The 57,671-nt window shown below is 55.4% G+C and carries 49 protein-coding genes (2 of these 49 running past the window's edge); 25 read left to right on the top strand and 24 right to left on the bottom strand.

Annotation, left to right across the window (positions count from 1 at the left end; all coding sequences use genetic code 11):
• Positions 1–512 carry the 5' portion of an energy-dependent translational throttle protein EttA gene (gene ettA, locus IEX74_RS07485; RefSeq protein WP_188812670.1) on the bottom strand. The gene continues 1,150 nt to the left of window position 1, outside the view, so the window shows 512 of its 1,662 coding nt (coding positions 1–512); its start codon is at positions 510–512; its stop codon lies off the left edge, out of view.
• Positions 513–655: 143 nt separating this feature from the next.
• Between ettA and IEX74_RS07480 the strand changes: the two genes are divergently transcribed.
• The 3 genes from IEX74_RS07480 (at position 656) to IEX74_RS07470 (ending at position 4,017) form a co-directional block, all read left to right on the top strand.
• Positions 656–1,975, top strand: a complete 1,320-nt coding sequence (locus tag IEX74_RS07480; protein ID WP_188812668.1) for an amidohydrolase family protein — start codon at positions 656–658, stop codon at positions 1,973–1,975.
• 386 nt (positions 1,976–2,361) lie between these two features.
• The gene (locus IEX74_RS07475) at positions 2,362–3,657 is read left to right on the top strand and encodes a DUF349 domain-containing protein (RefSeq protein ID WP_188812666.1); all 1,296 of its coding nucleotides are present in this window, start codon (positions 2,362–2,364) and stop codon (positions 3,655–3,657) included.
• A 138-nt stretch (positions 3,658–3,795) separates the two neighbouring features.
• On the top strand, positions 3,796–4,017 hold the full coding sequence (locus IEX74_RS07470; protein WP_019948259.1) for a DUF2795 domain-containing protein: 222 nt from the start codon (positions 3,796–3,798) through the stop codon (positions 4,015–4,017).
• Between the two features lie 88 nt (positions 4,018–4,105).
• Here IEX74_RS07470 and IEX74_RS07465 read toward each other — a convergent pair whose 3' ends face one another.
• The 4 genes from IEX74_RS07465 to IEX74_RS07450 form a co-directional block, all read right to left on the bottom strand.
• Complete coding sequence (locus tag IEX74_RS07465; protein WP_188812664.1) at positions 4,106–5,311, bottom strand: lycopene cyclase family protein; 1,206 nt, start codon at positions 5,309–5,311, stop codon at positions 4,106–4,108.
• Positions 5,312–5,370: 59 nt separating this feature from the next.
• A complete protein-coding gene (locus IEX74_RS07460; RefSeq protein WP_188812662.1) occupies positions 5,371–6,000 on the bottom strand; it encodes an RBBP9/YdeN family alpha/beta hydrolase in 630 nt (209 codons plus the stop codon).
• Positions 6,001–6,127: 127 nt separating this feature from the next.
• Positions 6,128–6,991 carry an LOG family protein gene (locus IEX74_RS07455; RefSeq protein WP_188812660.1) on the bottom strand — a complete coding sequence of 288 codons (864 nt, stop codon included), beginning with the start codon at positions 6,989–6,991 and terminating at the stop codon, positions 6,128–6,130.
• A 197-nt stretch (positions 6,992–7,188) separates the two neighbouring features.
• On the bottom strand, positions 7,189–8,448 hold the full coding sequence (locus tag IEX74_RS07450; protein ID WP_188812658.1) for an ABC transporter permease: 1,260 nt from the start codon (positions 8,446–8,448) through the stop codon (positions 7,189–7,191).
• A 220-nt stretch (positions 8,449–8,668) separates the two neighbouring features.
• Here IEX74_RS07450 and queA point away from each other — a divergent pair, with 220 nt between their 5' ends.
• From queA to IEX74_RS07425, 5 genes are all read left to right on the top strand, one after another.
• The gene (gene queA / locus IEX74_RS07445) at positions 8,669–9,718 is read left to right on the top strand and encodes a tRNA preQ1(34) S-adenosylmethionine ribosyltransferase-isomerase QueA (protein WP_188812656.1); all 1,050 of its coding nucleotides are present in this window, start codon (positions 8,669–8,671) and stop codon (positions 9,716–9,718) included.
• A 128-nt stretch (positions 9,719–9,846) separates the two neighbouring features.
• A complete protein-coding gene (locus tag IEX74_RS07440) occupies positions 9,847–10,596 on the top strand; it encodes a 2-C-methyl-D-erythritol 4-phosphate cytidylyltransferase (protein ID WP_308421113.1) in 750 nt (249 codons plus the stop codon).
• 428 nt (positions 10,597–11,024) lie between these two features.
• Positions 11,025–11,609: a DUF4142 domain-containing protein gene (locus IEX74_RS07435; RefSeq protein WP_188812654.1), complete on the top strand. Its 585-nt coding sequence runs from the start codon at positions 11,025–11,027 to the stop codon at positions 11,607–11,609.
• Positions 11,610–11,638: 29 nt separating this feature from the next.
• Positions 11,639–11,872, top strand: coding sequence for an entericidin (locus tag IEX74_RS07430; protein WP_188812652.1), 234 nt, complete (start codon positions 11,639–11,641; stop codon positions 11,870–11,872).
• Positions 11,873–12,043: 171 nt separating this feature from the next.
• Positions 12,044–12,715, top strand: coding sequence for a DUF4142 domain-containing protein (locus tag IEX74_RS07425; protein WP_188812651.1), 672 nt, complete (start codon positions 12,044–12,046; stop codon positions 12,713–12,715).
• Between the two features lie 127 nt (positions 12,716–12,842).
• Here the strand turns inward: IEX74_RS07425 and uvrA are convergent, their stop codons facing one another.
• Positions 12,843–15,797 carry an excinuclease ABC subunit UvrA gene (uvrA, locus tag IEX74_RS07420; protein WP_188812649.1) on the bottom strand — a complete coding sequence of 985 codons (2,955 nt, stop codon included), beginning with the start codon at positions 15,795–15,797 and terminating at the stop codon, positions 12,843–12,845.
• Positions 15,798–16,033: 236 nt separating this feature from the next.
• Here uvrA and IEX74_RS07415 point away from each other — a divergent pair, with 236 nt between their 5' ends.
• From IEX74_RS07415 to IEX74_RS07405, 3 genes are all read left to right on the top strand, one after another.
• Positions 16,034–17,074, top strand: coding sequence for a glycosyltransferase family protein (locus IEX74_RS07415; RefSeq protein WP_188812647.1), 1,041 nt, complete (start codon positions 16,034–16,036; stop codon positions 17,072–17,074).
• Between the two features lie 80 nt (positions 17,075–17,154).
• Positions 17,155–17,607, top strand: a complete 453-nt coding sequence (locus tag IEX74_RS07410; RefSeq protein WP_188812645.1) for a hypothetical protein — start codon at positions 17,155–17,157, stop codon at positions 17,605–17,607.
• Positions 17,608–17,687: 80 nt separating this feature from the next.
• A complete protein-coding gene (locus IEX74_RS07405; protein ID WP_188812643.1) occupies positions 17,688–17,933 on the top strand; it encodes a hypothetical protein in 246 nt (81 codons plus the stop codon).
• 92 nt (positions 17,934–18,025) lie between these two features.
• On the opposite strand, the gene asnS is transcribed toward IEX74_RS07405, so the two are convergent.
• Positions 18,026–19,420, bottom strand: a complete 1,395-nt coding sequence (asnS, locus tag IEX74_RS07400) for an asparagine--tRNA ligase (protein ID WP_188812642.1) — start codon at positions 19,418–19,420, stop codon at positions 18,026–18,028.
• A gap of 176 nt (positions 19,421–19,596) precedes the next feature.
• Here asnS and rpoN point away from each other — a divergent pair, with 176 nt between their 5' ends.
• Positions 19,597–21,168 carry an RNA polymerase factor sigma-54 gene (gene rpoN, locus IEX74_RS07395; RefSeq protein ID WP_188812640.1) on the top strand — a complete coding sequence of 524 codons (1,572 nt, stop codon included), beginning with the start codon at positions 19,597–19,599 and terminating at the stop codon, positions 21,166–21,168.
• Positions 21,169–21,588: 420 nt separating this feature from the next.
• Entirely contained in the window at positions 21,589–22,221 is a 633-nt protein-coding gene (locus tag IEX74_RS07390) for a hypothetical protein (RefSeq protein ID WP_188812637.1), read from the top strand.
• On the opposite strand, the gene IEX74_RS07385 is transcribed toward IEX74_RS07390, so the two are convergent.
• The 5 genes from IEX74_RS07385 to IEX74_RS07365 all read right to left on the bottom strand — a co-directional run bounded on the left by IEX74_RS07385 (position 22,201) and on the right by IEX74_RS07365 (position 27,461).
• A complete protein-coding gene (locus IEX74_RS07385; protein WP_188812634.1) occupies positions 22,201–23,604 on the bottom strand; it encodes an FAD-dependent oxidoreductase in 1,404 nt (467 codons plus the stop codon). The two genes, IEX74_RS07390 and IEX74_RS07385, sit on opposite strands and share 21 nt — an antisense overlap.
• 477 nt (positions 23,605–24,081) lie before the next feature.
• Positions 24,082–24,681 (bottom strand): alpha-ketoglutarate-dependent dioxygenase AlkB family protein, encoded by a 600-nt coding sequence (locus IEX74_RS07380; protein ID WP_188812632.1) that lies wholly within the window; start codon positions 24,679–24,681, stop codon positions 24,082–24,084.
• 105 nt (positions 24,682–24,786) lie between these two features.
• Positions 24,787–25,455 (bottom strand): hypothetical protein, encoded by a 669-nt coding sequence (locus IEX74_RS07375; protein WP_188812630.1) that lies wholly within the window; start codon positions 25,453–25,455, stop codon positions 24,787–24,789.
• A gap of 86 nt (positions 25,456–25,541) precedes the next feature.
• Positions 25,542–26,825 (bottom strand): kynureninase, encoded by a 1,284-nt coding sequence (gene kynU, locus IEX74_RS07370; protein ID WP_188812628.1) that lies wholly within the window; start codon positions 26,823–26,825, stop codon positions 25,542–25,544.
• Between the two features lie 105 nt (positions 26,826–26,930).
• Complete coding sequence (locus IEX74_RS07365; RefSeq protein WP_188812626.1) at positions 26,931–27,461, bottom strand: 3-hydroxyanthranilate 3,4-dioxygenase; 531 nt, start codon at positions 27,459–27,461, stop codon at positions 26,931–26,933.
• Positions 27,462–27,727: 266 nt separating this feature from the next.
• Between IEX74_RS07365 and IEX74_RS07360 the strand changes: the two genes are divergently transcribed.
• Positions 27,728–28,537 (top strand): SDR family oxidoreductase, encoded by an 810-nt coding sequence (locus tag IEX74_RS07360; protein WP_188812624.1) that lies wholly within the window; start codon positions 27,728–27,730, stop codon positions 28,535–28,537.
• 35 nt (positions 28,538–28,572) lie between these two features.
• Positions 28,573–29,298: a glycosyltransferase family 2 protein gene (locus tag IEX74_RS07355; RefSeq protein WP_188812622.1), complete on the top strand. Its 726-nt coding sequence runs from the start codon at positions 28,573–28,575 to the stop codon at positions 29,296–29,298.
• A 29-nt stretch (positions 29,299–29,327) separates the two neighbouring features.
• Here the strand turns inward: IEX74_RS07355 and IEX74_RS07350 are convergent, their stop codons facing one another.
• From IEX74_RS07350 to IEX74_RS07340, 3 genes are all read right to left on the bottom strand, one after another.
• Positions 29,328–31,217 (bottom strand): hypothetical protein, encoded by a 1,890-nt coding sequence (locus tag IEX74_RS07350; protein WP_188812620.1) that lies wholly within the window; start codon positions 31,215–31,217, stop codon positions 29,328–29,330.
• A gap of 100 nt (positions 31,218–31,317) precedes the next feature.
• Positions 31,318–31,854, bottom strand: coding sequence for a carbohydrate binding domain-containing protein (locus IEX74_RS07345; RefSeq protein WP_188812618.1), 537 nt, complete (start codon positions 31,852–31,854; stop codon positions 31,318–31,320).
• Between the two features lie 67 nt (positions 31,855–31,921).
• A complete protein-coding gene (locus IEX74_RS07340; RefSeq protein ID WP_188812615.1) occupies positions 31,922–33,547 on the bottom strand; it encodes a glycosyltransferase family protein in 1,626 nt (541 codons plus the stop codon).
• A 241-nt stretch (positions 33,548–33,788) separates the two neighbouring features.
• Between IEX74_RS07340 and IEX74_RS07335 the strand changes: the two genes are divergently transcribed.
• The gene (locus IEX74_RS07335) at positions 33,789–35,603 is read left to right on the top strand and encodes a hypothetical protein (RefSeq protein WP_188812613.1); all 1,815 of its coding nucleotides are present in this window, start codon (positions 33,789–33,791) and stop codon (positions 35,601–35,603) included.
• 77 nt (positions 35,604–35,680) lie between these two features.
• Here IEX74_RS07335 and IEX74_RS07330 read toward each other — a convergent pair whose 3' ends face one another.
• From IEX74_RS07330 to IEX74_RS07315, 4 genes are all read right to left on the bottom strand, one after another.
• Positions 35,681–36,220: a carbohydrate binding domain-containing protein gene (locus IEX74_RS07330; RefSeq protein ID WP_188812611.1), complete on the bottom strand. Its 540-nt coding sequence runs from the start codon at positions 36,218–36,220 to the stop codon at positions 35,681–35,683.
• Between the two features lie 110 nt (positions 36,221–36,330).
• Positions 36,331–37,707: a hypothetical protein gene (locus IEX74_RS07325; RefSeq protein ID WP_188812609.1), complete on the bottom strand. Its 1,377-nt coding sequence runs from the start codon at positions 37,705–37,707 to the stop codon at positions 36,331–36,333.
• Positions 37,708–37,818: 111 nt separating this feature from the next.
• Positions 37,819–39,447, bottom strand: a complete 1,629-nt coding sequence (locus tag IEX74_RS07320) for a hypothetical protein (RefSeq protein WP_188812607.1) — start codon at positions 39,445–39,447, stop codon at positions 37,819–37,821.
• Positions 39,437–40,369, bottom strand: a complete 933-nt coding sequence (locus tag IEX74_RS07315; RefSeq protein ID WP_188812604.1) for a glycosyltransferase — start codon at positions 40,367–40,369, stop codon at positions 39,437–39,439. The genes IEX74_RS07320 and IEX74_RS07315 overlap by 11 nt, the downstream gene beginning before the upstream one ends.
• Positions 40,370–40,966: 597 nt before the next feature.
• On the opposite strand from IEX74_RS07315, the gene IEX74_RS07310 reads away from it, so the two are divergent.
• The 5 genes from IEX74_RS07310 to IEX74_RS07290 all read left to right on the top strand — a co-directional run bounded on the left by IEX74_RS07310 (position 40,967) and on the right by IEX74_RS07290 (position 48,638).
• On the top strand, positions 40,967–41,938 hold the full coding sequence (locus IEX74_RS07310) for a glycosyltransferase family 2 protein (RefSeq protein WP_188812602.1): 972 nt from the start codon (positions 40,967–40,969) through the stop codon (positions 41,936–41,938).
• Between the two features lie 202 nt (positions 41,939–42,140).
• On the top strand, positions 42,141–43,643 hold the full coding sequence (locus tag IEX74_RS07305; RefSeq protein ID WP_188812600.1) for an ArnT family glycosyltransferase: 1,503 nt from the start codon (positions 42,141–42,143) through the stop codon (positions 43,641–43,643).
• 175 nt (positions 43,644–43,818) lie between these two features.
• A complete protein-coding gene (locus IEX74_RS07300; protein ID WP_188812598.1) occupies positions 43,819–44,817 on the top strand; it encodes a hypothetical protein in 999 nt (332 codons plus the stop codon).
• A 186-nt stretch (positions 44,818–45,003) separates the two neighbouring features.
• On the top strand, positions 45,004–47,466 hold the full coding sequence (locus tag IEX74_RS07295; protein ID WP_188812596.1) for a TonB-dependent receptor: 2,463 nt from the start codon (positions 45,004–45,006) through the stop codon (positions 47,464–47,466).
• 17 nt (positions 47,467–47,483) lie between these two features.
• A complete protein-coding gene (locus tag IEX74_RS07290) occupies positions 47,484–48,638 on the top strand; it encodes a PepSY-associated TM helix domain-containing protein (protein ID WP_188812594.1) in 1,155 nt (384 codons plus the stop codon).
• Between the two features lie 80 nt (positions 48,639–48,718).
• On the opposite strand, the gene IEX74_RS07285 is transcribed toward IEX74_RS07290, so the two are convergent.
• Positions 48,719–50,281 carry an OmpP1/FadL family transporter gene (locus IEX74_RS07285; RefSeq protein WP_188812592.1) on the bottom strand — a complete coding sequence of 521 codons (1,563 nt, stop codon included), beginning with the start codon at positions 50,279–50,281 and terminating at the stop codon, positions 48,719–48,721.
• A gap of 69 nt (positions 50,282–50,350) precedes the next feature.
• Positions 50,351–51,751 carry a hypothetical protein gene (locus IEX74_RS07280; RefSeq protein WP_188812590.1) on the bottom strand — a complete coding sequence of 467 codons (1,401 nt, stop codon included), beginning with the start codon at positions 51,749–51,751 and terminating at the stop codon, positions 50,351–50,353.
• A gap of 184 nt (positions 51,752–51,935) precedes the next feature.
• On the opposite strand from IEX74_RS07280, the gene proS reads away from it, so the two are divergent.
• Positions 51,936–53,411 carry a proline--tRNA ligase gene (gene proS, locus IEX74_RS07275; RefSeq protein WP_188812588.1) on the top strand — a complete coding sequence of 492 codons (1,476 nt, stop codon included), beginning with the start codon at positions 51,936–51,938 and terminating at the stop codon, positions 53,409–53,411.
• Positions 53,412–53,640: 229 nt separating this feature from the next.
• Positions 53,641–55,038: an APC family permease gene (locus tag IEX74_RS07270; protein WP_188812585.1), complete on the top strand. Its 1,398-nt coding sequence runs from the start codon at positions 53,641–53,643 to the stop codon at positions 55,036–55,038.
• A gap of 29 nt (positions 55,039–55,067) precedes the next feature.
• Here the strand turns inward: IEX74_RS07270 and IEX74_RS07265 are convergent, their stop codons facing one another.
• From IEX74_RS07265 to IEX74_RS07255, 3 genes are all read right to left on the bottom strand, one after another.
• Positions 55,068–55,310 (bottom strand): hypothetical protein, encoded by a 243-nt coding sequence (locus IEX74_RS07265; protein ID WP_188812583.1) that lies wholly within the window; start codon positions 55,308–55,310, stop codon positions 55,068–55,070.
• Between the two features lie 58 nt (positions 55,311–55,368).
• Entirely contained in the window at positions 55,369–55,941 is a 573-nt protein-coding gene (locus IEX74_RS07260) for a DinB family protein (RefSeq protein WP_188812582.1), read from the bottom strand.
• 63 nt (positions 55,942–56,004) lie between these two features.
• Entirely contained in the window at positions 56,005–56,610 is a 606-nt protein-coding gene (locus IEX74_RS07255) for a Crp/Fnr family transcriptional regulator (protein WP_188812580.1), read from the bottom strand.
• Positions 56,611–56,728: 118 nt separating this feature from the next.
• Between IEX74_RS07255 and IEX74_RS07250 the strand changes: the two genes are divergently transcribed.
• Both IEX74_RS07250 and floA read left to right on the top strand, forming a co-directional pair.
• Positions 56,729–57,196, top strand: coding sequence for an NfeD family protein (locus tag IEX74_RS07250; protein ID WP_188812578.1), 468 nt, complete (start codon positions 56,729–56,731; stop codon positions 57,194–57,196).
• A 103-nt stretch (positions 57,197–57,299) separates the two neighbouring features.
• Positions 57,300–57,671, top strand: the 5' end (the start) of a protein-coding gene (gene floA, locus IEX74_RS07245) for a flotillin-like protein FloA (RefSeq protein WP_188812576.1). 600 nt of this gene lie beyond the right edge of the window; the window shows 372 of its 972 coding nt (coding positions 1–372); it begins with the start codon at positions 57,300–57,302; the stop codon falls past the right edge of the window.

The following is a 57,671-nucleotide window of genomic DNA, read 5'->3' as shown; positions in this document are numbered from 1 at the left end:
CGGCGCTTTTCACCACCCGAAAGGTTGCCGATGATGGCATCCGGAGCCGGCGTACGTAGGGCGTCCATGGCGCGCTCCAGCTTGCTGTCGAGGTTCCAGGCGTCGAGTTGGTCGAGGCGCTCCTGCACGGTGCCCTGGCGCTCCAGCAGCTTGTCAAAATCAGCATCTTCGGCCCCGAAGGCTTCGTTGATTTCGTCAAATTCCTTGAGCAGAGCCACCGTTTCGGCGGTGCCTTCCTGTACTACTTCCAGTACCGTTTTGGTGGCATCGAGCTGGGGCTCCTGCTCCAGGTAGCCCACCGAGTAGCCCGGCGACCACACGACTTCCCCCTGAAACTGCTTGTCGACGCCGGCAATGATCTTGAGCAGACTCGACTTACCCGAACCGTTCAGACCAAGCACGCCAATCTTGGCGCCGTAAAAAAAGGAGAGGTAAATATTCTTCAGAACTTGTTTCTGCGGCGGGTAGACCTTGGTCACGCCGGCCATCGAGAAAATGATGGTTTCGCTCATAGTAATAAGGAGGCTGATTTGCTTGCGGAAAGGTAGGAAAGATGGCTCGAAACTGCCGGCTGGCTTTCGGGTGCGCCAGAAAACAGCGGGGTCACTTAGTCGGGTTAATTCGCTTACTTGGCTCAACCACACATCTCTCCCTCATGCGTTTATCGCTCCTCACCTTATTGCTGCTTTTTCGTTCTATTGGACTTGCCGTGGGTCAGGCTCCTTCCAATCAACCTCTGACCGCGGTGAAATGCGGACGGCTGCTGGACGTGCGCGCCGGCAAGGTGCTGCCGAATGCCGTGGTGCTGATCCAAGGCAACCGAATCCAGCAAGTCGGCACCAACCTAGCTATTCCCGCCGGTGCACAAGTCATTGACCTAGGTAATGCGCTGGTGCTGCCGGGTCTCATCGACTCGCACACTCACCTGCTGCAAAACTACGACCCAAAAGTAGGTGGCGACGAACCCAACATGCTCCTGACGGTCACGCAGCTCGGTACCACCCGCCGTGCTTTGCTGGGCGCTGCCATGGCCCGCGAGGATCTGGAAGCCGGCATCACCACGGTCCGCGACCTAGGTAATAGCGGCGTCAACGGCGACGTGGCTCTGCGCGATGCTATCCGGGCCGGTTGGGTAGTCGGACCACGCATGGTGGTTTCTACCCGCGCCCTGGCTGCTGCCGGTGGGCAGTTTGGTCAGGTTACGGCCGAAGCACAGCACCTTATTGCCCAGGAATACGTGACCATCAGCGGCGTAGAGGAAGCCCGCCGCGCCGTGCGGCAAGCCGTGTACGACGGCGCCGATTGCATCAAAGTCATTGTCAACACCGATCCGCGGGTGGTGTCGCTGGAGGAAATGAAGGTGATTGTGGAGGAGGCGCACCGCGTAGGCAAGCCGGTAGCGGCCCACGCCATCGGTGACCAGGCCACGCGCATTGCCGCCGAAGCCGGCGTCAACTCCATCGAGCACGCCTACACCATTCCGGATGATGTGCTGAAGCTGATGGCGAAGAAAAATATTTTCCTGGTGCCCACCGATTATCCGGCGGAGTTCTACACCGGCCTCAACCCCGCACCCGAAGGCGTTTCACCAGAGGAATACCTGGCCGGAGCCAAGCGGTTTGCCGACGCCAACCACAAGCGTTTGGCTCGCGCCGTGAAAGCGGGTGTGCGCATTGCCGCCGGCTCCGATGAGTACTACCAGGTACCCGGCAAAACGCGCGGGCAAGCTAGCCTGCTCATGTTTCGGGCATACGCCGCATCCGGCATGTCGCCGCTGGAAATCATACGCGCCGCCACGCTGAACGCGGCCGAGCTGCTGGGTGCGAAGGACCGACTTGGCGCTCTCGAACCCAACATGTACGCCGACCTGATAGCCGTAGAAGGTGACCCGCTCGCCGATATTGCTGTGTTGGAGCAAGTTCGGTTCGTCATGAAGGGTGGCAAGGTGATAAAGAACGATCTGATGCGGAAATGAGAATAGCGGATAACTTTCGTTTCAAGTGCCAGTTAACGCAGGTGCCGGTTCCTAATACTTACTCTACACAAGCAACCTACGGGCAATAGCCGTGTTTTATTTCACAGCAGTAGAGTCGTCTGGCCCAAGGCTTTAAGTGCGTATAATTACCCCAAAACCTAGCTTCTTACTTCTTTAGCTATAACCACATCCCCCCTTTGCCCGTAGCGCCCCTCATACACGTACCTGCCTTTTCGATCAAAGCGGAAGGGAATAGCTAGGTTATGAAGCGCAGTATTTGCTACCGGCGCCGAAACCAGTTATTTTGCCTATCATACCGTAAACTTGTCCATCTTTCCGATCTGAACACCTAGCCCCCCTCACCTATTCCTTCCGCGTATTAGTTTATGGAACACAATGACCACTTGCTGGCCGAAGCCCGCCGCTATGGCTACATTCAGGGCGACCAGGTGTGGCTCCGCGCCTTCATGGACCTGCCCGCCCGGCAGGTAGGCCAGGTCAAAGAATCTGAAGAAGCCTCCTTGCAATATTTTGCGCAGCGGTTCGAAACCTTCCGGGCGAAGGTGGATGACCTCTTGCAGAAGATTGAAGAATCAGAGAATAAGGGCTCTTTTCTGATGAAAGCCCTGCACTTGAAGGAGCAAGTAGCCACCTACGATGGCCTCGGCGACTTCGAAAGCCTGCACCGCCGCCTCAGCGAAGCCGAGGAAGCCATTAAGGTGACGATTGCGCGTAACCGCGAAAAAAACCTAGCTACCAAGATCAACCTGATTCAAGAAGCAGAAGCCCTGCACAACAGCCTCGACTGGCAGACCGCCGGCGAGCAGCTGAAGGAAATTCGCCAGGCCTGGATTAAGACGGGACCCGTGGAAAAGCAGCTCACCGACGAACTGGAGAACCGCTTTCATCACGCCGTCGAGGACTTCTATGTGAAGAAGAAGGAGTTCCTGGCCGAGAAAAAGCAGATGGTGAACCGCGTGTACGACAAGTACCGCGACCTGATTCATAAGTCGGAGGCGCTGCAAAACTCCGAGGATTTCGAAGAAACGACTAAGAAGCTCAAGCAGCTTCAGCAGGACTGGAAGGAAGTGGGCGGCACGCTGCCCCGCAAGCAAGCCAACGAGCTTTGGACGCGCTTCCGGGCGGCGCACAACCACTTCTTTGAGCGCCTTAAAGTGCACATCAACACGCGCCGCACCGAACCTACCCCCGGCGACGACAACCTGACCCGGAAGCGGGCCCTGGTAGCCGAAGCCGAAGCGCTGCTGAGCCGTCCCATGAACGAGGCGGTAGCCCGGGCCAAGGAGCTGCAAGCCGCCTGGAAAAAGGTGGGCCCCGTGCGCGGCGAAGAGTCGGACCGCGTATGGGAGCAGTTCATCCTGGCCTGCGACCGAGTGTTTGAGATGAGCGCGTTGGAGCACTTCATTCGCAAACGCCAGGCGGGCGGCGAGGTGGGCTCCCCGGAAGAACAGGTCAACAACCGCATTCAGGCCCTGCGCGACTTCATCAAGTACGACAAGCAGGAGCAGGAAGTGCTGGAAGAAAACCTAGGTAAGCTGAACGCCTCGCCCAGCAACGATGCCTTCCGACAAATGCTGCAAGGAAAGATCCGGGCCTTCCAGCGGAAGATCCGCACCAAGAATGATTTGATTGAACTGCTGCGCAAACGGCTGCCGGCCTAAGCAAACATTCCCCTGGGTTTTACGTTGTCCCTGCTTAAGCTGCAATCCTTGGACTTAATCGTCTTTTAACGCTGGCTTTTTGCATTTTAAACACCTACTTTCACTTATCTTTTTTCTTTCCCTGTAGCTCACACGACTATGTACTGGACTCTGGAACTTGCCTCCTATCTGGAAGATGCTCCCTGGCCTGCCACCAAGGATGAACTAATTGATTATTCCATCCGCTCGGGCGCTCCGATGGAGGTCGTTGAGAACCTGCAAGCCCTCGAAGACGACGGCCAACCCTACGAAAACATCGAGGAAGTATGGCCAGACTATCCGACGAAAGAGGACTTCATGTTCAACGAAGACGAATATTAATAAAGGCTTTGCTCTAGGAGTTAGGTTTTGACCTCAGGACCTAGCTTTTACACATTTCCAAGTTGGCGGCGGAGTAGAACAGCTTGTTCTACTCCGCCGCTTTTTTATGGCCAGCACCTAGGTTTCGCTGCCCTGGCCGGCCGCGCAGCACATGCCCGATAGAACGCAGAAAAGGCCAAGGTGTAACCGAGTTCATAATGCGCAGATTATCGGGCCAAGAAGTGCGCTCGTCCAAAAAAGCCAGGATGCGCTCCAGGGGGTTACGTTGAAACAGTTCTGTGAAGATAGCCTGCGTGCGTTCGCCCTGGCGCTGCATGATGTCGAGCAGCAGCGTGTCGAAGATATGGAACTGCGGCTGGTCGCCGGTCGGGTCTTTGGGTGGCGCACCGCTAACAGCCAGCGCAGCCACGAGCCGCTGTGTGTGTGCCTGAATACGCCGAAACGCATACCCAGTACTCGGCTTCGCGCGACCGGCCCGTGTGCCTAGGTTGATAATGTGCGGAGCGGCACGCGCCGGCAAAGGATGGTCGGTCATCGGAATGGCGCCTATTTCTACCGCTTCTATTTTGAACTGCTTTATTCCTAACGTATTGCTCAAATAGTCGCGAAGCGCGGCTTCATACTCCACAGTTGGCAGTACTTCACTCGAGAATAGCGTGTACTCTACTAAGGCCCGCCGCCTGCTGAATGGCAGCACGTAGATAAAACGTGCCTCCTGGTGCTGCACCCCCCGAAAGTCCATAAACTCTACTGTCGTCGGGTCGAACACGTCGTGTTCCGTTTCCACCTCCCAGCCGACAAAGTGTTGCAGCAGATAACGGTACTTTGCAGTGTTCTTCGTCAGCTCAGGCGGCCGGCTATCGAAGGCATAGCGCGCCGTAATCTGACCCATGCTGGTATGCGCTATTACGCCCATAGCTGTGTTATCGAGGGCTTCCACGGTGCCCGTAACAAGCGTAAACTGAGGATTATCCTTTAGCGCCTCGTGCGCGAACTGGTAGAAATCCAGCCCGCGAATCATCTTATAGCGGTACCGATCTAGCTCAAAAACCTGCTCAAAAGAAGGGCTTCGAAAAGCTAGCTTTTTCCACTCATGCGCCACAATGCTGTCGAAGCAGTTCGGTTCATCCGTCCAGAATGACCAGGTACGGTCGTTCTGGTTCTTTGCCAAGGGTTCCAGCAGCAACACACGCTTCTGGCGCAGGCTAGGCTCCTGCGCTATGGCGTACGCCAGGCTCAGGCCCGCCGCTCCGCCGCCTACGATAAGGTAGTCGAAATCCGATTTTACGGGCATAAAAAACGGCGGCAGAAATGTTTCTGCCGCCGCTAAGTAACACCGTTTTACTGGTTAAGTTACTGGTAGATTGAATCGGGTACTGCGCCCGCCAGATCCCGGATAGCATACAGCACATCGGAATCGAGTTGCGAGCTGAAATGCTGCCGGCCCGGTAGGATCTGAACCTGCGAGTGCAGGCGCTCGACCCAAAGCTGCTCATTCTCCTGGTACTCCGACGTATAAGGATCATCATCCGAGAGCAGAACAACCAGCTTGGTTTCCGGAATAAGCCGCCGCGCTGCTTCGTAGTCGATAGGAGCGTGCATCCAGTTCAGCACTTCCTGCCAAGGGCTATCTACTGAAAACCAACCAGCTACGCAAACCACGCCACCAATCTGGGGCGGAGCAGCCGAATACTGCGCCGATACTTGCGCCAAATAGTGCAGAATAGCCAAGCAGCCTACGCTATGCCCCACCAGATACACATCTTGGTTGAGCTTCTCAACTGGTAAAACCTCCGCCAAGTAGTCCACGGCTCGCTCGATAACGGGAATATCCCAGGCCGGCATCTCCAGCAGATGCACCTTGTAATCACAAGAATCATCGGCGCTGGCCGTTTCCAGCTCGCGCTTCAACCACGGATACCAATCATCGGCAGGTGAGCCACCCCAGCGGGGCACTACGTAGATATGCTTGAGTGTACGCATTATAAAAGAACTAAGTGGGTTTACTATAAACATATTGTTTAATATTAGTAACACCTAGGTTTTTCGTTGCGATGAACTCAGAACACTATGATAATACCATACTACCCCCGATACATCCACGCCGTGCTTAGAAGTTTGGCGAGAGCAGATACTTCGAGTAGAAATCGTCAATGATTTTAACCGCCGAAGCAGCATCATCCACAATCTGCACCAGGCCCATATCTTCCGGCGAGATATTGTGCTCCTCGTGCAGCATCACTTCTTCGATCCACTTAAACATACCATTCCAATACGCCGAGCCCACCAATACAATAGGAAAACGGCCGATTTTCTTGGTCTGAATCAATGTGATAGCTTCAAACAGCTCGTCGAGCGTGCCGAACCCGCCAGGCATCCCAATGAAGCCCTGCGCATATTTCACGAACATCACCTTCCGCACAAAGAAGTAGTCGAAGTTGATGATCTTATCGGGGTCGATGTAGATGTTGTGGAACTGCTCGAACGGCAGCTCAATGTTGAGGCCGACCGACCGGCCGCCTTCACTGCGGGCGCCTTTGTTGCCGGCTTCCATGATGCCGGGGCCACCGCCCGTGATAACGCCATAGCCGTGGCGCACGAGCTTGGCCGCAATTTCTTCCGCAACCTGATAATATGGGTTATCGGGTTTGGTGCGCGCCGAACCGAAGATGGATACACACGGCCCGATTTTGCTCATTTTCTCGAAACCCTCCACGAACTCGGCCATTACCTTGAAGATCTGCCAGGAGTCGGCAATCTTAATCTCGTTCCAGTCCTTGTCAACGAAGGCTTTGCGAATGCGCTGCTCGTCGTCGAGCTGCACGGTGCGCTGCCCGTGGGTCTGCTCCCGAATGTCACTGATGGTCGTGACTTTGTTATCGTTCGCGTTGGGTGTTACGATGGTTTTTCCGCTGCCTTCGTTCAGAACCTCGTCGTGGTGTTTGGTCCGACTCGTTTTTTTAAGTTTTGCCATTAGTACTGTACTTTTTCGTCTGCTCAGCCGGTTTTTTCGCGCTTTTCAGCCCGGACAATGCACTTTTAAGAAAGAAATGATTGAAAACCCGGTGGCAGCTACGATAAGAGCATTTCTAGTCGGCGGCAAAATCGGGGGCGTGCAAGATAGCACTTTGCCCTAAGTGGGCAAGCAGTCGAGTAACTCTTCTGAGGTGGTTATTTCGAGCGAATGGCAATAACCGGATCTAGATTGGACGCCAGCACCGCCGGAATAATGCCGGCAAGCACTCCAATCACAACCGACACGGTGAGACCTAGCACGATGTTGCCGGCCGTAAGCGACATGGGCAGCGCCTCCTGCGGTATCAGGGTAATGAGGAACACCAACAAAATACCCGACGCGCCGCCAATCAGGCAGAGGAAAATCGCCTCAAACAAAAACTGAAACAGAATAAAGTAGTTCTTGGCCCCCAGCGACTTCTGAATCCCAATGATGTTGGTGCGCTCCTTCACCGACACAAACATGATGTTGGCAATACCAAAGCCACCTACCAGCATGGCGAAGCTGCCAATCACGGCGCCCGCCACCCCGATTACCGAGAACAGCGAGCTGATAGCATCGGCCATCATCTCGGGGCGGTTCAGGGCGAAGTTGTCTTCCTGACGCGGCCGGAGCCCCCGGATAGTGCGCAGCCGTCCTTGCAGCTCATACTCTAGGTCGAGCAAGCCGGGGTCGTCGTCGCGGCCTTTCACGGCAATCGTTGGGGTTACGCCTGTCATGCCGCCCGTGTTCAGGGCGAACATCTTGGTGAACATTCCGAACGGAATCAGGCAATTAGCATCGTTCCCGCTGTTGCCTAGGAAATTCTTGCCTTCTTTTTCCAGCACGCCGATTACCGTGAACTTGCGGCCGCGCGTTTTGAACTCCTGACCTAGGGCCGAGCCATTGGGAAAAACGTTGGCGGCAATATCAGCGCCGATGATAGCCACGTTGCGGGCGGCTTCTATTTCCTGACTGGTGAAGTAGCGGCCTTCAGCGATGGAAACATTGGACACCTTCCGAAAATCGTAGCTCACACCCTGCAACGCGCAACCCGTCATGCTGTTGCTGCCCGCCTTAAAAGTGTTGCCGCTCACCGCCGCGAAGATGGCGACGCCGTTATTGTTTGTGCTGAGCGTACGCTGCAAGGCCTGAAACTCGCGCACGGTAGGCACGGGTCGGTTGAAGTATTTCCACCAGGGAAAATCCTTCTCGAACTTCCAGGGCCACTTCGCCACATAAATCACCTTCTCGCCAAGGAAATCCATGCTCTGGCGGATGTTGGTTTCCAGCGAATCGACGACGGTGAAAACGGCGATAATGGCAAAAATACCGACCGTGACGCCCAGCAGCGACAGCACCGTACGAAGCAGATTGGATTTGAGAGCCTGCCACGCGAAGCGGAAGCTCTCCAAGGTCAGGCGCAGGGCTAGCATGTAGTGAACTGGTGAGGTGGTGAAACGGTGAGTAACTGAACAGTATACTAGTAAGTTAGCGGGTGGATTGGCAGACAAAGCGCCCTTCGCCATTTCACCACTTACTATTTCACCATCTCACCTCTTTCGTGCGGAAAATTAACGATTTATCCGAGGATAGTCCGTACTTTCGTGCCCTCAAATTTTTGTTAGCTTCCCCTTCTATTGCCTTCTCCTGCCCATGAAACTATCCGAGTTCAAGTTTGATCTACCCGAGAGCCTGTTGGCGCAGCATCCGGCTAAGAATCGTGACGAGTCGCGCCTGATGGTGTTGCACCGCGACAGTGGCAAGATCGAGCATCGCATCTTCAAGGATATCATTGAATATTTCGGCGACGGGGACGCGCTGGTGCTCAATGATACGAAGGTTTTCCCGGCCCGTCTCTACGGCAACAAAGAAAAGACCGGCGCCAAGATTGAGGTGTTTCTGCTGCGTGAGCTGAACACTGAAATCCACCTGTGGGACGTACTGGTTGATCCGGCGCGTAAGATCCGGGTAGGCAACAAGCTCTATTTCGGCGAAAGCGACATGGTGGCTGAAGTAATTGATAACACCACTTCGCGCGGCCGCACGATTAAGTTCTTGTTCGATGGCAGCGATGAGGAGTTCTACAAAGCGCTGCACGACCTAGGTGAGACGCCACTACCGAAGGAAGTCATTCCGCGCGAAACGGAAGCTTCTGACAAAGAGCGTTACCAAACGATCTATGCCAAGCACACGGGAGCCGTAGCCGCGCCATCAGCCGGCCTGCACTTCACCCGCGAGGTAATGAAGCGCCTGGAAATCAAAGGGGTAGACATTGCGGCCGTGACGCTGCACGTCGGCCTAGGTACCTTCCGCCCCGTGGACGTGGAAGACCTGACCAAGCACAAGATGGATTCGGAGAACTTCATCGTGCCAGCGGAGGCCGCGACGATCGTAAACAAGGCTCTGGACGCCAAGAAGCGCGTGTGTGCGGTCGGCACGACCACCATGCGCGCCCTGGAGTCGTCGGTATCGGCAAACAGCCGCCTGAAGCCCAATAATGGCTGGACCGACAAGTTCATCTTCCCGCCCCACGAGTTCAAAATCGCTAACACGCTGCTGACTAACTTCCACACCCCGGAAAGCACGCTGATGATGATGACTGCTGCTTTCGCGGGCTACGAGTTCCTCATTGAAGCATACCAACTGGCTATCAAAGAGAAGTATAAGTTTTTCAGCTACGGCGACGCCATGCTTATTTTATAGAGTGACTGAGTGGTTGAGCGACTGAGTGTTGTTTAATGATCATACTCCGTTATTCAGTAGTAAGAAAGCCCTGCTGCCTTTTGGTGGCGGGGCTTTTACTTTTACGTTCTTTACAACCTAGCTTGCTCATGTCCGACGCCTCTACTCACGCAGCCACTCAGTCACTCAGTCACGCGGCGCAGCCATTCTCGGCTATGCCCCGCCTTGCTATTATTGTGGCGGGTGGCAGCGGCACGCGCATGGGCGCCGATAGGCCCAAGCAGTTTCTGGAGCTGCTGGGCGAGCCGGTGCTGCTGCACACGTTGCGGCGCTTCGCCGATCCGGCCGTAGGCGTGCAGCAGTGTGTGCTCGTCTTGCCCGCCGATCAGTTTGAGACGTGGCAGCAGCTTTGCGACCAGTTTGCCATCACGATTCCGCACGCGGTGGTGGCAGGGGGCGAATCGCGCTGGGCGTCGGTCCGTAATGGCCTAGGCTATCTGGCCCAGGAAGCGCAAGGCATTGTGGCCGTGCACGATGGTGTGCGCCCACTAGTGCCGACCTCAGTCATTAACAACACCTACATCGCGGCGGCCGAACACGGTGCTGCTATTGCCGCCGTACCCGTGAAGGATTCGGTGCGGGGCCTAGCCCAGCAAGGCTCCTACGCACTGGACCGCTCACGCCTGCGACTGGTGCAGACGCCGCAGTGCTTCGAGCTGAACCTATTGCGCCAGGCCTACCGCCTGCCGGAGCTGCCTACTTTCACCGACGACGCCAGCGTAGTGGAAGATCTGCACCCGATTCGACTGGTGGAAGGCGACTACCGCAACCTGAAGATTACGACGCCGGAAGACCTGATTATTGCGGAAGCGCTGCTGCGGGCTTTTGGATCAGCGTAGAAATGACATCAACCCAAGTTGCGGAGTTGGTACGTTAGCCCCAACGGGGCGATACATCGGTAGAAAACAACGACATAGCAGAACCGAGCCTCAGCGGGGCAGCATCCCTTATTGAAACCTAGGTGTCGCCCCGCTGAGGCTCGGTCGTTTTTACGGGCTATCTGCTACCGATAGGCCGCCCCGCTGGGGCTGGTCTGCTTACACCACAAGTTGCGCGTTAATTACTTAGTGCAAGGCGGAACCTGATGAGTTACCTAGGCTAGCCTTAACAGCGTTTGCTTTAGCCCCGAGAAGACGAACCTAGGTATCATCAATCAAGAGGATAAAGCAACTATTTTCATCCAAAGAGCAGCCCGCGTAAACCAGTCGCTTGAGTCGCCGTATAGCACAACACTACGTCTGTACTTCGGCCCAAGCTCCTCGTTATTATGTTCTTCCCGCGTGTTGTCGTTGTCGCAAGCTTGCTTTTCGCGGTTGGTGCTTGTTCGCCCGACGCGAGCAAACGCGACCCGGTAGCCGATGCCAAGTTTCAGAATGAAAAGCGCATTGGAGAGGAAGATATCACCAAAAAGCAGGAGCACGACGCCGAGTTCATGGTCAATAGTGCCGTGAATGGCTCCTTGGAGCTAGAGTTGAGCAAGCTAGCGCAGCAGAAAGCTACGACGCCGGCCGTTAAGGATTTGGCAATGCGCTTGGTGCAGCAACACGCCGAGATGAGCAATGCGCTGAAGTCGTTGGCTGACCGCAAAAGCATTGTGCTGCCCACAAGCTTGGGCAAAGAGCAGCAAGAGCAAGTACAGAAGCTTGCCGGCCTCACGGGCACTCCGTTCGATAAGCAATATTTGGATGCGCTCGTGGAGGCGCACAAAGACGACGTGGATAGCTTCGACGACATGAGCGAAGATGCCTACGACGGCGATATTCGCGGGTTTGCCGCCAAATACCTGCCCGGGTTGAAAGAACACCTCGAGGCCGCTAAGCAGGCGCAGGACCAAGTAAAAGATCTTCCATAACACCTTTTCCGTTCTCCACTTTCCAAGCTATGAAACTTCGTATTCTTCCTCTGTTCGCCTTTGTTGCCTTAACATTTGCCAGCTGCAACAATGCCGAAAAGCGCACCGACGGTACTGCCGGTGAAGCCGTGAGCAACATGGATTCAGCGGCCGCTGATGGTGGCGTGAAGGCCGACGCCGTGGTGATTGACAACAACGCTGGTCCCACCGTATCAGCCAACGCCGACTCGGCCGCCACAGCGGACAGCACGGCGGCTAAGTAACCTAGGTTTTGTTTAGCAGCGCCTGTTCATGAGCGTCCTGTTTACTGCAGCAGCATTGCGGGGCACTGTCACACATTTACCCCGGTGAAAATCAGGGCACTATGCTATAAGACCAACCTAGGTTACGCAGCTTCTACTGTTCTATTACCCGAACCAAAACCCTTCCTTGCTATGAAACACATCACCCTAAGCCTGCTCTGCGCAGGCCTGCTGGCTACTACCGCCTGTAGCACTGCCAGCGATAACGAAAACACCAACAACAAAACCGACTCGGAAGTAGCAGGTGGCAACGCCGGCGACAACGCCATGAACTCGGCCACGCTCGGCGACTCAGCTGCGGCTGCGCCTGTTGCCGATTCGGCAGGTTCGGCGGATAATGCCCGCACAGGCCCGGCCGGTATCACGGGTTCCTCACTGGACGACAAACAGTTTATGGTGAAAGCCGATCAAGGCGGCCACAATGAAATTGGTCTCAGCAAGCTAGCATTGGAAAAAGGCGTGACCGGCGAAGCCAAAGCCTACGCTACCAAGATGATAGCCGATCATACCAAAGCTGGCAATGAGTTGAAGCCGATTGCGCAGAAAAAAGGCGTCACGCTGACCGGCGACATGGATGCTGCCCACAAAGAGATTCGTGACCGACTGAGCAAAATGTCGGGCAAGCAGTTCGAGCAAGCCTATATGGGCCAAATGGTGACCGACCACGTAGAGACGGTAGCCCTGCTCCAAGGCGAGATCCAGGGTGGGCAGGATCCGGAGGCGAAAGCCTGGGCGCAGAAAACGCTGCCCGTCGTGCAGCAGCACACCGACATGGCCAAGAAAGACAGCGGCATGAAAATGTAAGCTAGGTTTGCAGCCAAACACAAAAGCCGCCGCGGTACTTCCGCGGCGGCTTTTTGCTTAAAAGGCCCGATTGCTTTCCCGCATTCGGGCCTTTTCTACTCATGATAGAAAGTAAGCCAAGGGTTTTCTAATCAGCGTACTTGCTGGTCTTCAGCTCTTCAGCCAGGAACTTACCCGTGTAGCCTTTGCCGGCTTTAGCTACCTGCTCGGGCGTGCCCTGCGCCACAATGCTGCCGCCGGCCGCACCGCCTTCCGGCCCGATATCAATGATGTGGTCGGCCACCTTAATCAGGTCGAGGTTGTGCTCGATGATGAGGACCGTATTGCCCTTGTCAACCAGCTTTTGCAGCACGTCGGCCAAGTGGTTGATGTCCTCGAAGTGCAGGCCCGTCGTGGGCTCGTCGAGGATATAGAAGGTCTTGCCGGTGTCCTTCTTGCCGAGCTCCGTCGCTAGCTTCACGCGCTGGGCCTCACCGCCCGAAAGCGTCGTGGCCTGTTGACCCAGGGTCAGGTAACCTAGGCCTACTTCGTTCAGCACCTGAATCTTGCGCAAAATCCTGGGTTGATTCTCGAAGTATTCCACGGCTTTTTCCACCGTCATATCGAGCACGTCGGTGATGCTCTTGCCCTTGAAGCGCACTTCCAGCGTTTCGCGGTTGTAGCGGCGGCCTTTGCAGGTTTCGCAGGGCACGTGCACGTCGGGCAGGAAGTTCATTTCGATGGTGCGCATGCCGGCGCCTTCGCAGGTTTCGCAGCGGCCACCCTTCACGTTGAAGGAGAAGCGGCCGGGTCCGTAGCCGCGAATCTTGGCCTCGGGCAAGGAAGCAAACAGGCTGCGAATTTCGGTGAATACGCCCGTGTACGTGGCCGGGTTGGAGCGCGGCGTGCGCCCGATCGGCGACTGATCTACCTCGATTACCTTGTCAATCAGCTCCAGCCCTTCAATGCTGCCGTACGGCAGCGGGTCGCGCTTGGCGTTGAAGAAGTGCTGATTCAGAATCGGATACAGCGTATCGTGGATGAGCGACGACTTGCCCGAGCCCGAAACACCCGTCACGGCAACGAGTTTACCCAGCGGGAACTTGGCCGTCACATTCTTGAGGTTGTGCCCTTTGGCGCCTTTCAGCACTAAGTCCTTGCCTTCGCCTTTCCGCTTCTGGCGGCGCAGCTCGATGTGCTTCTGCCCGCTCAGGTACTGCGACGTGAGGCTGCCCGACTCGAAAATGTCGGTCGGCGAACCTTCGGCCACAATGCTGCCGCCGTGAATGCCCGCGCCCGGACCAATGTCGAGTACGTAGTCGGCGTTCATGATCATGTCCTTGTCGTGCTCCACCACAATCACCGAGTTGCCGATGTCGCGCAGGTGCTGTAAGGCCTTGATCAGACGCTCGTTGTCGCGTTGGTGCAGACCAATGCTAGGTTCATCCATGATGTAGAGCACGCCCACGAGCTGGGTACCAATCTGGGTAGCCAAGCGAATACGCTGGCTTTCGCCGCCGCTGAGCGTGCGCACCGAGCGGTGCAGGTCGAGGTACTCCAGACCTACTTCCAGCAGGAAGCCAATGCGCTTACGGATTTCCTTCAGCAGCTCTTTGCCGATAATGTTCTGACGATCAGTGAGTCGGCTTTCCAATCCTTCAAACCAGGAAGCCAGCTCCTTGATGTCCATCACCGACAGCTCGCCGATGTGCTTGCTGTCGATTTTGAAGTGCAGCGACTCCTTTTTGAGGCGGTAACCGTGGCACTCAGAACACTCTTTGGACTGGGTGTACTGCTGAATCCACTCCCGGATGTTGTCGGAATCCGAGTCCATCTGGCGGCGCAGAAAGGGAATAATACCTTCGAATGGCTCCGAATAGCTAGCTTTTTTCGGGTCTGCATCTTCGTCTTCCTCAATGCCGTGCAGCAGCCGCTGAATCAACTCGTCGGGTAGCTTGTCGAGGGGCGTACTTAGGCTGAGCTTCTGCTTTTTGAGGATGAGCTGAAGTTGCTGAAAAATCCAGATGTCGCGGTACTCGCCCAGCGGTGCAATACCACCACGACTGATACTCAGCTTCTTATCCGGCATCACCGAATCTTCCGTGATTTCCTGCACCTCGCCCAGGCCGTTGCACACCGGGCAGGCGCCGTAAGGCGAGTTGAAGCTGAACGTGTTCGGCGCGGGGTCGTCGTAGGCAATGCCGGTAGTCGGGTCCATGAGGAAACGCGAGAAGAACTGCGTCTTGTTGGAATCCGAGTCGAGCACCAGCATGGTGCCTTTGCCGTGCGTCAGGGCATTCTGCACCGAGCCCGACAGGCGATGCCGGTCTTCCTCTTTCGTCACCAGCCGGTCAATCACGATTTCAATGTCGTGAATCTTGTAGCGGTCGACCTGCATCTTGGGCGTGAGGTCGAGCAGTTCACCATCCACGCGCACTTTGGTGAAACCTAGCTTGGCCACCTGCTGGAACAGCTCGCGGTAATGTCCTTTACGACCTTTCACCACGGGCGCCAGCACCACCAGCTTGCGGTCCTTGAAGTGCTTGAGGATGTAGTTGATAATCTGGTCGTCGCTCTGCCGGATCATCTTCTCGCCAGTGGCGTAGCTGAAGGCCTCGGCCGTGCGGGCGTAGAGCAGACGCAGGAAGTCGTAAATCTCGGTGATGGTGCCCACCGTCGACCTAGGATTGCGTGAGGTCGTTTTCTGCTCAATGCTGATAACCGGCGACAGGCCTTCGATTTTATCAACATCGGGCCGTTCGAGCCCGCCCATAAAGGAGCGCGCGTACGCCGAAAAGGTCTCCATGTAGCGGCGCTGACCTTCGGCGTAAATGGTATCGAACGCCAACGACGACTTGCCCGAGCCCGAGATGCCCGTGAACACGACCAGCTTGCCGCGCGGAATCTGGACGGATACGTTTTTCAGGTTGTGCTCCCGGGCGCCGTATACTTCGATGAAGGGCGCGTCGGTGGCGGGGTTAAGTTGCGAATGCGTGAGGGTATCGGTTGTAGCAGCCGCCGTTAGTTCGGCTTCGGCCGTAATGGCCTGCGAAAACGGCGAAACGGTGTCGGCGGTAGTAGCCGGGGAAGTTTTCTTAGCCATGCAAAGCGGTAGAGGAATTCTGCGAAGGTAGGGCAGATGAAGTACAACATGGAACTACTCCTATTTGTCCCCAGTACGTTAAAAGTTCCTGTGCCAGCTTATCTTTGAACAACCTGCTTTTAGGGGTGAAGTCCTGTTTGATAGAATAGCCAATAAATAAGCAATTGCTTTCTTTGGTAGACCTAGGTTCAGCATCAAGCAGCGTACCCTTCTGAATTTTGTATTCTTCTTCTGTTTTGTCTGGCCGTTGGCAAACTAATTTGCTGGTCTTTCTGCTGGCTTTATCGGTGTTGGCGAGCAATGCCTACGTGTGGCTCGTCAACTACGTACCCCTGGGCGACGTGAGCCGCTACCAACTCATGGCTCTAGGGCACCACGACCAAGTGCCCGCCGTGCATCGCTACCGCGTGGTGGTGCCGTTGCTGGCTAGGTTGGTGGCCGAAGTACTGCGCAGCCTCCGTGCTTTGTTCGGTCCTAACGCTCCTTCGCTGCCCCTAGGCTTTTCCTTTTACCTGGTTAATACCTTTCTGCTGGCTTTGAGTGGCCTGCTGATTTATCGCACTGCCCGTGTGAGTGGCGCATCAGCCGGGCCGGCGCTGCTCGGCATGGTGGCCGTGCTGAGTAGCGGATTGGTCACTTTCGTAGCCGGCTCAGCTTTAGCAGATAGTCTGCCTATCTTGGTCGTAGCACTGTGGCTCTACGCCTTGGCGGCGCGTACAGGCGGCTGGCTGCTGCTCGGTATCATCTGCTCTCTGGTAGCCAAAGAGCAGCTAGCCCTAATGCTGCCAGTGGTCCTCTTTTATGGCAGTTTTCTGTCGTGGCCGCGCCGCCTGGGGGCAGTAGTGCTGGCCGGCGGGCTGTTGCTGGCCGTGCACTATGTCGTGAATGTCTATTATCCGCTGCCGGGCGGCAATGATCAGGCGGAGGTGCTGCCTGTGCTGCTGAGCCACGTGCAGCACCACCTGCTGGCCTCACTGGAGTTTCTGGCTTCGTTGGATGGTATTATTTCATTGCTGCTGCCCTTCGGCGGCTTCAACCTGTTGTTCGTCTGTGGCTTTATGGGCGGAAAGGCCGCTATCCGAACGTGGAGCCGCCGCTTGCCACCCGGCAGCGCCGCAATGGTTGGCTGCGTTTGCCTGTTCATGCTACTATCCAGCGACATAAGCCGAATGCTACTCTTCGCTGGTCCTGTGTTCGGGGTTGCCGTAGCACTTATTGTCGAGTATCATCCTTGGTCGTGCGCCTTATGGCGGCGCCTGGCTGCTCCACTCAGGTAAGTAGGATTTTTTGTACTACTATACAAATCCTTCGTAATAGCTTTACTCCAATCAGCTCCTCTATTTAGCTCTTCCTACGCATGAAGAACCGTTTTTCAGCTTTCGCTCTACCTGGCCTGCTGGCTTTGTCTCTGATGAGCGCGCCCGCCTACGCCCAGCAAGTCAACATCAATATCAACAGTCCCTCCTGGGGGCCGGCAGCGCCGGCCGGCTCCCAGTATTACTACATTCCGGAGCTAGGTGGCTACTACGACCTGCGCGACCAATACTACGTTGTGGAGCGCAAGGGAAAGTGGCAGCGCGTGCGCACCATTCCGGGCTACTCTCCCAGCTCCTTTCACCCCATCGTGATTGACTACCGCGGCAATGAGCCCTGGATTCAGCTAGATCGGCACCGGCAGCTTTACCCGGCTAGCTTACCACCCGGCCAGGTGAAGCGCCTGGAGAATGGGAAAGGATTACCGCCCGGCCAAGCCAAAAAGCTCTATGGTCGCGGCAGCGCTGGTCATGGCAATGGGCACGGTAAGCACTAATCCAGGCAGCATCACGAACAGACCCAAACGTCTTACGTATGGCGAGTAACTGATCTTCTTCCCACCTCAGCCTCAAGCCCATGTCCGCTTACACGCCCATCAGCTGCTCTTTCTACGACGAGCTGGAAGCGCTTGCCACCAAGCACCAGCCCTGCACGTTGGTTTACCGCACCGAGCCCGACACGCCGCCTATCACCTATCAAGGCGTTATCAAAGACCTTTATATCCGTGATAAAGTGGAATACCTGCAACTAACCGACGGCTTTGAGCTGCGGCTGGATGCGCTCTTGTCGGTTGATAATAAAGAGCTGCGCAACTACTGCTAGCCCACGACCTAGGTTCTACAAACAAAAAAGCGGCTCCGTGCGGGGCCGCTTTTTGTTTGTAGAACCTAGGTTAAAGACCGGAAGGCCAATGCCTAAAACTCTGCGTTCTTGGGGAAGCGCGGGAAGGGAATTACGTCCCGAATGTTGCCCATGCCCGTCACGAATAGCACCAGCCGCTCGAAACCCAGGCCGAAGCCCGCGTGCGGCGCCGAGCCAAAACGGCGCAGATCGAGGTACCACCACAGCTCTTCTTCCGGCACGTTCATCTGCTGCATGCGGGTGCGCAGCTTCTCCAGATCTTCTTCGCGCTGCGAGCCACCGATAATTTCGCCGATGCCGGGAAACAGCACGTCCATGGCGCGCACGGTGCGGTTGTCATCGTTCAGCTTCATGTAAAACGCCTTGATATCCTTGGGGTAATCGGTCAGGATAACGGGCTTCTTGAAGTGTTTTTCTACCAGGTAGCGCTCATGCTCACTCTGCAAATCGGTGCCCCAATCGACGGGAAACTCGAACTTCTTCTTGGCCGTTTTCAGAATCTCAACGGCTTCGGTGTAGGTCAGGCGCTGGAAGTCGTTGTCGACCACAAACTGCAAGCGACCTAGCAGCTCCTTGTCGTACTGGTCGTTGAGGAACTGAAGGTCATCCGGGCACTTTTCCAGGGCGTAGCGCACGAGGTACTTCAGGAAATCCTCGGCCAGCTCCATGTTGTCCTGAAGATCGTAGAATGCCATTTCCGGCTCGATCATCCAGAACTCGGCCAGGTGCCGAGCCGTGTTGGAGTTTTCAGCCCGGAACGTAGGGCCAAACGTGTACACCTTACCTAGGGCGAGGGCCGCAATTTCGCCTTCCAGCTGACCCGATACCGTGAGATTGGTCTGCTTGCCAAAGAAATCTTCCGTGTAGTCCACATCGCCGCTTGCCGTACGGGGCGGATGGTCGGCGGGCAGCGTCGTCACCCGAAACATCTGGCCGGCGCCTTCTGCGTCGGAACCCGTGATAATGGGCGTGTGGATATAATAAAAACCGTGGTCGTTAAAGTATTGATGGACGGCAAAAGCCAGCGCGTGGCGCAGGCGCAGCACCGCCCCAAAGGTGTTGGTGCGGGGGCGTAGGTGCGCGATTTCGCGTAGAAATTCAAGTGAGTGTCCCTTCTTCTGCAACGGATATTGCTCCGGATCGGCTTTGCCTAGTACCTGAATCTCAACGGCTTGCACCTCCACCGCTTGTCCTTTCCCCTGGGAAGCGACCAGCTGACCACGTACCGAGACGCAAGCGCCCGTGGCTACGTCTTTCAGGGTTTCTTCCGGAAATTTCTCCGCATCGGCTACAACCTGAAGATTGTGGATCGTGGAGCCGTCGTTCACGGCGATGAACTGCACGTATTTATTGCCCCGGCGGGTGCGGACCCAGCCTTTCACCACTACTTCCCGCTCCAGCTCCTGACTTCGGAGCAGATCCTGTACGCTCGACCTTCTGACGGACATTGTACTAATCTTTAATGATTAACTTATAAGAAGCAAAGGTAGGAGTTTTAAAAAGCCAAGAAACATAGAAATTACCCTACATTTTGACCAACTTTTTTATCTTAACTGAAGTACAGGAAAAGCTATCTTTGAGCTACGGCCGTTTCATCTTGGCGGAATTATAGGCGTTTTTAATTATGCAACGACTTGACATGAAGCAGCTTCTCTCGCAGAAGCTGTCTCCGCAACAAATACAATTTATCAAGCTTCTTCAGATTCCGACGGCGGAGCTGGAGACGCGTATCAAGGAAGAACTAGAGCTGAACCCGGCGCTGGAAGAAGGCGACGAGAATGATGACCTGGAAGAACAGGAACGCGACGATTCGGACGACGACGATGATTATGACGACCCGGATTCGGAGTTTGACAATGACGACAACACGCTGGACGAAGACTTTGACGACCGCAGCGAGGAGCAGCCCGAAATCGATTTATCCGCCAAGGACGATGACACCAGCAGCAGCAAGGACAACGACGAGCTGGACCTAGGTGACTATTTGAACGACGATGAGATAGCCGGCTACAAGATGCAGGGCGACGGCCCCGGCGACTCCGACGACGACCGCGAAATGCCCCTCGCCGACACCAGCGGCTCGCTGATTGACAGCCTGATGGACCAGCTCAGTTTTGCCGGGCTCGACGAGAAGCAGTCGGCCATTGGGCGCCAGCTGATCGGCTCCATCGATAACGACGGCTACATCCGGCGCGATTTGTCGGCCATTGCCAACGACCTAGCTTTTTCGCAGAACATTGAAGCGGCGCCCGGCGAGATTGAGGGCGTGCTGCACGTCGTGCAAAGCTTTGATCCGGCCGGCATCGGGGCCCGCGACCTGCGCGAGTGCCTGCTGTTGCAGCTGGAGCGCCGGCCGCAGGATGAGATTACGGAAGCCGCCGAGCGCATCCTGCTGGAGTGCTACGATGAGTTCACCAAGAAACATTACCCGCGCATTCAGCAAAAGCTAGACTTAGAAGATGACGAGCTGAAGGAGGCTATTGCCCTGATCCTGAAGCTGAACCCTAAGCCCGGTGGCACCGGCCCGGTTGGCCTGGGTAAGGTGCAGTACATCATTCCCGACTTCATCCTGACCAACGACAACGGGGTGCTTAACCTCACGCTGAACTCGCGCAATGCACCTGACTTGCGCGTAGCGCCCGCCTACACGGAGATGTTCCAGGCCTACGACAAGGCCTCGAAGAAGGACAAGAAGATGAAGGAGGCCGTCACCTTCGTGAAGCAGAAGCTGGATGCGGCCCGTTGGTTTATCGATGCTATCCGGCAGCGCCAGCAAACGCTGCTGCGCACCATGGATGCCATCGTGCGCTACCAGCGCGAGTTCTTCCTGGAAGGCGACGAGAGCAAGCTTCGCCCGATGATTCTCAAGGACATAGCCCAGGAAATCAACATGGATATCTCGACTGTGAGCCGGGTTGCCAACAGCAAATCGGTGCAAACGGAATTCGGGATTTATCCGCTGAAGTACTTCTTCTCCGAGGGCATTGCCACCGACTCGGGCGAGGACGCCTCGTCGCGGGAAGTGAAGCACATTCTGAAAGAAATCATTGATGGCGAAAGCAAAGGCCGGCCTCTTTCCGACGATAAGCTCGAAAAGATGCTCAACGCCCGCGGCTACAACATCGCCCGCCGCACGGTGGCCAAGTACCGCGAGCAATTGAACATCCCGGTGGCGCGCCTCCGCCGGGAACTCTAGGGCACAGATTAATAAGTTCATTGTTAGAAAGCTAGCTTTCCTTTTCAATACGAAGGGAAGCTAGCTTTTTGCATTTACAATCTGTTGGGTAAGCGACCAACCTAGGTTTAGCAACGACGAAATTTGGCGCAGGTGCCGTAGGAACGCGCCACGGCGCGTTCGTCGTTGAACGATGCCGAACGCGCCTATCGTGGACACGTCGCCCGTACGAGAACGCGCCGTGGCGCGTTCCTGCTGAGCTTCGACCTCCGCCAAAAATTTTATTCAACTGATAAATACCTATTCATAGAAAATCATAGGATTTAAGTTATTAAATTTGTGAAGATTTATTGGCAATCCGTATAACCTGCTTCGCTTCGGCGAGTTAAACTAACGTCTAAGGGTATTATTTTTACTAGCCTGCTTCTGCCTGCGTCACCTGTGTCTCGCCCATTCGCGATGGCCTTATCGGCGGCTTTTCATCCGCTGCTGGTTCCCTCGTACCTATTCTATATCGTTTGCTATCAGTTACCTGGCGTGATTCTGTGGCCGCTGATGCCCGACCGCTGGCTGGTGCTAGGTATTGTGTTTGCGTTTACGTTCCTGCTGCCTTCGCTGGGCACGGGCGTGCTTTACTGGCTGGGTCAGATCGAAACCATCACGCTGGCCGAGCGACAGCAACGGCCATTGCCATTTCTATTGGCGGCCATCAGCTTCGGGGTTGCTACTCTCCTGCTCTACCGGCAAGGCGCGGCCGTCGATCCGTTGTTGGGCCAAATGATGATGGGCATGACGGTAGCCGTTTTCCTTACGTTTCTGATTTCACTGCGCTGGAAAATCAGCGCCCATGCGGTAGGCGTTGGTGGGGCCGTCGGGTTCCTTTCCGTATTGCAAATGAGTGCTTTATCGGGCGAGTCGGGCGTCTGGTGGCTGGTGGCAATTATTCTGCTGGCTGGCGCCGTGATGAGCGCCCGGCTAGCGCTGAATGCCCACACGCCGGGCCAAGTGTGGGCCGGCCTCACGCTGGGCGTAAGTGTAGTGCTGGGCTTCGGCCTAGGTTTGGCTATTGGCTAGATTGTTCATTTCCTGCTGCACCAGCGCCTGCACGGTTGGCAGGTCGTAGTCAGCTTCGCTTTGAATGTGCGGCATCAGGCGCTGCATAATCTGATCCTGGCGCTGGCCGTTGGCCCAGGCCTCGGCGTAAGGCGTGTGCGAAAACGTCACCTGCGTGTAGAGCGGCATCCACTGGTCGGGGTACTGCGCCGAAATCCGGCTTTCAATCTTCTTCCGCAGCAGGAAACGCGGATCGGCTACCCGGTCGCGCATCTCCTCGAAGTTGTACACGGCCAGATCGGCCATAGCGTCAGCATTGGGCTTGCGCTGGCGCTGAAACTCCTGGAAGACCGTTTGCCAGTCGGTGCCGTGCTGATCGAGCAATTCGTCGAGCACCGTGCAGTCTTCAAAGCCCGCGTTCATGCCCTGTCCGTAGAACGGCACGATAGCGTGGGAGGCATCGCCAAGCAACAGCACTTCGTCGGCCAACGACCATGGGAAGCAGCGAATCGTGACCAAGGAGCTGGTTGGGTTCCGGAAGAAATCTTCTTCTAAATCAGACATTAACGGCAACGCATCAGCAAATACTTCGGCAAAGAAAGCACGCACCTGTGGCCCGGTTTGCAGTGCGGTAAACGACTGCGGGCCTTCGTAGGGGAAGAACAGCGTACAGTTGAACGAGCCATCGAGGTTGGGCAGCGCAATCATCATGTACTGGCCGCGAGGCCAGATGTGCAGGGCATTCTTCTCGATCTGCCACGCGCCGCCGGGGCCCGCCTCAATGGTCAATTCCTTGTAGCCGTAGTTCAGGTAGTGCTGAGAGTAGTCGAACCGATCGGTTTTTTGCAGCACACTGCGCACCGCCGAATAAGCGCCATCGGCCCCGAACAAGTGCCGGAACGACCGGACTTGCTCCTGCCCGGTGGTCGTGTCGCGCAGCACCAGCTGCCGGTTACGCAGATCCACAACCTGACACTGTTGATTGAAAGCCAGGCTAATGTGTGGGTTGGCTTCCGCCAGATCGAGCAGCACGCGGTTCAGGCCGTTGCGCGACACCGAATAAATGGCCTGGTTTTCCTTGCCATACGGCTGATACGTGAGCTTGCCCTGCTGGTCGTGCATCACGCGCTGATACATCGGGATGGCCACCGAGCGCACTTGCTCGCCAATGCCGACGCCTTCCAGCGCCCGCCAGCCCCGGTCCGACAAAGCTAGGTTGATGGAGCGCCCTTCGGTGGTGCCCGTTTGCCGCGGGTCGGCGCGCCGCTCGTACACTTCCACCGGGTAGTTCCGCCGCGCCAGATACAACGCGGCCAGCGCTCCGACGAGTCCGCCACCCATCACCGTGAGGGTTTCAGGTTGGGAAGAAACTACAGAATCGGGAAAGGAAGAAGCACTGGACATAAGGAAGCTAGATCAGGACGAAAAACAGAAAAACGCTCGCAATTCACTTATTAGCTGAACAGAAGCACTTTATTAAACCGGAAAAAGACACGATTGGTCGTGAGAACCACCTAGGTTGATCGTAATGCGGCTACGGTATAGAAGTTGAGAAGCTAGGTTTGTCATTATAGTATGAAAGTATTGAATTAAGTAAATACTATGTTCCGCTCCCGCTTTGCCTCCGCCACCCGCTTCTACAAATTGTTCATGCGTCCGAGAAGAATCAGTATACGCCGCAAAAAGCTTGTTGCTGCTGAGCCCGGCGCGGCTACTTCGGCACCGGCGTTTGTCCCGTGCTCCGCAGTAGAAACTACCGCTCGCCCGCTGAGTGTCACCTTGCTGAGAATAGGCGATTACCTCCTCGGTGAGCCTGACTGCCCTACGCTCTACGGCCATCCTGAAATTCGGTATTAGCACTGATCATCAGGCACATCGCACCTAGCTTGTCAGGATGCGGCGAAAGGTAAGGTTAAGCCGCGGCGCAACGACCCGCGCCGTTTTGGGTACCGCGTGGAGCCAGTGCTGCTGCGTAGTTCCGCGCATGAGCAGCAGACTGCCAGAGGTGAGCGGCAACGTAAAAGGCTGCTGGCTAGCCTGCTCAGAGCTGCGCGGCTTGAACCGAAAATTGCGTACTGCTCCCAGGCTCACAGACGCAATAATGGGCACCGGGCCTAGCTCTGGCTCATCATCGGCGTGCCAGCCCATGCTATCCTGCCCGGTTCGGTAGAGGTTGAGCAGCACGCTGTTGAAGAGCGTGCCAGCGGCCGCTTCTACCAGCTGGCGCAAGCGCTGCAAAGCGGGCGTCCAGGGTTGCGGGGCTAGCTTCAGACCAGAGTACTGGTAATGCGCGGCCTGGTCGCCGTGCCAGGCCGTCAGGCGCGGCTGCATCACTTCTTTGCCGAAGAGCCGAATGGGCTCTTGTCGCCACGAAATCGTCTGGGTCAGCTCCCTGAGTAGCGACTCGGCCGCAGTTGGCGTCAGAAAAGCAGGGTCGAGCAACACATCCGCATCAGGCAGCGGCAACGGCACAAGCGACATTAGGAGAGCTGAAAGAGAAAACGCCGGGCACAGCAGGCCGGGCAGCTTGGTTGAATGAAGTGGGATGAAGCTAGGCACCTAGCTTTTCAACGGTTGCGCCTGACCTTAATGCATTGGCAAAGAACCCATCAGCTTACTTAGCTGCTGCGCTGCCAGCACCAGCAGCCCAATTTTGAGAACTGCGCAAATAGCAAAAGGGATGAGCCAGTTACGCGTCTGATACGTGTAGGTGCGCACGTAGCGCGGCCAGAACCAGAAGATGTAGGCAATAATGGCGGGCAGGTCAAACAAGCTTAACAGCCAGGTACTCATGCCATAGCGCTGCACCAGCCAGCTCAACGCCAACATGCCGCCCACGAAATACAGGAGTACAAACAGCACCAGGCGGACCAGCCCGCCCGTACGCCCCAACTGGCGCAGATTCAGGCCCAGCAGCACGCCGCCCGCCAGCATCGAGAATAGCACCGAAAACCAGGTAATCGTGATGGGCGAGTACAGGCGCGGCCCCGTTTCCTCGGCTTCCACCACTTCGGTGCTCTCGTACAACGTACCAATACGCTGATCCTCAGCGTCGAGCCGAACCTGCTGCTCGCGCACTCCCGCTTCCAGCTTCGGCCGGAGTTGCGCGGCGTCGGGGTGCGGGTGTCCCCGGCGGGCCAGCTCATCGAGGGCCGCTAACACGGCATCGTCGCGGTATTCGGCGCGGCTACCAATGTAGCGCTCCAGCTCCGCGTCCGTTTTGCGGGTCATTTTTTCCGCATAATCTTCAGTCATGGCAGTAGGTCAGCGGGCTAACAAGTAAGTGAGTAGGAAGGTATTTACGTAAAACCTGCCTAAATCACCGATAATTCAGTGTGTAACTATTCGGCCTTTGTAGCCCATTGGGCCAGCACCTCGCCCGCCCGCTGCACATCCTGGTACGAATTGTAAAGCGGTACCGGCGCCAACCGGATGACGTTGGGCTCGCGCCAGTCGGCCACAATGCCTGCGGCGGCCAGGTGGTCGAAGAGCTGCCGACCATTCTGGTGCACCAGCAACGACAGCTGGCAGCCCCGCGCCGCCGGCTCCGACGGCGTAATAATCTCCAGCCGCTCGGCCGGGAGCTGCAACCGCCGGATCAGAAACTCCAGATAGGCCGTAAGCTGCTCGCTTTTGCGGCGCAGCGCGCTCATGCCGCCGGCTTCTTCTACCAACGCTAGGGCGGCGCGGTGAATAGCCATCGGAAAAATCTGCCCGTTGGAAAGCTGCCAGCCGGCCGCGCCGGGCATCGGCTTAAAGCCTTTTTTCATCTGAAAGCGCTCGGCGGGGTCGTGTCCCCACCAGCCGGCAAGGCGCGGTAAATCAAACTGATAGGCGAATCGCTCGTGCACAAACACGCCCGACGTGCCCCCAGGACCCGAGTTCAGATACTTGTAGGTACACCAGCAGGCAAAGTCCACATCCCAGTCGTGCAGGTGCAGCTCGATGTTGCCGGCCGCGTGGGCCAGGTCGAACCCCACAGTAGCACCCACCGCGTGCCCGGCCTTCGTAATTGTCTGCATATCAAACACCTGCCCGGTGTAGTAGTTGATGCCCCCCAGCAGCACCGTGGCCAGCGAGTCACCTAGCTCCTGAATCTTGGCCTCAATATCCTCGGTGCGCAGCGTGTGCTCCCCCGACCTAGGTACCAGCTCCACAATGGCATCATCGGGGGCAAAGCCGTGCAGCTTTACCTGCGACTCCAGCGCGTACTGATCGGAGGGAAACGCGCCGCCTTCCATCAGCACCTTGTAGCGCGTGGCCGTAGGCCGGTAGAAGGATAGCAGCAGCAGGTGCAGGTTGGTGGTCAGGTTGTTCATCACCACCACTTCCAGCGGCTTGGCTCCTACCACGCGGGCCGTGGCGGGGGCCAGCGTTTCGTGATAGTGCATCCAGGGCGAGGTGCCATGAAAATGCCCCTCCACTGCCCGCTGCTCCCACGCCTCAAACTCCTGCTCCACAGCTGCGCGGGCCGCTTTCGGCAGCAAGCCCAACGAGTTGCCGCACAAGTAGATACTCTCACCTCCGTTCGGGCCGGGCGGAATATGAAAACGGCTGCGGAAGTTCCGCAGCGGGTCCTGAGCGTCGAGCGAAGCGGCGAAGTCGGGCGTAGGTTGGAAGGTCATAGGAGGTAAAGATAGGCAACTGGGCGGAGTCATGTCCGTCCGGCGCCCACCTATCGGCCAGTAGGCTAGGTTCCGCAGACCTAGCTTTCACGCATTTCGCTTTGGTTACGACGGAACAGGCGCTGGTGGCGCCATCACCGTGCCGCAGTTCTGACAGGTGCGCTTCTCCTCCGATTGCCAGAATCGGTTCATGATAGGTGGCAGTTGCGCAACGATGTCGGTTATCTCGGCGTATTCTTCGTAGAGCTTGTGGCCGCAGTTTTCGCAGAACCACAGAAAACCATCCTGCTCACCGGGCTGCCGGTAGCGCTCCAGCACCAAGCCCACGGTGCCGGCAGGTCGGCGCGGCGAGTGCGGCACGCCGCCGGGCAGCAGAAACATCTCCCCCGCCCGGATTGGTATGTCGACCGGCTGCCCGTCCTCAATAATCTTGACAACGATGTCGCCCTCTATCTGCAAGAACAGCTCCTCACCTTCGTCGTAGTGGTAATCTTTCCGGGTATTCGGCCCGCCAACTACCATCACGATAAAATCCTTGTTGTCTTTGAAAACCTGCTGATTACCAACAGGTGGCTTGAGCAGATGACGGTGTTCATCAATCCACTGCTGAAAGTTAAATGGACGGGCAACGGGCATATAACAAAAGGTTAACAGAGCCAAAAAAGTAGCCCTAAGCTAGTCTAAAATCGAAAAAACAGCTGCTCCGACTCACAGACCTAGTCTGCTTGCGCAGCGGCAAGCAACGCCACGGCTATGTAGCAACAAGCCTGATTACGCCACTACCACCAGAAAGTACCTGAAATTAACAGATGCGTTATAATGATATAGTTAGCTTGTATTCAGCCGTCGTATGTATGTTTACTTCCGCTTGAAGTATTTTTGCCTGTAAACTTCCTTTGGCCGTGCAGCCTTCTCTTTTTTCCCCCTCTTCTCTCGTTGGTCAGCGGGCCTTAGTTGGCGGCAGTACGCAAGGCATTGGCCGGGCCGTAGCCGAGGTACTCGCTCAGATGGGAGCCACCATCACGCTGTTGGCCCGCAACGAAGACCGCTTGCGGCAAGTAGCAACTGAGCTGCCGGTTGTGGCTAATCAAGCTCACGATTTCATCGTTGCGGATTTCTCGACGTCTGCCGCCGTAGCCAGCCAGGTAAACGCCTACTTAGAAAGGCATCCGGCATGCTTCGATATTCTGATCAATAATACCGGCGGGCCAGCCGGCGGACCTATCCTACAAGCATCGCCGGAGGCTTTTCGGGCGGCTTTCGAGCAGCACGTAGTGTGCAACCAGGTACTAGCCCAAGCGGTAGTACCGGCTATGCAAACCCGGCGCTATGGCCGTATTATCAACATCATCAGCACGTCGGTGAAGCAGCCGCTTCCAGACCTAGGTGTCTCTAATACCGTGCGGGCGGCGGTGGCTAACTGGGCCAAAACATTGGCTAATGAAGTAGCCGCACTAGGTATTACCGTCAATAATGTGCTGCCTGGCGCTACCGTCACGCAGCGGCACACGTCCCTGATCGAGCAGCGCGCCGCCAAAACGGGGCAATCGGTAGCTACTATTGAAGAAAACCTACTCAAGCTCATTCCCGTTCAGCGCTTCGGCCAATCAGAGGAAGTGGCGGCGGCCGTGGCTTTCCTCGCTTCTCCGGCAGCAGGCTACATCACGGGCATCAACGTACCCGTTGATGGCGGCCGGACTGGCAATCTGTAACTTACGCGTAATCAGCCTCCTAACTAATTTGCATTTTGGTAAAGTTCGACAAGCTCTCTATCATCATCCCAGTTTACAACGAAGCGCGCACCATCCACCAGATTCTGGATGTACTGCGCGAGCTTGAGCTGGTAAATAATATTCAGAAAGAGATTATTCTGGTTAATGACTGCTCTTCCGACAACTCGGCAGAGGTAATCACCGCCTACATAGCCCGCCACCCGGAGATGGGAATGCGCCTTCTTCAGCACGCCGTCAACCAGGGCAAAGGTGCCGCCCTGCATACCGGCATTCGTGAAGCAACCGGCGACTACGTCATCATTCAGGATGCCGACCTGGAGTATGATCCGGAAGAGTACAACATCATGTGCAAACCAGTACTCAAAGGGTTTGCGGATGTCGTATTTGGCTCGCGCTTTATGGGCGGCAATCCGCACCGGATTCTGTTCTTCTGGCACAGCATCGGCAATAACATCCTGACCTTCCTGTCCAACATGTTCACCGACCTGAACCTGACGGATATGGAGACTTGCTACAAGCTCTTCCGCCGCGACATTATTCAGGGGCTGAAGCTGGAAGAAAAGCGCTTTGGCTTCGAGCCGGAAGTGACGGCCAAAGTAGCCAAAGTACCCAATGCCCGCATCTATGAAGTTGGCATCAGCTACTACGGCCGCACGTACGCGGAAGGCAAAAAGATTGGCTGGCGCGACGGGTTCCGGGCTATCTACTGCATCGTGAAATATGGTTTATTTCAGGCCTAACCTAGGTCCTGAAACAAGTCAGTCGTACGCTAGCGGTGTCGCAGCACCGTCACGGTAAGGTTATCGATGAGAACGGGCTGAGTTGAGCCATTCTGAAACGCGTACACCGACACCTCATCGTCGGGTTGCGCATCGGCTGATACCTTGCTGAAAAACTGCACCTCATCCCACACCTTTGGCGTGCCGCCATACACCGTCGACACTTCCCCTACCTTGTTCATCAGGCGCATACCTTTCCACTTATAGGTCTGGCCGTTGCGCTTGAATTCAATAACCAAGCTAGGCATCTGATTGATGTCCCAGGCTTTATCCGGAAAGAATGCCTGCGCGCGGGCCTCAATCCAGTCGCCGGGCTGCACTTGCAGGTCGCCTAGTCGCTGGCGGTACGTAGGGCTGTAGGGATGTTGCGCGTCTACCTGAAATACAGGTGCTACCAACGCAAAGTCGTTGGTGACGCCCGCGGCTGACTCCTGGCTGAAGTTATTGAAGTAAACTACTTCCGACACGTAGCGCGAGCGGTCCGGATCGGCTTCGTTCGTATCAAACTTGGTCAGGTCGGCTTTGGTGAGGTGCGTTTTGCCGAGAATGGCGAAGTAGTAGCGCCGGGTCATGTGCTCGGGCATAAAAATGCCTTCCTGCCGCTGCCAAAGCTGAAAACCATTTAGAGCAGTGAGTAGTATCAGCACACTGGCTGTAAGCACGCGCACGGCCACGCCCCGCCGGAATAAGGTCTGCAAACAGAACCCTAGCGGCAGACTGAGCAGTGGGTAGGTCTGCACCATGGTCCGGGAGCCAAAGCTATCCATGTACCACCAGCACCACCAGCTGTAGGCGATGTAGACGTGCAGGCTTAGGTACAGAGTGACCAGCCAGAACCAGTCGCGGCGATGACGCCACAAAACGAACAAGCCGACCAAGGCAAACACCATCACCGGCGTGTAGGTCAGCCAGCCGTTGTCGAAGCTCAACAAGCCGGGGTACAGCTTCGGATGCAGGAAGTCGAAACTCTCCCCTGGGTACGAGTCGTACGTCCAGTGCCCCGAGGTATGATGCCAGTAAAGCAGCTGAGGCACCATAATCACGAACACGCCCAGGCCAAAGCAAATAACTTGCAGCCTGTTTGCCCACAATAGCTGAATCCGAGCCTGCAAGTCAGCCCGCGATGCTACGCCCAGCAGCAGTGGCACCAGCAGAATAATCACCTCCGTGGGGCGGATCAGGACAGCTAACCCAATGGTCAGGGACAAGCCCAGGATGTAGCGCAACCTAGGTCGCTGAAGCCAGTAATGGGCTAGCAGCAGCGTAGCCGTGTGCAGCACAAAGAGGAAGTTGTGCGAATACAGGCTTTTGAAGACGGCATAACATAGGTAGTTTGTGGTGCAGTACACCACCACGAGCAATAGCGCCGTGAGGGCATCGCCGAAATAAAGCAGCAGCAGCCGGCGCAATAGAACCAATCCTAGCAGCGCATAGACCAGCCCGGCGGTGTAAGCAGCCAGCTGGTAAGGCAGCGAGTACCCATCAGCTGGGTAAGCCGACGAGAGATACTTCGTGTAGATATGAGCGGCGGCAAAGAAAGGAGCATACAGAATGGATAAACCCATCGTGTATTTGATGACGTAACGATCCGGCTCCGTTCGGGCCCGTGACACTTCGTAGTTGCCCAGCGGATGCGCCGGGTTGCCGCGGTTTGTCAGATCATATTTGTCCAGAATCGGGGTTACAAAACCTAGCCCCGCTATATCGTGATAAACAAAAGTCGCGGGCAGATAGAGGTAGTAGCCAAACACGTCGTACTTCGTGACACGCAGATCGGCCCAGCTGTCTACCGCTACAAACATGCGCAGCAGCACGGCCATCACCAGCCCCATGCTGAACAGTGAAAGCGGCGCCCGCAGTCGCACTGTGGGCGTTGGCAAAGATGTCGGTAGCGAATAAGAACCCAGCATTCCGTAAGTAGAGTAAGCCGTCGGCAATCAATAAGGTTGGTAGCAAGCTAATTAGGCCAAGAAAACCTAGCTATTCTTCGTTCAGAATCATCAGGTCGTCAATGTAAGCCGGCTGTATGCTGCTGCCCCGCCACAAATACACCTTTAGCACGTCGCTGTAAGCTGCTTCAGCGGGCAGGCTCACCGTCTTCTCTACCTGCACCCACAGATTATAGTGCTTGGCCTCCTTTGCCAGCTCCAGGCCCTCCCACAGCAATTGCTTATTAGTACCCGCCTGCTTCAGCTCCGTCACCAGGAAAGGCGTCGCCTTACTGTTCGACAGGTTCACCCAGGCTTTGATTTTCAACTTCTTAGGAATACGCGCCGCTACTTTACCCAACTGCTTGCTGTACCCGGTGCTGAACTCGATAGCAGGATCTACCTTCGCCGAGTATTTCCCCGAGTGGGCCTGCTCCGTCGTGAGCGAAGCTAGGTATTGGTCGCTGCCCATCCACCCATCCAGTTCTTCGAAGCTATTGTGCGTGATAAGGTTAGCAGGCAATTGCGTTTGCTTTTCGGCGCAGGCTGCCACTCCTGCCGTCAGCAGGAGATAGAGCAGTTTTCTCATACGATTTGGGTGATAAACTTTACTTTTGAACGTAGACTAATGCTTGTTCCGCAATTTATGTAGTCAACTACTTTATTCGGAATATCGACAAAACACGTCGTTTTCCTGCTTCTAAGCGTGCTACCTCATTCTGGTACGGGTAAGGCTCGGGGTGCCAGCGGTAAGTGGTCATGAAGTAGTCGGCCTTTTCAGGCTCAGCCACAAACTTGATTCGCTCAGCAGCATACTCATCCAGCATCCAGCGGTTCAGCTCGACACTACCTTCCATGGGAGCATTCACATAGATCACCGGGCGGTCGTCGTGCTTCGTAATCCATTCCAGGCCCCATCGGTAGCTTAGCGACCAGTAGTCCATTTCGAACTTTTGCTCAAGATGCCGGCCTGGAAGGAAGTTGAAATAAACTTGCTGTTGCGGATGGAGCCAGGCTATTTGGGCGGCAGTAGTCACGATTGACAAAACCAGCAGGCTGCGCATCAGCTTCGGCCAGTACGTGGCCCACTGACCCTGTGGCTTCCAGCGAAACAAGGCTACCAGGCCCCGCATAGCCACCAGCAAGAACGTAGGATAAATAAAGTAGAGCTGGCGCCAGCCATCATACAGCACCGACCGCAACACGACTACCGCCAACAGGGGCGCCAGTGTGAGCCCCAGGAACAGCAGATCCTGCCACTCCTCGTCGGAACCATAAAGCACTCGCCAACCACGACGTTTCAGCTCGCGCCAGATGCAGATTACGCCTGTAATGAAGGCAACTACATATAGCACAGGCGTGGTTATAAAAATCCAGATGAGTGCATAGTGCCAGGGTAGGCTTGCTGCCGACACCATCCGGCCCATATACAACACCTGACCACCCCACCGAAACTTAGCCATCTTGTGAAAAGCATCGAGGAAGTTTTGCAACGGCGCATCCCAGAGGTAAGGCCAGAACCCGACGACCAACGCGGGTAGTAGCATCAGGTAGAAGCCAGCACCGATAGCTAACCGCCCGGTTCCGTACTGCTGGTACTCGCCGCGGATGGTTCGCAGGGCGAGCATTGCTATTGTGGCCAGGGGTAAGAGCACCCCCATAATGCGCACGTCGATAGTGATGGCGCACGCCAGGGCATGCCACAAGGCGCGCCCAAGCGTGGGGCGCTCAATGAAGCGTACGGCGGTGTTGGTACCTATCGCGAAGAGCGCCATAAAGACGGCATCTTTGTCGTTATAGAAAAACTCGGCGAACAAGCGCGGACTCAGCACCAAGAACAGTGCACCTAGCAATCCTAGCCGCCAGTTTTTAAATCGGCGGGCCACCAGCTGATACACAGCCCCTACACCCCCCATGCACACCAAGAATGTGCAGAGATGCCTGAACCAAAAAATGGATCGTTGGCTCTCCAAGCCGAGCAGCCGCTCGAAGAACGAGACCGGCATCTCGAAGGCTACGCCATAATCCCGGTCATAATAATCACGCAGGTCGTACTGCTGATAGTAGGCAAATGCCTGCTCATCTCGCTGCACGAACTCCGGCCAAAACATATCGCACACGTGCTTCAGCGACAGCATCCCATTGTGCCGGCTTTGGTTCTCATCAACCGACAACCCGTAATCACGCACTAGCAATAGTCCGACAAGCAGTAGCAGGCTAAAGAAAGCTATTACGATGGGACGCCGCCAACGGTCGGCAGCAGAAACTGTATAATCGATCATAGTGTCGTTTACTGTTCTGCAAAGTAACTAGGCTAGGAGCATTTCTCCTGAGCCAGTATGCATTATCGTGCTGCTGTGTAACGCGAGCTACTTACCTCAGGATGACTTCCATTATACAATGCACGTGTTCTTGCCCTGCTACACTGAGCTTAACTGCGTTTGAAATCCTGTTCCTATCTTCGTTCGGGCTTTGCTCTGCCCGGTTCATTTTCCTTTTCTCTACTGCTACTTATTAGCTTACATGTTTTTACCGAAACGATATGCCTCCGCACAGCTTACTTGGACAGGCATCTTCTGCTTCCTGGTGTTGCTGGTGCTGGCTGGTCATTTTTACTTAGAGCGGATAGCATACCTAGACTTATCCTTGCACGTATTCGACTTCCTCAAAAAGGATAGCTTTTGTATTCAGAATAACCGTTTTGTAGCAGCTGTAACTCAAGTCTGGCCTTTACTAGGGCTCCGTAGCGGTTTACCGCTCGATACAGTGCTACGCCTGTACTCTTTAGCCTTCATCGGCTACTATTTTGCCGTGTTTCTAATCAGTGCTTACGTGTTCAAAAATGAACATGTAGCCTTAGTGGTACCGCTATTATTCACACTGCTCATATCCAATACTTTTTACTGGGCTCAATCGGAGTTCCCGCAAGCACTGGCCATGCTGCTGCTGTATTACGCCGGCGTCGCTCGCTTGTCACCGCTGCCCTACAACTGGCGTACGCTGCTTCTGATACCGCTCATACCCGTTTGCATCTACGGTCACCCTTTGCTGCTACTGCCATTCTTCTTTTTGTGGGGCTATGATTATTTACTTAATCGTCGCTTCACGGATTGGCTTTATTATCTAACCTTAGGTATTGCCTTATTTAGCTACTGGCTACGCGTCCATAATATCGCAGCTGATTCTTACGAAGGACAGCGACTAAATCTCTGGGATAACTTAGTGCAGTTTTATCCTAATTACTTTTCGTTGGCAAGTAACACAGAGCTTTTACTACTCTGCCGAACCCGCTACTACATGCTACCCATTTTACTGGTTATTATCACCGGTTTCTACATCTGGCGGAAACCGGTGGGCTGGGGATGGCGCCTAGCCTGGTTATGGGCCTTTGTAGTGGGATACGCGGAGATAGTTGCCATTACTCATCCTGATAACACAGACGTTACGTATCTCGAAAACCTGTACCTACCCCTAGGTCTGTTTGTAGCCGTACCGCTGGCGATGGAGCTTCTACCAACCGTAGGAATGCGCTGGTATCGGCTGGCGACGGGCGTTCTTGTGGTTGTATTCTGCAGCCGTCTGTTCGCTATCTGGCAAGCGCATACGCCTTTCACAAAGTATGTGAATTGGCTGGAGAGCACCATTGCGTATACCAGACAATTTCCGGAGCATAAATTTATTATTGATCAGGCCAACCTTGACCCTTATCATCAGCGCTCCGAATCGTGGGCTTCTCCTTTTGAGTCTCTGCTGCTCAGTGCACGCTACAGCCCTGATTCTGTCCAGCATGTATTTGTTACCAATGAAGTACCGGTTCTGGTGGCGCGCTCTACCCAACCTAACGCTATATCAACCCCTTGGGGAGGGACAACAGGGTACGCCGACCTTCCGTGGCAATATATCCGGCTACAACCATCCAACTACCGTAATCTAAATACACCACCCCCAGCTGACACGACGGCTTTATCTTCTTACATTACAGAACGCCAAACAGCTAAGCTAGCTTTTGTAGCGCTTTCGGCTCCTTTACGGGCTAATAAGGTTCGCTTGCTGACGCTACAGATTACCAGCCCGGCTGGTAAGGTATTGAACTCTGGCTTACAGACGCCTTATCCAACGATGCTTACGTATCGTTATTTCTCCTCAGGCAATTGGCCCCAAGCTGCTGATATACGCTCAACCCCACTGGAGTTAGATATTGTCGGTAACTGGACTCAAGATATGTCAATTGTTGGTCCGCACGAGCCGGGCAAGTACCTTCTGGAGGTAGTTCTCACAAGCCAGAACTATCGTGACTGGCCCGTCCGATTGCGTGTGCCAGTGGAAGTTAAGCCTTGATTAACGAGAACCTAGGTCAAAAAGAAGAGCGCCATTCCTCTGAGGAATGGCGCTCTTCTTTTTGACCTAGGTTCTCGTTAGTCCAAAATGGTGAGGCTGACATCATCAACGTAGTTAGGCTCAGAGCCCGCTCCACGCCACAAGAACAGACGCAGGTGCTGGGTGTACACCAGATTATCAGGCAGCGTTATATCCTTGCTCACCTTCACCCACTTATTAAACTCTTTAACTTCGCTTTCTAAGTAAATGCCATCGCCGGCAACCGGCTTGTTATCCTGCGCAGGATCTACGATCTGTATCCCTAGCACCCCTTTAGCGTTCGGATTCGGCCTGAAGGCCCAAGCTTCCAGGCGAACTTTCTTGAGTTTACGAGGGCTGATCTGTCCTAAAACGGCATCGTAAGTCAAGCTAAAATCGTGGCCATTGCTTACCTCCAAAGCATACTTACCAGAGTGAGCTCTTGTCTTAGTAAGGGTTGCTTGGTCGCCGCCCACCCAACCTGCTAATGACTCAAAGTCATTCGCGGTGATAGTATTTGGACCAGCAGTTAATTCGTCATCGGATGAGCAAGAAGATATAAAGCTTGCCAGCACCAGAAAACAGAAGAAGTTTTTCATACTATTAACCAGGATATTAAAAAAATGAACGGGCGAAAGTAGGTAGAAAATGCTCAGACTCAAAATGCTACCTTCCTATTGGTGCAACCTGCTAAGCAGTTCAGAAAGCACTAGTTGGCTTCTTTTTGCATCTGCTTCATACGCTGATAGCCATACTGTACTATAGCTGAGCCGTGCTCAGCAACCAGCAACAAGGCAGCAAATGGCAGCAGCCACGATATGCGCCCTTGCAGCCGGTCGAGCACGTTAGCCAGCGCCCCCGTTACGAAGGCATTACATACGATACCTAGCCCTAATACAACAACCATTGGTATCGTTGCGGGAGCTAGACGCAGGCGTAAGGGAGTAGTAAGCAACACGCCTAAAGCTACCAGAGCCCATAAGTGTGCTCCATAAACACGTTCATTCAACGTAGTGAAGCTCAGCTGCCCTCGGTTTTGAAGAGAATTCATGTACTTCTTCAACTCATATGGAGCAAAGCGCTGCACACTCCGGTAAGGATTAGAATCCTCCCGGCTCGGCTGCAATCCATCGCCATGACCAATATGCGTGAGCTGTCGTAAGGTTGACTGGATACCATCCGAAAGCAGATAGGGATAATAGCTCGGCGACGTTAGAATCTGCCGGATGATCAGGTTGTACTCCTCCCGCACCGCATTCCAACCGCCGGCTTTGCTCAAAGGACCATTTCCATCCCAGATAAAGCCAATAGCATCATTGGGCAACTTATCACGGAAGGGACAGAGGGTGTAGCTGTTAGCAGGACCGCAATTCTCATTAAGGAACTTATCGATTACACCAGCCTCCACTAAACGCGCCACCAGGAAAGCGTGGGAAGCACGCGAAATGGTGAACTCGCCTCCAAAATGTGCGTGAATGGCTGGTAGAGTAAGCCAACCGGATAGTACCACCACCGTTGTTAGCAACCATGTTGTCCACCGGACTAACTGCTTACCAAACAGCCTTGTTGCCAACGCTATTCCGCCAAACCCTAATATTACCAGGGTATAAGTAAGCATATTGGAGTTGTGCATCATCTCCGAAGCCAACACAATAGCTAGCAGTAAACCAACTTCTATCTTCGATTGCTGGCGTCTTATCAATACCAGACCTAGCGCAAGTAGCCCAATCGGGGTGAATATGTCCGGCATCAATTGACTTGAATACCAGGAAACGCCCGTTGTCCATGCCGTAAGAGCCACTAGTGCAACTCGCCAGAATGGGTGCGTGAAACGCGGAACAAAAACCTCTACGTAACGCAACAGGAGCCAGGCTAGCAGTAAGCTCTGAAAGAAGGTCACAAACCAGAGCGTCTTCTTGAAGCCAGTGACAAGGATGAACAGCCCATAGGTAATAGGACGATCATCAGGCACATTGAAGGATAATGCGCTATCAATGTAAGTTCCTGTATCGGGCGTAACGAGTGGATAGCCGTTATACAAGCCGGCACTGATAAGTACTAACCCACTGAGCAGCAACCAAAGCAACTTCGTGGGCAAACCAGACTGAAAGCGCATAAAAGAACTTAAAAAAAACCGCTTGTAATAAGGGCTTCATCAACAGCTATCAGCGAAGCTGAGATGCGATACTACATTCTTCTAGTTAGGCTGCCACCAGGATTGAGGCATCCAGAAGATGGAATAAAGCCTTAGCCCATCTGCTTCAAAGCGCTTGATTTCATTCCTGTCCGTGTAAGGCTCAGGGTGCCAGCGGTAGTTGGTTATAAAGTACTCCGCATCGGCATCGCTGTGTACCACCTCTACCCGGTTGCGCTCAGCAGGAGGCAGCATACCTACGCTTAGTTCAATGGGTTGCCAATCCGGTCCTCTTACTTTGATTCGCGGGCGATGATCGACAGACATAATATACTCCAAGCCTCGCAAGTAGCTCAACCCCCAGTAGTCTACCTCTAATTTGTTTTCAATATTCTTGCCTGCTAAAGCATTGAAGTAAACATTCTGATACGGATGCGCCCGTACCATCCGGAAGAGCACGTATCCCATGCTTACGGCTGTAAGCAGCAAGATCGTTGTTGCCCACTGTTTGGAAAGCAGACCTAGGTTACTCGGTCGCCAGTGCCAAGCCAATAACCAGCCCCGCAACGCAATCAGAAGCATCGCTGGATAGATAAAGTAAAGCTGTCGCCATCCATCATAAAGCACGGAGTGGAAGACGATAACAGCAAACAAAGGTCCTACAACCAACGCCAGGAAGAGCACATCCTGCATTTCCTGTTCTCCCTGCCAGATGCGCCAATTACGCCGCAGAAACTGAAGCATAATCCTGCCCGCGCCCAGCAAAAAGCCTAGCAGATATAGGATGGGGGTAGTAATACAGATCCAGACCAGCGCATAGTGCCAGGGTATCTCAGAAGCCAGCATCGACTCGCCCAGGTAGAACACCTGGCCGCCCCATCGAAAGTTCTTCATGTTATTGAAAGCCTGACCTAGGTTCCCCGCCGGATCTGGCCAGAGATAAGGCCAAAAGGCGGTTACAAGCGCACTCGTTAGAACCAGGTATAAGCTTCCTGTCAGCAGCGCTGTCTGTGGTTTAACTTCACCGTGCAGCACCTTAACTACCAAGAAGCTCACGGTTAGTACTGGCAGCAATACGCCCATGATACGCACATCAATAGCTGCCATACAGGCTAGGGCATGCCAAGCCGCCCGACCTAGGGTAGGTCGTAGTAGAAAACGTACACCGGTATTGGTTGCAACAGCAAATAATGCCATGAATACGGCATCCTTGTCGTTGTAGAAAAACTCAGCAAAGAGCCGCGGGCTTAAAACAAGCCACACCGCACCCAACAGCCCTAAACGCCAATCATTGAAGCGACGCTTGCCTAGCTGATAGAGCGCTATTACGCCGCCAAAGCTCACCAAAAAGGTCATCAGATGCCGCAGCAGGTATTGCTCTCTGGTATCATCGATATGCAATAGCCGCTCCAGCAAACATACCGGTGTCTCGAACAAAATTCCGTAATCACGGTCGTGGTAAGTAGCCAGTTCCTCTACCTTATCAAAGGTCGGATCTTGCGCCACAAAAGATGGTGCCCAGATGTTTGCGACATGCTTGAGCGTCACCATCCCATTATCACGGCTTATTGCCTCATCAACCGAAATCCCATAATCGTCGTATATAAATAAGCCAAGAACGAATAGTAAACCAAAGAAGATCAGAACTAATGGAGAGGGCCGGCCTTTAGAGCGGTCGAAACTATTCGTCATGGTAATCTTGAATGAAGTAGATAGGGCGGTTCTGGTTTTCACGATAAATCCGGAACACATATTCGCCTAGTACACCTAGGAAGAGGAGCTGAATAGATCCGATAAAATAAATGCTCAACTCCAGCGAGGACCAACCAAAGGGAGCAACGCCTAAAGCTTTGCTAATCAAGACCCAGATACCGCCCAGCAGAAAGACGATCATGCCGAACAAGCCCGTATAAAGACAGATTTTGATGGGCAGATCGGAGAAGGAAAACAGCGCGTCAAGAGCTAGGGCAAACAAGCGCTTGTAGGACATTTTGGGCAGCGTGCCGTCGTGCCTGGCTTGGCGAGCATAAGCTACCGGCAACTGACGAAAGCCGATGAAGGCCCGCAACCCAGGCAGGTAGCGGTTCTTTTCGTGTAGCGACAAGAAGGCATCCAGCGCTTTGCGGTTCAGCATGGAGAAGTTGCCGACGTTGTCGCTCTGCTTCAGGCGGGAGAAGTTGCTGAAGATGCCGTGAAAGCTCTTGATCAATAGCTGACGGCCCCAGCCTTCGGCCCGGTCGGTGCGCTGCCCGTAGGCTATATCGCACTCGTTGGTACGGAGCATCTCATACATGCGCGGCAGGAGTTCCGGGGGGTCTTGCAAGTCGCCGTCCATCATGGCCACGTACTGCCCTTTGGCGGCGTGCAAACCAGCGGTGTAAGCAGACTGGTGACCAAAATTGCGCGATAGAACAAGTACCTTCAGGCGCGGCTCCGTTGCCCGTGCTGCCAGCAGACGAGGCAACGTCTGGTCCCGGCTTCCGTCATCCACACAGATCAACTCGAATGCGGGTGTAATGCTCTCTAAGGCTGCTAAACAGCGCTTTAGCAATGTATCGATGAGCCCTTCTTCATTGTAGACCGGGACCACTACCGATATAAGGGGATCAAGCATGTACTTTAACAATAAGTAGTAGATGGGTAAAGGTAAGCAGATGTCATGGTTTTGGACACATCTGACTATCATCTGGTTCTGGTTCTTCGTGCTGCTAAACTCACCTCCGCTTCGGCACAATGCGTTGCTGCTGCTAAAGTACAGGTAGCAGTGCTTATTGTGACAGTGCCAGCACCCGATTTCACCACTTCACCTGTAGCTTTCCGCCACGGACTCCTTGGTTCGCCGTTACCTGGCTCAGGTAGTTACCAGGCAAGGCCTCCCAGAGGCCTCCCGGCCAGAACGCCAGCACGACGAAACGTTAGGGGGCATTACCAATACAAGCAGCTTTATCGGAAACCATCTGGCACATTTGAGCAGGTGAAGCAGGAGCAGAGGTGCGGTGCTTACTCCTGTACAGTTTTCCAGCGGCTACTAAGCTAGGTGCTACCAGCAAATAAGTTTTATTCTGCCTGCCTACCGAGTATCCTTGTATTCGTTTTTCAGCGGCTGAGATTCACCCGATATCTACTCAGCTAGCTCATTCCGGTAGTAGTTTAGCTGTCAGAACGTTGCTGATCACTCCTTTTTCGATAACCCATTTCGCTATTCTTCCCTTTGGATCTTTCTGTTGTTATTCCGATCTATAATGAAGAGGCAAATATTCATGCTCTTTATGACCGCTTGTGCCGTGTGCTAGACGCTATGCGTATAAGCTACGAGTTGGTCTTCGTCAATGATGGCTCGCGCGACCAGTCATTGGCGTTGATTCACACCTTAGCTAGCCGCGACCCACGCGTACGCTACATAGACTTCAGCCGCAATTTTGGGCACCAGATAGCTGTCACGGCGGGGCTCGACCTGTCGTCCGGTGCAGCAGCGGTTATCATCGATGCTGATTTGCAAGACCCGCCCGAACTAATACCTGAACTCCACCAGAAGTTACAGCAGGGCTACGAGGTGGTATATGCCAAGCGACGCTCGCGCCAGGGCGAAAGCGCTGCCAAGAAGCTGACGGCTAAAGTCTTTTACCGGCTCCTGACTAGTATCACCAACATTTCAATTCCAGTAGACACGGGCGATTTCCGTGTCATTTCGCGCAAAGTAGTCGAAGCGCTCAAGCAGATGCCGGAGCAGAACAAGTTTATCCGGGGGCAGATCTCCTGGATTGGTTACCGGCAAACCTGCGTGGAATATGACCGGGCCGAGCGTGCCGGTGGTGCCACGGGCTACACGTATAGCAAAATGATTCGGTTGGCACTAGACGGCATCACCGGCTTTTCCGATGCGCCACTGAAAGCGGCTACCATCAGCGGCTTTCTGGTATCAAGCATTGCCTTTCTGGTGATGCTCTACACATTGTACGCACGCTTTGTAAGCCACGACTACCAGCCGGGCTGGGCCTCGCTGATGATCAGCATTCTGTTTTTGGGTGGCGTACAGCTAATTGCCGTTGGTATTATCGGCGAGTACATTGCGCGGTTGAGTGCAAACGTGCGGCAACGTCCGCTTTATATTATTTCCGATACCAACATGCCAATGCCTCATTCCACAGATCCGGGCACAGGTGGTGAAAGCACGGGAGCCTAGGTTAAAACGACCAGACATGGTAGCTTCCTAGCTTTTACATCAGCCCCATGGATGCACATTTCACTGATGCAAGGGCATAGTTCCTGAGCGTCTTAGGTAGGTTTTAAATAGGGCTTATCTCTATTCTCTCAGCAAAAAAATCAGATCTGACAACCCTACTATTTGCGTTGCCTGATCCCTGCTAAAATTAGTACTTTTGCGGGTGTTCGTTCCAAAAAAGCCATCCGTTTCTGACCTCGCTCCGTGGCAGCGCTGGGCACCTCTCGCCCTGCTGCTTGGTCTTTCTTTCTTTCCACTCTTCTGGCTACTCGGCAGCCTACCCGTGCAAGCCTGGGATGAGGCGCGTACTGGGCTTAATGGCCTGGAAATCTGGCGCTACCATGACTGGCTGGTGCTGCGCCATAATGGGCAACCCGACCTCTGGAACAGCAAGCCTCCGTTGTGGCCCTGGATATTAGCGGTGAGTTTCCGCCTACTTGGTGCCACAGAGCTAGGTCTGCGTTTGCCCTCTGCACTGGCAGCGCTGGCTACCATGTGGCTGCTGTATAGAGCGGGGCAACGCTGGCTGGGTAGTTCCTTGGCTGGCTTGCTGGCTGGCCTGATTCTGCTCACTACGCAAGGCTATGTTCAGTTGCACGTAGCCCGGAGTGGCGACTTCGACACCCTTTTGACTTTGTGGACAACTGCGGGTGCGCTAGCCTGGCTTGCTTACCTAGGCACAGGTCGTAACCGCTGGGCGTGGGCTACCGGTATTTTTTTCTCACTGGCTGTTTTCACCAAAGGTATTGCGGGTGTCCTATTTGGCCCAGGCTTATTGCTAGCAGCTTTGCTTACGGGTCACGTATCGCGCCTGCGTCGTTCGGCACCGTGGCTGGCAGTAGGGCTAGTAATTTTAACGGCTGGTAGCTGGTACGCTTTGCGCGAGATGATAGCACCGGGGTACCTAGCGGCCGTGTGGCAATACGAAGTAGGCGGACCTGCGGCGGCGGAGCTTGAAGGTCACCATCATACTCTGGGATGGTATCTGAGCGCCATTGTTCAACGAGAATTTACGGCTTGGCTTATTCCAGCCTTGCTGGGCTGGCTGCTTAGCGCCTGGGCACCACGCACTAGCCGAAGTTGGCTCCTGGGGCGTTTTACAGCCTCGGTAGCGGGGTGTTTCTTACTTGCCATCTCGCTGGTCAAGACAAAGTTGGGGTGGTATGATGCTCCTATATTTCCCTTGCTGGCTCTGCAAGCAGCTGCTGGTCTGGTCTGGACGGGCCGCATACTAGCGGCGCACTTAAAGCAGCGGCCGCAGTTTAATCAACGACTGGTGGGCGTCTTGAGTATTGCCGTGCTTCCCTACTACGCTCAGCGGCAGTTCATCCGCGACCTAGACAAGCATCGGCTCGACAACCCTCAGCTTTTGTATGGACGCCACTTACGTGCGCAGCACCAGCAGCTTCCTACCCTCACGAACTACGTGCTAGTTACCGATGGAGCTTTCAATGATAGTCCCGTCTTTTATCGTACGGCTGCTGAGTTCAACTACAATCATCAAACTACTTCCATCGCTTCGTGGGACCTAGGTTGGCTGCGCCCTGGTCAGACGGTTGTCGCGTGTGGGGCCAAAGCGTACCGTCCTTTGCTACAGCGCTACCAGACACGCGTTCTGCTGCGCACCGATTCGTGTCAGACGCTTGAGCTGCTAGGCTTGCGCTAAGTCGGCCGCAGCACGCACAAGGCCAACAGAATTTTCTGCCCGTAGAAAATTTCTATGAACTCACTACCGTTGGAGTAAAACGTTTGGCAGCACCTAGGTTAGGCCCAAGGTGCTGTACTCCTGCCTGCTGCTGCATCACCAAACCTTTCCTTGCGTACCCCGACCTTTGCGCGCTATGCGTCACTTCCTGCTGCTTTCCGCTTTCTTTCTGCTCAACCTCCTCACTGCCTGCGACCCGGGCCCGAAAGTCGGGCCGCGCCTCGATTTTGTGGGTAGTAGCCGCTTCACCACCTCCGACCAGGTTGTTCCTACCCCCGGCGATACGTTGAGCAGCCTTATTTATGCCGATAATCGGGATACGGTGAGGTCTACCAGCAATGACGACGATTATACCTACCTCAGCAACTTTCGCGCTTATGTGACCTACGAGCCGGGGCCAACGCCGAGTACGTATCCGAACGGTAGACAAACCAACCTACCGAAGCGCGAGTACCTGTATGTAGACTCTGTTCTGGCTCCCAGCACTTCCCGTTTCGTTTTTCGTCATGACTTCACCGCCCGCACTACTTCGGGTCGGGAAACGTGGCGCTTCGAGATAACCGATGCCGAAGGCAGGATTGCCGGGCGCCAGTACCGCCTCACCGTCCGCCGGAACGACTCAGCGGCGGTGGTGCATACGTACAGCGTATTGCTTCAGGCTCCGCTTACGCTCACTCCGGCCCGGCGCAGCTTTCTGGATGTCACTAATGGCTTGGCCTTTAATGGCTATGCAACGAAAAGCCCGAAAGTTCAGCGCTCCGTTGACCTAGCCTATGTGCCCGGCAACAACAACGGCCTCGGCTTGGCGGCTCCTAATGCGGACGCTGCGGCGATGAGCAAAGCGGGCACCTCCGCCTGGCCCATGAAAACCAAAACCGAGCTGCGCGAAACTACTCTTACCACCAACGACTTCAACGGCGCCAACGACGAAGCTGCCTTAATAAATGGCTTTAACGCCGCTGGTGATATAACCTCGTATATCCCGTCGCTGTCGGAAAATAAGGTCATTGCGTTTCGTGCTAACCCTAACACCGATAGCGCCCGCACGGGCCTCATCCTGGTGCAGCGGATTTTACCCACCACCACGCCGACAGTGCTGCTGCAGGTGCGGGTATCCAAGCGCCCATTGCAATAACGGCTCTATCCTAAACTTAGTGGCTGGCCTAGGTCCATGCTTAAAGGTATTCAGAACAGGTATAACCCCCAGGTTACAAACAGTAACTCATCATATTGCTTAGTTATTTTTAATTAGTCTAAATAAATTTAGGATTCCTGCGGTTTGCAGTTGAGTTTTGCAGCACCAAACTCATTGCAACACCTCATGGCAGTTCTAGCTCCCAGGCGGCTGAGAAAGTCGCTCACCTTTTTGCTTCTTACCCTCGGGTATTTCGTGGCACAAAATGCCGCCGCGCAAACCGGTTCTATCCAGGGCCACATCAGTACGCCAGCAGGGCAGCCAGCAGTTGGCGTATCCATCGGTTTGAAAGGCACCACCATCGGCAGCATCACCGATGCCAGCGGCGACTACAACCTAGGCCAGTTGAAGCCGGGCACCTATACCATTGGCGTGAGCATAATCGGCTTCAAAACCCAGCAGCGCCGGGCGGAGGTGAAAGCCAACGCGGCAACCACCCAGAACTTCACGCTGAGCGAAAGCGCTGAGCAGCTGAACGAAGTAGTGGTGGAAGGACAGCGCACGAACAAGTTTGCGCGTAAGCAGTCGGAGTATGTGGGCAAGATGCAGCTCAGCAACCTCGAAAACCCGCAGGTGTACGCCGCCGTGGGCAAGGAATTACTAACGGAGCAGCTGGTGTTTTCGGTGGATGATGCCACGCGCAACGCGCCGGGAGTGCAAAAAATGTGGGAGCCGACCGGACGCAGCGGCGACGGTGGCTCGTTCTATGCTTCGCGGGGCTTTGTCGTATCGAGCCAGCTGCGCAACGGCGTGGCCGGCGGCGTAACCAGCACCATCGATGCGGCAAACCTGGAGAAGCTCGAAGTAATCAAAGGGCCATCGGCAACGCTGTACGGCTCGGCTCTGACTTCTTACGGCGGCCTGCTCAACCGCGTGACCAAGAAGCCCTACGAGACGTTTGGCGGCGAAGTGACGGCAGCGGCCGGCAGCTACGGCTTTCACCGGGTGAGTGCGGACGTGAATACGCCCCTGAATGCAGCGAAGAACCTAGCTTTTCGCCTGAACGCGGCTTATAACTACGAAGACAACTTCCAGAATGTGGGCTATGCGGGCTTCGAAAAGAACCTGGCTATTGCCCCTAGCCTGCAATTTCAGCCCACCGACCGACTGACCATCAACCTGGACGCGGAGGTGTACCGGGGCACCAACGTAGGCAAGCAGCTGATTTATCTGTCTTATGGCGACGCGGTGAAGAACCTAGGTTTTTCGCGGGCCGACCAGATGCCGCTCGACTACCGGCAGTCGTACCAGGGCCCCGGCCTGACGCAGGATTCGCGCAGCACCAACCTGTTTGGGCAAGTGCGCTACCGCATCTCGCCCAGCTTCACCTCTACTACCTATCTCACTTCGAGCCGCAGCTACTCGGAGGGCAACGGCCCGTACTTCTACCTGGCCTCGGATATTGCGCTCGGCAAAAGCACCACGCCCGGCGTCAGCAGCCTGCTCCGGTCCGACCAGTCAACGCAGGATAGCCGCCGCCAGACCTACGAAGTGCAGCAGCTGTTCAACGGTGATTTCAAGCTAGGTGGCCTGCGCAACCGCGTGGTGCTGGGCCTGGATTTCCTAAGCATCGACTCCAACATCGACTTTTTTGGCGGCACCATCGACACGGCCCCGCTCAACGTGCCGGGCTACGACTACCGCACCTTCAACGGCGCGGCCGTGAGGGCGGCCTACGCCGCCACGCCACCGCCGCACTACCTGGTCACGACGAAGATCAACACCTACAGCGCTTTTGCCTCGGATGTGCTGAACCTCACGGATAAGCTCAGCGTGCTGGCGGCCGTGCGCGTCGACCGCTACGACAACAAGGGCGGCATCCTGTATTCGCCTGTGGCGGCCTACGCCCAAACAGCTGTTTCGCCGAAATTTGGTCTGGTATTTCAACCGGTGAAAGATCGGGTGGCGCTGTTCGCGAACTACCAGAACAGCTTTACGAACCAGAATGGCAGCTACCAAACACCGGAAGGTAAGTCCTTCGTTCTCAAGCCCGAGCACGCCAACCAGATTGAGGGCGGCGTGAAGCTCGACGCGGCCGAGGGCCGGGTAAGCGCCACGGTGAGCTACTACGACATTCGGGTGGAAAATATCCTGCGCAACCTAGGAACCGTGGGCGGCCTCAGCATCGGTGCCCAAGACGGCACACAGTGGAGCCGCGGCACGGAGCTAAGCCTGACCGCAAATCCGCTGGTGGGCCTGAACATCGTGGGTGGGTTTGCCTACAACTTCTCGAAGTTCGTGAAGACCGATGAAGATGTAAATGGCCGTCGCCCCAACACGGCTTCTTCGCCTTACCTGGCCAACGCCTGGGTAAGCTACCGCCAGCCGACTGGTTTGCTCCAGGGCCTGGGCCTAGGTTTTGGCGGCAACTACGCCAGCGACAACAAGATTCTTAACAGCGCCTCGCTAGGCACTTTCACGCTGCCTAGCTACACGGTACTGAATGCCAGCGCCTTCTACGACCTGCCGCACTACCGCTTCGCCGTAAAGATGGATAACCTCACCAACGAGCACTACTGGATCGGCTACACCACCATCAACGCACAAAAGCTCCGTAGCATCGTAGGCAGCGTGAGCTACAAGTTCTAACTCAACCTCTTCCGCCTATGACGGCTAAGCAGCTCGTTGGCAAAGTACACCTCTGGCTCGGACTCACATCCGGGCTGGTTGTGTTTATTGTGAGCCTTACCGGCGCTATTTTCACCTTCCAGGATGAAATCCGCGACCTGACCGAGCCGTGGCGCAAAGTAGCAGTGCAGGCAACGGCGCCGGTGTTGCCTTCGCAGCTGCAAGCCGCCGCGCTGGCGCCGCACCCCGGTGTAGCTGCCCGGGATACCTGGGTAAGCTATTTCGGGCCGAAGCGCTCGGCCACGGTGTTTTTCACGGATAAAGCCGGCAATCCCATTCAGGTGTACCTGAATCCGTATACCGGCCAGGTGCTGCACGAACAAAACCTGCACACCAACTTTTTCAGCATTGTGCAGGCCATTCACATGACCTTACTCTTGCCGGAGCCATACGCCAAATGGGTTGTTGGCGGCTCCGTCTCGGTTTTCGTGGTGATGCTAGGTACCGGCGTGGTGCTGTGGTGGCCGAAGCGCAGGCAGGAACGCAAGCAGCGCTTCACTATCAAATGGGGTGCACGCTGGCGGCGCGTCAACTACGATTTGCACAACGTGCTAGGTTTTTACGCGGCTAGCATTGCGCTGCTGCTTGCCCTCACGGGGCTGTTCATGATTTTCCCCTGGATGCTGAATTCGGCCATGTTCGTGGCAAATGCTGGTCGGGAATATCCTCAAGAAAACGTAATGCCGAAGGTTGATACGCTACAAGTATTATCTGCTTCTCCCCAGCCCCTAGCCGACGTAATCTATCGTACGGTGGGCCGTCTTTCTCCCAAGGCTGAAATGGTCCTGATTGCACCAGTTGGCACTGGCAAAGAACCGGTGGGCTGCTGGGCTTACCAACAGACGCTGCACTACTACTACCGCGACGAATTCTCGTTTCACCCAGTTTCGGGTCAACTGCTGCAAGGTCGCTTTCACGCCACCAAGAGCACCGGCGCCAGACTCTCCGACGCTAACTATGACCTTCACACCGGCCAGATCCTAGGGCTAGGTGGTAAAATCATTGCGTTTCTGGCGAGCCTGCTTTCGGCCAGCTTGCCAGTTACAGGTTTTGTTGTGTGGTGGGGCCGGCGCTACAAGACCAAGAGGCCAAGCCGGGCCGCACGCCCGAAGCCTCAGCTAAAAGCTCACTAATTGCCTTATTTACAAACTCTTGCAAAAACAAGAAGCCGGCCCCATCGGAGCCGCCTTCTTGTTTTATCCTGTAAGCTATTTTAGAAAATAAACCCAATGGTTGCGCTGGTCGTGAAGCGGTTGCTGTTCACGGCGATAACCGGCTCCACGCCTCCGTTCAAGGTATACGGATTGTAAAAACGGTCGTTGGTGCTGTACACGCCGGCCAGGTCCAGGAAGAAGCTGTTCTGGCGGATACCTAGGCCACCGGTGAAGTAGTTCTGGGTGCGGTCGAAGTCATTGGCCTTGTACGGGTCGCCGTAGCGCGCATAACCCAGGCGGAAGCGGAAGATATCGTAGCGCGCCTCGCCCCCGATGCGGAGGTTTACGGCCGAACGATACAGGTTCTCAACAATTTGATTTTCTGATTCGTAGCTATTGCCACTTGTGTAGCTACTATTCGTGTTATCATCGCTGAGCTTGGCCTGCCCATAGTTCACGTACTCGACATCGCCGCTCAGGAAACCATACTTGCCAATGGTCACCGCCACGCCCCCTGACGCCCGGAAGGGCGTGGTCAGGTTATAGGTGTACTCGTTTGACGGGGTACTCTCCGAAGCCGAGGCCACCGTTGAGCCCACTGTTCCATTTTCGTTGTAATAGATGAGCGCGGGCGAGAAGGTGGTGCTAAGCGAAGTGCTGTAGTTGTCGCGCAGACGCATGAACGTGGGCGTCTGCACCGAAGCCCCAAACCGCACAAAATCGCTGGCCCGGTAGATGGCCCCGATGCGCAGGTTGAAGCCACTGCCGCGGGTGCTCAGGTCGTCGCGCAAGGAGTAGGTTGTCTCCCGCGTGGGAATACTGCCGCTGGAAGGTTCGGTACCGGCTCCGTTCTGCACGCGGGTTTCATCGTAGCGCGTGCTCACAATACCTAGGCCTACTCCGATATACAGCTTGTCGCGGTAGCTGGCTCCATAGCCAAAGTCGAACTGTGTCTGTGAGCCTTTAGTCAGTACGTATTCGTTCTGATTTACGGCTCCGCTTTCCAGCGTCGTGACGATGGTATCCGGCCCATTGCGGTAGGCTGGCTCCAGGTTCGTCAGGCTGGTTCCGTATGCCAGCCCATCGAGGTCCGTGTATTCAAGCCTATCGTATTGATCCAGAATACCGTCGTACGTGCTGCGGGGTGCCTGGCGCAGGTACTCAAACAAGGAGCGGTTGTTGGTAACGGTGCCGCTGTAGTTGAAGCGGTTGTTGAAATCGTTGATCCGGTTCAGGCCGAGGGCAAACGTGCCGCCACGCCAGTTGCTATCGTCGTTGTCGGGGCGACGGTTGGCAAAAGCCGCTCCGAAGCTCATCACGCTCAGATTATTACGCGAGTCGGTAGATTTGGAGCCAATACCGGTGCTCGACGTGCTGTTGCTGCTGTAGCCCGGCGTGAAGCTTATTTCCGACTTCTGATACAAACCCAGACCGGCCGGGTTGCTCACCAAGTTACCTAGGTCGGCGCCGACGGCTACGTTGGCACCGCCAATGGCCTGCGTGCGAGCCGGGCCACCAAATTGAAGACGGGAGTAGCGCAGCGCGTCTACTTCGTTTTGGGCAAAAGCGTGGCTGGCCCAGCTCAGTAGAGCCAAGCCAAGCCAGTATTTCTTGTTTTTCATGGAGGAGAGAAGATGACCTGATTAGGTGGTCATGCACCTAGCATAACGCAGCGAAGAAGCCGCTAGTATTTACCGGATACGGCCCCGGCCGCCGCCACCTCCGCCGCCACCGCTGCTGCTTCCACCGCCGCCGCCGAAGTTGCCGCCTCCGTTGCCACCACCGAAGTTGCTGCTGCGGGAAGGCGAAGGCTCTGAGAACGAGCGAGAAGGCTGCGAGAAGGTGCGCGACTCGTAAGAACGCTGGGGAGTAGCCGTCTGGTTGCTACCGCCGCCATCATTGCGGAATGCCTCGCTGAAGCGGCTCCGACGCTGCGGCTGCTGGTAGTCCTGCGGGGAAGCGGAGCCGCCCGTGCTGCTGTTATCCGTCATCTGGCTGCGCCGACCGCGACCCGAGTAGTCGATGCGGGGCTGCTCCATTGATTGCGTTGCCGGGTTGGTGTTGCCACTTACACCAGCATCCGTCATGCGCCGACCTGCCCGGCCCTCACGGGCGCGCATCTCGCCATCGCTCATGGCCCGCTCGCTGAGGTTGTAGTTGTTGTTCGGGGAGGTGAAACCACCGGTCGGCTGTGAAGCGCCGTTATCCAGAATGCGGCCCCGACCCCGGCCAGTAGCTGATGCTGGGTTGGTAGTAGCATTGCCCACTACGGTTGTCGGCGCGACCCGGCTGCCGGTATTTGGGTCTACCATGTTGCCCGAACCCACAATACGGCCACCGCGGCTGTTGCCTACCGGCTGACTGGCCGTAATGGCTTCGCGGCTGCGGTCACGGCGCGGTGCGTAGCGAACGGCACTGCGGCCATAATCACCGTTGCCGCCGTAGTAGCCACCGCCATAATAGGAACTGCCGTAGCCGTATCCGCCATAGCCGTAGCCTAGGCCATAACCGCCGCCGTACAAGCCACCACCATAATACGGATTGTAGAAGCCATCATAGAATCCGCCATAACCTAGGCCATACGGCCGATAAGCCCAAGGACTACCGAAACCTAGGCTCAGGCTCATATAAGAGCGGCCCAAACCATAGCCGAACGGGCTGTAGAAAGAGCTATAAAACGGGTCGTAGAAGCTGCCGTAGCCGGCACCCAGGCCATAGTACGGCGCGAAAGCGCTACCGCCCATGAAATAAGGGTCGGTATACACTGGGCTATAATAGCTCAGGCCGCTGTAGGAAGAGTTGTTGAAGCGGCCCAGGCGCGAGGCATAGCTATCGTCGTAGTACTCCGAGTTGGAGCCGCTCGCCGAGCCGCTTTTGGCGTTGCTACTGTACTCCGGGTTGGTATCTTCGTCGATGCCTTGATACTGGCTCTCATCGGTAGCCGTCGAGGCCGTTGCGGTTTGCATGGTCCGATCTTTCGACGAATAATAGACGCCGTCGCTCTCCGTAGAGGTAAGCCCCGACGTGCTGGCGCAGCTACTCAGCGCGAGCAGCGCTACCGCGGGAACTAGGGTGGTTAGTTTATTTTTCATGGCTGCTTGCGCGTAAAGTAGAAACCCAAATGTTGGAGAACGAATGAGGACTTAGAGTCACCTAGCCCAGGAGGAAGGTTGCTCCATGATAATAACGTAAATTAGCGCCGAATCGGTGCTTTTTTACCATCAAATCTTGTACCAGTACAAGAACCGCTTCGACTACTCAAAGATACTCGAAAACATGAGCAAAAGTTTGCCTAAGCGCAGCGAGGATTACTCCTTGTGGTACAATGAATTGGTGAAGCGTGCTGGCCTAGCCGAAAACTCCGCCGTACGCGGCTGCATGGTCATCAAACCCTATGGCTACGCTATCTGGGAGAAGATGCAGCGCCAGCTCGACGACATGTTTAAGCGCACAGGTCATCAGAACGCTTATTTCCCGCTTTTCGTGCCTAAAAGCCTGTTTGAAGCCGAGGAAAAAAACGCGGAAGGCTTTGCTAAAGAGTGCGCCGTTGTGACGCACTACCGCCTCCAGACCGACCCCGATAACCCGGGCAAGCTGCGCGTCGACCCCAACGCTAAGCTGGAGGAAGAATTGATCGTGCGCCCGACCTCGGAGGCTATCATCTGGAGCACCTACAAAAACTGGATTCAGAGCTACCGCGACCTGCCGCTGCTCATCAACCAATGGGCTAACGTGGTGCGCTGGGAAATGCGCACGCGCCTGTTTCTGCGCACGGCCGAGTTCCTGTGGCAGGAAGGCCACACGGCCCACGCTACTGCCGAAGAAGCCCTGGCCGAAACGCGCCAGATGCTGGACGTGTACGCCGAGTTTGCCGAAGAGCACCTGGCGCTGCCGGTCGTGAAGGGCGTAAAGACGGAGAATGAGCGCTTCGCTGGTGCTCTGGAAACCTACTGCATTGAAGGCATGATGCAGGATGGCAAGGCGTTGCAGGCGGGCACTTCGCACTTCCTCGGGCAGAACTTCGCCAAAGCTTTCGACGTGCAGTTCCAGACCAAAGAAGGCCAGCTGGAACACGTATGGGGTACGAGCTGGGGCGTGAGCACCCGTCTGATGGGCGCGCTCATCATGTCCCACTCCGACGACGAAGGCCTGGTGCTGCCGCCCAAGCTAGCTCCTATTCAGGTGGTTATCGTGCCGATTTACAAAACCGGTCAGCTTGAGGAGTTGCTGGAGCGCATTCGCCCGATTCAGATGGGCCTGATTGCCCGCGGCATCTCGGTGAAAGTCGATGACCGCGACACGGAGCGTCCCGGTTACAAGTTTGCCGAGTGGGAAATGAAGGGCGTGCCCGTTCGCTTGGCCGTTGGAGCACGCGACCTAGACAATGGCACCGTGGAAGTGGCCCGCCGCGACACCAAGGAGAAGATGAACCTGCCGCTGGCCGACATCGTGAACAGCGTCGATCAGCTACTCACCGAAATCCAGGCGAATATCTACCGCAAGGCCCTTGCCTACCGCGAAGAGCACACGACCCGCGTCGACACGTACGACGAGTTTAAGCAGGTGCTCGACAGCAAAGGCGGCTTCGTGGTGGCCCATTGGGACGGCACCTCTGAAACCGAGGAGCGCATCAAGGAAGAAACCAAAGCCACCATCCGCTGCATCGCCCTCAACGAACCCGACGAAGACGGCACCTGCATCGTGACTGGCAAACCTAGCTCGCGCCGCGTGTACTTCGCCCGGGCTTATTGATAACTGTCATTCCGAGTGAAGCGAGGAATCTGAGGAATGAACCTAGGTTACCAACCCAGATTCCTGGCTTCACTCAGAATGACAAACGTATTTAACTTCCACAACGCCACTGAAGATCTCAGTGGCGTTGCTGTTAGAAATAATCTCTATTTTGCCCGGAGCGGGACCTAGCTCGATTTTCTGGTGTACCGATTTTAGTACCGTTAACTCACCAAAATCAGCTTGAAGCATGAGTACTCCCCAACTCAATCGTGCGCTTGGCTTGCGGCTCGTCGTGGTAGTCGTCATTGGCAATATCCTTGGGTCGGGCGTGTACAAAAAAGTAGCGCCGATGGCCGCCGAGCTGCACTCCTCGGGCTGGATATTGCTTTGCTGGGTGCTCGGCGGCATCATCACGTTGTTCGGGGCGCTCAGCAACGCGGAGGTTGCTGGTCTTTTGGCCGATACCGGCGGCGAGTACGCCTATTTCAGAAGGATTTACAACCGCTTCTTTGCCTTCATTTTTGGATGGTCGTTGTTCACGGTCATCCAGACGGCCACTATTGCCTCTCTGGCTTACGTCTTTGCGCAATCATTCGCCAGCATTGTCAGCTTACCGCCCGTCCTGACTTCCCTAGCCGATTTCAGCCTTGCCGGCGTGTTTTATCCCTTTGCTGATTTCAATGTAAAGCTTACCGCTATTCTGCTCATTGTGCTGCTTACCTGGCTCAATACCAGGGGCATCAAAACCGGCGCGGGCGTGAGTACGGCGATTCTGGCGCTAGTCTTTATGGGCATCTTTGTGATTGTGGCCTTTGGCCTGGCCCACAGCCCCAAGAGCCTAGGTACCGTCCTCTCAACCCAGACTACCGACCAGGCGCATACCGTAACATTGAGCAATATTTTCACGAGTATGCTGTCCGCCTTTTGGGCGTACCAGGGCTGGGCGTCAATTGGCTACATCGGTGGTGAGGTAAAAGACGCCAAGCGCACAATTCCGCGCGGCATTGCCATTGGCGTTTTCATCATTATCGCGCTGTATTTGCTCGTCAATACCACTTACTTGTCGCTGCTATCGATTCCTGAGCTGGAGCAGATTTACAAGGCTGGCAATCGGATAACGGCCATTGAAGCCGTCAGAAGTTTTTGGGGCGAAAACGGCGCTTTGTTTATCTCGGTGCTTATTCTAATCACAACCCTAGGTTGCACCAATGCTTCCATCTTGTCGGGCTGCCGGCCTTATTTTGCGATGGCGCGCGAGGGGTTGTTTTTTAGCAAAGCCGCTGAGCTAAATCAAGCCCGCGTACCGGCCAACTCTCTGCTTTTTCAGGGCGTGTGGTCGTGCCTGCTGGTGCTGTCCGGCACGTTCGACCAGCTAACGGACATGATCATTTTCGCTGTTTTCATCTATTATGGCGCTACTACGCTAGGTGTTTTTATCCTGCGCAAACGCATGCCCGATGCGCCCCGTCCCTACAAAGTGTGGGGCTACCCAGTGGTGCCCGCCCTCATGATTCTCTTCTGCGCGGGCCTGGTCGTCAATACCACTTTCGCCCGACCACGGGAAGCGGCCATCGGTTTGGTGCTGATGCTCACCGGCGTACCGATGTACTTCTGGTTCAGCCGAAAAGAACGCGCCGTGTTGTAGGAGGAAGTGCCCTAGGTTTCTAGTCTAGCTTATTGCGCTTCAGCAATAGCGTTTTGCAACTCCTCATCCGAGAGGTCGTCCAGCCAGTTGCTTTGCAGCTCCAGCCGCACGGTTTGGGCCCCGCCACTGGGCGTACACACGACCGGCACCAGGCCTTCATCGGTTTCGGCCAGCTTGGCGGCTTTTTCGGCTACTTTGCCTTCCAGACCGGCATAGGCTTGCACGCAGGTCCAGGTGGTGTTGTGGGAGTCGGTTACTTCGCGTTGTTTCATAGTGGCGTGTATACGCAAGCATTTAGGTTTTCGCTGCTCAGCAATCAGCTTGCACCCATCAGACTGCTAAGGCTAGCCGCGCCGAAGTTGCTTGCTGCTTCGTCCGGAGCGCCTGCTGCATGTGCCGCTGCTGGTGGCGCACCACAAATTCCAGCGCCTCGCCCGTACCTAGCTTCAGCAGCCGGAAGAACTCAACCGGCACCACTTTCTTGTTCAGATCAGCACATTGAGCAGCATCCAGGAGCGTCAGCAACTGCGCTTGATGCTCCCTGAATTCCGTGAGTACTTCGCGACCTAGGTTTCCGCCCACGGGGTTCATGTGCTTCACCGTTTTGTACTGCTTGCCGTTGTCGGACTGCACCAATGTTATTGATTTTCGACCTAGCCAGCTGTAGCGCACCGACGCGTTCTGTGCTTGAGTTGGCACTTGCTGCAAGGCTTTTGCAATGGCTGGGTTGTAGTAGCGACTATAGCGGTTCAGGTGCTCCAGACATTCGAGCACGCTCCAGCGCTCGGGGCTAGGTTTGAAGTTCAGTGTGAAGTCATCGAGCGGTGCTAGCTCAGTTTCAGCCTGTGCTTGTAGTTGGCGCACGGCGGCTTGCAGTTGTGCGAGGAAAGTGTTGGTATCCATGGCGTTGCTTTTTTGACAAAGGTCACGGGTGCCAGGTCACCAAACCTTGATTAGCCTCAAGATTTACCGCAGCCGGCTCAGCGTTTCCGGCGTCATGCGCAGGTAAGAAGCAATGTATTTTTTCGGAATCAGCTGGAAGAGGTGCGGACTGCGCGCCAGCAGCCGTTGCAGACGCCGCTCGGGCTCGGGCAGCAGCAGGTCAATTTCCCGCTCGATGCGCCCCACCAGCACGCGCTCCAACTCCATGCGCCAAAATCGGGCGAAGTTGGCGTTGCTGTCGAGTAAGGCCAAAAAGTCGGCGCGGCTCACGGCTAGCAGCTCGGTCTTTTTCAGCGCCTGGAGGCAGTAATCGGAAGGCCGGTTTTCCACGAACGACGGAAACGAGCAGATCAGGCTGGTTCCGTACGCAAAGCCCACGCAGATTTCTTCCGTGGCATCGGGCAGGTAAATGCGCATAGCGCCGCTGCTCACAAAGTACAGATGGTGCTCCACCTGCCCCGCCCGAATCAGAAAATCGTTGCGCTTCAGCGTCACCGACTTGGTCCAGAGCGGCAGGCAAGCGGCAATGTCAGCTTCGGTCAGGTACGGCACGCGCCGCAGCAAAGTAGCCAGCAAAGCTAGCTTAGCGCCGTACGCAGAAAGTTGAGATTGAGCAGGTTCAGGCGCCACAACAGGAAACAACTGATTAGAAAGACAAAGTAGAAAATACCTGAACAGCCTGCGCCGTACGCACTGCCGTTTTCTGCGTATATTTCAGCATACACCTCTCCTTTTCACCTTCTGCTCAATGGATTGGCTAAGCATTGCTGCTCTTTTGCTCTTCGGTTTGCTGTTCGTAGTGGCCGAAGTGGTTTTTATTCCGGGCACCACGCTCGTGGGTCTGGTTGGATTCGGGTTGCTGGCGGCGGGCATCTGGCTCGGCTACCGCGACCTAGGTACGTCGGCCGGCCATGTGGCGCTGGGGCTTTCGGTAGTGCTCGTGAGCCTGATTTTGTATATCGGTTTGCGACCTAAGAATTTGGCGAAGATGGCCTTAACGAATGTCAACTACGCCCGCGTGCACGACATCCGTCACCCCGACGTGCAGCCCGGCGCTACGGGCCGCGCCATTTCCGCCTTGCGCCCCGCCGGCACCGCCCTCTTCCACGACGACCGACGCGAAGTAGTCACGCGGGGCGAGTTTTTGCCCGTAGGGACTTCTGTACGCGTGCTGCGCATCGAACAAAACCGCATTGTGGTGGAGCAGGCCGGCTAAATACAGGGCGGGGCAGCGTAACTACCTAGGTTATAATGTGGAGCTTGCCGGAAGTTGCGGCAAAAGCTCGTACTTGGCATTCGTAATTGCTAGCCCCTACCGCATGGAAATTCCCTTTCTCCCTATAATCGTGGCAGCCGTCGTGCTGCTCGTGTTCCTGTATTTCTTCCCGATCAGCCTCTGGATTACGGCCATCTTCTCCGGCGTGCGGGTGAGTTTGTTTCAGCTGGTGCTGATGCGCGTGCGAAAGGTATCGCCGGCGCTTATCGTGAATTCGCTGATTACGTCTACCAAAGCCGGTTTGGAACTCACTTCCAACGACTTAGAAACGCACTACCTGGCGGGCGGCAACGTGCCCAGCGTTATCAAAGCCCTGATTTCGGCCGACAAAGCCAATATTCCGCTCTCGTTTAAACAGGCCACCGCCATCGACCTGGCCGGTCGCGACGTGTTCGAAGCCGTCACGACTTCCGTG

Origin of the sequence: Hymenobacter cavernae (assembly GCF_014641455.1) — a bacterium.
Classification (GTDB): Bacteria; Bacteroidota; Bacteroidia; order Cytophagales; family Hymenobacteraceae; genus Hymenobacter; species Hymenobacter cavernae.
This window is presented reverse-complemented; position numbering and strand designations above follow the sequence as displayed.

Coding starts and splice junctions, on each gene's coding strand:
- kynU (WP_188812628.1), bottom strand. CDS start 26,825: ATGACCTTCCAACCTACGCCCGACTTCGCCGCTTCGCTCGACGCTCAG.
- IEX74_RS07425 (WP_188812651.1), top strand. CDS start 12,044: ATGAAACACATCACCCTAAGCCTGCTCTGCGCAGGCCTGCTGGCTACT.
- IEX74_RS07320 (WP_188812607.1), bottom strand. CDS start 39,447: ATGACGAATAGTTTCGACCGCTCTAAAGGCCGGCCCTCTCCATTAGTT.
- IEX74_RS07455 (WP_188812660.1), bottom strand. CDS start 6,991: ATGGCAAAACTTAAAAAAACGAGTCGGACCAAACACCACGACGAGGTT.
- IEX74_RS07375 (WP_188812630.1), bottom strand. CDS start 25,455: ATGACTGAAGATTATGCGGAAAAAATGACCCGCAAAACGGACGCGGAG.
- IEX74_RS07365 (WP_188812626.1), bottom strand. CDS start 27,461: ATGCCCGTTGCCCGTCCATTTAACTTTCAGCAGTGGATTGATGAACAC.
- IEX74_RS07465 (WP_188812664.1), bottom strand. CDS start 5,311: ATGCCCGTAAAATCGGATTTCGACTACCTTATCGTAGGCGGCGGAGCG.
- IEX74_RS07285 (WP_188812592.1), bottom strand. CDS start 50,281: ATGAAAAACAAGAAATACTGGCTTGGCTTGGCTCTACTGAGCTGGGCC.
- IEX74_RS07330 (WP_188812611.1), bottom strand. CDS start 36,220: ATGAAAAACTTCTTCTGTTTTCTGGTGCTGGCAAGCTTTATATCTTCT.
- IEX74_RS07480 (WP_188812668.1), top strand. CDS start 656: ATGCGTTTATCGCTCCTCACCTTATTGCTGCTTTTTCGTTCTATTGGA.
- IEX74_RS07475 (WP_188812666.1), top strand. CDS start 2,362: ATGGAACACAATGACCACTTGCTGGCCGAAGCCCGCCGCTATGGCTAC.
- IEX74_RS07300 (WP_188812598.1), top strand. CDS start 43,819: ATGCGTCACTTCCTGCTGCTTTCCGCTTTCTTTCTGCTCAACCTCCTC.
- IEX74_RS07385 (WP_188812634.1), bottom strand. CDS start 23,604: ATGTCCAGTGCTTCTTCCTTTCCCGATTCTGTAGTTTCTTCCCAACCT.
- IEX74_RS07450 (WP_188812658.1), bottom strand. CDS start 8,448: ATGCTAGCCCTGCGCCTGACCTTGGAGAGCTTCCGCTTCGCGTGGCAG.
- IEX74_RS07435 (WP_188812654.1), top strand. CDS start 11,025: ATGTTCTTCCCGCGTGTTGTCGTTGTCGCAAGCTTGCTTTTCGCGGTT.
- IEX74_RS07470 (WP_019948259.1), top strand. CDS start 3,796: ATGTACTGGACTCTGGAACTTGCCTCCTATCTGGAAGATGCTCCCTGG.
- asnS (WP_188812642.1), bottom strand. CDS start 19,420: ATGTCCGTCAGAAGGTCGAGCGTACAGGATCTGCTCCGAAGTCAGGAG.
- IEX74_RS07380 (WP_188812632.1), bottom strand. CDS start 24,681: ATGTCGCTTGTGCCGTTGCCGCTGCCTGATGCGGATGTGTTGCTCGAC.
- IEX74_RS07340 (WP_188812615.1), bottom strand. CDS start 33,547: ATGATCGATTATACAGTTTCTGCTGCCGACCGTTGGCGGCGTCCCATC.
- IEX74_RS07290 (WP_188812594.1), top strand. CDS start 47,484: ATGACGGCTAAGCAGCTCGTTGGCAAAGTACACCTCTGGCTCGGACTC.
- IEX74_RS07250 (WP_188812578.1), top strand. CDS start 56,729: ATGGATTGGCTAAGCATTGCTGCTCTTTTGCTCTTCGGTTTGCTGTTC.
- queA (WP_188812656.1), top strand. CDS start 8,669: ATGAAACTATCCGAGTTCAAGTTTGATCTACCCGAGAGCCTGTTGGCG.
- uvrA (WP_188812649.1), bottom strand. CDS start 15,797: ATGGCTAAGAAAACTTCCCCGGCTACTACCGCCGACACCGTTTCGCCG.
- IEX74_RS07335 (WP_188812613.1), top strand. CDS start 33,789: ATGTTTTTACCGAAACGATATGCCTCCGCACAGCTTACTTGGACAGGC.
- IEX74_RS07410 (WP_188812645.1), top strand. CDS start 17,155: ATGAAGAACCGTTTTTCAGCTTTCGCTCTACCTGGCCTGCTGGCTTTG.
- IEX74_RS07315 (WP_188812604.1), bottom strand. CDS start 40,369: ATGCTTGATCCCCTTATATCGGTAGTGGTCCCGGTCTACAATGAAGAA.
- IEX74_RS07440 (WP_308421113.1), top strand. CDS start 9,847: ATGTCCGACGCCTCTACTCACGCAGCCACTCAGTCACTCAGTCACGCG.
- IEX74_RS07280 (WP_188812590.1), bottom strand. CDS start 51,751: ATGAAAAATAAACTAACCACCCTAGTTCCCGCGGTAGCGCTGCTCGCG.
- IEX74_RS07430 (WP_188812652.1), top strand. CDS start 11,639: ATGAAACTTCGTATTCTTCCTCTGTTCGCCTTTGTTGCCTTAACATTT.
- IEX74_RS07405 (WP_188812643.1), top strand. CDS start 17,688: ATGTCCGCTTACACGCCCATCAGCTGCTCTTTCTACGACGAGCTGGAA.
- proS (WP_188812588.1), top strand. CDS start 51,936: ATGAGCAAAAGTTTGCCTAAGCGCAGCGAGGATTACTCCTTGTGGTAC.
- IEX74_RS07260 (WP_188812582.1), bottom strand. CDS start 55,941: ATGGATACCAACACTTTCCTCGCACAACTGCAAGCCGCCGTGCGCCAA.
- IEX74_RS07295 (WP_188812596.1), top strand. CDS start 45,004: ATGGCAGTTCTAGCTCCCAGGCGGCTGAGAAAGTCGCTCACCTTTTTG.
- IEX74_RS07265 (WP_188812583.1), bottom strand. CDS start 55,310: ATGAAACAACGCGAAGTAACCGACTCCCACAACACCACCTGGACCTGC.
- IEX74_RS07345 (WP_188812618.1), bottom strand. CDS start 31,854: ATGAGAAAACTGCTCTATCTCCTGCTGACGGCAGGAGTGGCAGCCTGC.
- rpoN (WP_188812640.1), top strand. CDS start 19,597: ATGCAACGACTTGACATGAAGCAGCTTCTCTCGCAGAAGCTGTCTCCG.
- IEX74_RS07460 (WP_188812662.1), bottom strand. CDS start 6,000: ATGCGTACACTCAAGCATATCTACGTAGTGCCCCGCTGGGGTGGCTCA.
- IEX74_RS07270 (WP_188812585.1), top strand. CDS start 53,641: ATGAGTACTCCCCAACTCAATCGTGCGCTTGGCTTGCGGCTCGTCGTG.